Source organism: Streptomyces hirsutus, from assembly GCF_001418415.1.
Lineage (GTDB): Bacteria > Actinomycetota > Actinomycetes > Streptomycetales > Streptomycetaceae > Streptomyces > Streptomyces hirsutus.
The window spans coordinates 1-50,968 of sequence record NZ_LIQT01000189.1; the positions used below are offsets into that span (position 1 = coordinate 1).

General features: G+C 70.3%; 37 protein-coding genes, 1 tRNA gene and 4 pseudogenes. 21 read left to right on the forward strand and 21 right to left on the reverse strand.

What is annotated here, in order from left to right; genetic code table 11:
* Both AOK11_RS14965 and AOK11_RS14970 read left to right on the forward strand, forming a co-directional pair.
* The coding region (locus AOK11_RS14965; RefSeq protein WP_055594208.1) for an alkaline phosphatase family protein at nucleotides 1-956 on the forward strand (956 nt) is incomplete at its 5' end.
* A 116-nt stretch (nucleotides 957-1,072) separates the two neighbouring features.
* Nucleotides 1,073-2,278, forward strand: a complete 1,206-nt coding sequence (locus AOK11_RS14970; RefSeq protein ID WP_055594209.1) for a sugar phosphate isomerase/epimerase family protein — start codon at nucleotides 1,073-1,075, stop codon at nucleotides 2,276-2,278.
* Nucleotides 2,279-2,427: 149 nt separating this feature from the next.
* On the opposite strand, the gene AOK11_RS14975 is transcribed toward AOK11_RS14970, so the two are convergent.
* The 4 genes from AOK11_RS14975 to AOK11_RS14990 form a co-directional block, all read right to left on the reverse strand.
* Nucleotides 2,428-3,816, reverse strand: coding sequence for an OFA family MFS transporter (locus AOK11_RS14975; RefSeq protein WP_055594210.1), 1,389 nt, complete (start codon nucleotides 3,814-3,816; stop codon nucleotides 2,428-2,430).
* A 123-nt stretch (nucleotides 3,817-3,939) separates the two neighbouring features.
* A complete protein-coding gene (locus AOK11_RS14980; RefSeq protein ID WP_055594239.1) occupies nucleotides 3,940-6,084 on the reverse strand; it encodes an acetate--CoA ligase family protein in 2,145 nt (714 codons plus the stop codon).
* Nucleotides 6,085-6,088: 4 nt separating this feature from the next.
* Nucleotides 6,089-7,345 (reverse strand): formyl-CoA transferase, encoded by a 1,257-nt coding sequence (gene frc / locus AOK11_RS14985; protein ID WP_107098589.1) that lies wholly within the window; start codon nucleotides 7,343-7,345, stop codon nucleotides 6,089-6,091.
* Between the two features lie 28 nt (nucleotides 7,346-7,373).
* Nucleotides 7,374-9,056 (reverse strand): thiamine pyrophosphate-binding protein, encoded by a 1,683-nt coding sequence (locus tag AOK11_RS14990; protein WP_055594241.1) that lies wholly within the window; start codon nucleotides 9,054-9,056, stop codon nucleotides 7,374-7,376.
* A 213-nt stretch (nucleotides 9,057-9,269) separates the two neighbouring features.
* Here AOK11_RS14990 and sucC point away from each other — a divergent pair, with 213 nt between their 5' ends.
* From sucC to AOK11_RS15010, 4 genes are all read left to right on the forward strand, one after another.
* On the forward strand, nucleotides 9,270-10,400 hold the full coding sequence (gene sucC, locus AOK11_RS14995; RefSeq protein WP_055594211.1) for an ADP-forming succinate--CoA ligase subunit beta: 1,131 nt from the start codon (nucleotides 9,270-9,272) through the stop codon (nucleotides 10,398-10,400).
* Between the two features lie 11 nt (nucleotides 10,401-10,411).
* Nucleotides 10,412-11,296 (forward strand): succinate--CoA ligase subunit alpha, encoded by an 885-nt coding sequence (gene sucD, locus AOK11_RS15000; RefSeq protein ID WP_055594212.1) that lies wholly within the window; start codon nucleotides 10,412-10,414, stop codon nucleotides 11,294-11,296.
* A gap of 97 nt (nucleotides 11,297-11,393) precedes the next feature.
* The gene (locus AOK11_RS15005; protein WP_055594213.1) at nucleotides 11,394-12,971 is read left to right on the forward strand and encodes an aldehyde dehydrogenase family protein; all 1,578 of its coding nucleotides are present in this window, start codon (nucleotides 11,394-11,396) and stop codon (nucleotides 12,969-12,971) included.
* 149 nt (nucleotides 12,972-13,120) lie between these two features.
* Nucleotides 13,121-13,205, forward strand: a tRNA-Leu gene (locus AOK11_RS15010).
* 142 nt (nucleotides 13,206-13,347) lie between these two features.
* Here AOK11_RS15010 and AOK11_RS15015 read toward each other — a convergent pair.
* The 3 genes from AOK11_RS15015 to uriH all read right to left on the reverse strand — a co-directional run bounded on the left by AOK11_RS15015 (nucleotide 13,348) and on the right by uriH (nucleotide 17,634).
* Nucleotides 13,348-14,763, reverse strand: coding sequence for an MFS transporter (locus AOK11_RS15015; RefSeq protein WP_055594214.1), 1,416 nt, complete (start codon nucleotides 14,761-14,763; stop codon nucleotides 13,348-13,350).
* Nucleotides 14,764-15,247: 484 nt separating this feature from the next.
* Nucleotides 15,248-16,690 (reverse strand): uridine transporter UriT, encoded by a 1,443-nt coding sequence (uriT, locus tag AOK11_RS15020; RefSeq protein ID WP_055594215.1) that lies wholly within the window; start codon nucleotides 16,688-16,690, stop codon nucleotides 15,248-15,250.
* Nucleotides 16,687-17,634 (reverse strand): uridine-preferring nucleoside hydrolase UriH, encoded by a 948-nt coding sequence (uriH, locus tag AOK11_RS15025; protein WP_055594216.1) that lies wholly within the window; start codon nucleotides 17,632-17,634, stop codon nucleotides 16,687-16,689. The genes uriT and uriH overlap by 4 nt, the downstream gene beginning before the upstream one ends.
* 411 nt (nucleotides 17,635-18,045) lie before the next feature.
* Here uriH and AOK11_RS15030 point away from each other — a divergent pair, with 411 nt between their 5' ends.
* From AOK11_RS15030 to AOK11_RS15040, 3 genes are all read left to right on the forward strand, one after another.
* Nucleotides 18,046-19,098, forward strand: coding sequence for a LacI family DNA-binding transcriptional regulator (locus AOK11_RS15030; RefSeq protein ID WP_055594217.1), 1,053 nt, complete (start codon nucleotides 18,046-18,048; stop codon nucleotides 19,096-19,098).
* Nucleotides 19,095-19,994 (forward strand): ribokinase, encoded by a 900-nt coding sequence (gene rbsK / locus AOK11_RS15035; protein ID WP_055594218.1) that lies wholly within the window; start codon nucleotides 19,095-19,097, stop codon nucleotides 19,992-19,994. The genes AOK11_RS15030 and rbsK overlap by 4 nt, the downstream gene beginning before the upstream one ends.
* Before the next feature lie 750 nt (nucleotides 19,995-20,744).
* Nucleotides 20,745-21,299: a YceI family protein gene (locus tag AOK11_RS15040; protein ID WP_079034850.1), complete on the forward strand. Its 555-nt coding sequence runs from the start codon at nucleotides 20,745-20,747 to the stop codon at nucleotides 21,297-21,299.
* 329 nt (nucleotides 21,300-21,628) lie between these two features.
* On the opposite strand, the gene AOK11_RS15045 is transcribed toward AOK11_RS15040, so the two are convergent.
* The gene (locus AOK11_RS15045) at nucleotides 21,629-23,233 is read right to left on the reverse strand and encodes an acyl--CoA ligase family protein (RefSeq protein ID WP_055594220.1); all 1,605 of its coding nucleotides are present in this window, start codon (nucleotides 23,231-23,233) and stop codon (nucleotides 21,629-21,631) included.
* Nucleotides 23,234-23,336: 103 nt separating this feature from the next.
* On the opposite strand from AOK11_RS15045, the pseudogene AOK11_RS15050 reads away from it, so the two are divergent.
* Together AOK11_RS15050 and AOK11_RS15055 are read left to right on the forward strand one after the other, a co-directional pair.
* Nucleotides 23,337-23,555: pseudogene (locus AOK11_RS15050) on the forward strand (VOC family protein); the annotation flags it as partial.
* Nucleotides 23,556-23,791: 236 nt separating this feature from the next.
* The gene (locus AOK11_RS15055) at nucleotides 23,792-25,912 is read left to right on the forward strand and encodes a LamG domain-containing protein (RefSeq protein WP_055594221.1); all 2,121 of its coding nucleotides are present in this window, start codon (nucleotides 23,792-23,794) and stop codon (nucleotides 25,910-25,912) included.
* A gap of 45 nt (nucleotides 25,913-25,957) precedes the next feature.
* On the opposite strand, the gene AOK11_RS15060 is transcribed toward AOK11_RS15055, so the two are convergent.
* Together AOK11_RS15060 and AOK11_RS44915 are read right to left on the reverse strand one after the other, a co-directional pair.
* On the reverse strand, nucleotides 25,958-26,638 hold the full coding sequence (locus AOK11_RS15060) for an AAA domain-containing protein (RefSeq protein WP_055594222.1): 681 nt from the start codon (nucleotides 26,636-26,638) through the stop codon (nucleotides 25,958-25,960).
* Nucleotides 26,608-26,997, reverse strand: a complete 390-nt coding sequence (locus AOK11_RS44915) for an ATP-binding protein (protein ID WP_240497352.1) — start codon at nucleotides 26,995-26,997, stop codon at nucleotides 26,608-26,610. The genes AOK11_RS15060 and AOK11_RS44915 overlap by 31 nt, the downstream gene beginning before the upstream one ends.
* Nucleotides 26,998-27,015: 18 nt before the next feature.
* Here AOK11_RS44915 and AOK11_RS44920 point away from each other — a divergent pair.
* The 4 genes and pseudogenes from AOK11_RS44920 to AOK11_RS15080 form a co-directional block, all read left to right on the forward strand.
* Nucleotides 27,016-27,455 (forward strand): annotated as a pseudogene (locus AOK11_RS44920) (helix-turn-helix domain-containing protein); the annotation flags it as partial.
* Nucleotides 27,453-28,168: pseudogene (gene pglZ / locus AOK11_RS15070) on the forward strand (BREX-2 system phosphatase PglZ); the annotation flags it as partial. The pseudogenes AOK11_RS44920 and pglZ, both read left to right, overlap by 3 nt.
* Before the next feature lie 317 nt (nucleotides 28,169-28,485).
* Entirely contained in the window at nucleotides 28,486-29,865 is a 1,380-nt protein-coding gene (locus AOK11_RS15075) for a PASTA domain-containing protein (RefSeq protein WP_055594225.1), read from the forward strand.
* 58 nt (nucleotides 29,866-29,923) lie between these two features.
* Nucleotides 29,924-30,418: pseudogene (locus AOK11_RS15080) on the forward strand (BREX system ATP-binding domain-containing protein); the annotation flags it as partial.
* A 556-nt stretch (nucleotides 30,419-30,974) separates the two neighbouring features.
* Here the strand turns inward: AOK11_RS15080 and AOK11_RS15085 are convergent.
* Together AOK11_RS15085 and AOK11_RS15090 are read right to left on the reverse strand one after the other, a co-directional pair.
* Nucleotides 30,975-31,910, reverse strand: a complete 936-nt coding sequence (locus tag AOK11_RS15085; protein ID WP_055594226.1) for an alpha/beta fold hydrolase — start codon at nucleotides 31,908-31,910, stop codon at nucleotides 30,975-30,977.
* A gap of 278 nt (nucleotides 31,911-32,188) precedes the next feature.
* The gene (locus AOK11_RS15090; protein ID WP_055594227.1) at nucleotides 32,189-32,863 is read right to left on the reverse strand and encodes a formylglycine-generating enzyme family protein; all 675 of its coding nucleotides are present in this window, start codon (nucleotides 32,861-32,863) and stop codon (nucleotides 32,189-32,191) included.
* Between the two features lie 421 nt (nucleotides 32,864-33,284).
* On the opposite strand from AOK11_RS15090, the gene AOK11_RS15095 reads away from it, so the two are divergent.
* Nucleotides 33,285-35,099: an acyl-CoA dehydrogenase family protein gene (locus tag AOK11_RS15095; RefSeq protein WP_055594228.1), complete on the forward strand. Its 1,815-nt coding sequence runs from the start codon at nucleotides 33,285-33,287 to the stop codon at nucleotides 35,097-35,099.
* A 196-nt stretch (nucleotides 35,100-35,295) separates the two neighbouring features.
* Here the strand turns inward: AOK11_RS15095 and AOK11_RS15100 are convergent, their stop codons facing one another.
* The 8 genes from AOK11_RS15100 to AOK11_RS15130 form a co-directional block, all read right to left on the reverse strand.
* Nucleotides 35,296-35,925 carry a hypothetical protein gene (locus AOK11_RS15100; protein ID WP_055594229.1) on the reverse strand — a complete coding sequence of 210 codons (630 nt, stop codon included), beginning with the start codon at nucleotides 35,923-35,925 and terminating at the stop codon, nucleotides 35,296-35,298.
* Between the two features lie 294 nt (nucleotides 35,926-36,219).
* Nucleotides 36,220-36,606, reverse strand: coding sequence for a recombinase family protein (locus tag AOK11_RS15105; RefSeq protein WP_240497353.1), 387 nt, complete (start codon nucleotides 36,604-36,606; stop codon nucleotides 36,220-36,222).
* A 58-nt stretch (nucleotides 36,607-36,664) separates the two neighbouring features.
* Nucleotides 36,665-36,868, reverse strand: a complete 204-nt coding sequence (locus AOK11_RS39910) for a hypothetical protein (RefSeq protein ID WP_206188848.1) — start codon at nucleotides 36,866-36,868, stop codon at nucleotides 36,665-36,667.
* 154 nt (nucleotides 36,869-37,022) lie between these two features.
* Entirely contained in the window at nucleotides 37,023-37,598 is a 576-nt protein-coding gene (locus AOK11_RS15110; RefSeq protein ID WP_055594230.1) for a hypothetical protein, read from the reverse strand.
* Nucleotides 37,595-38,992, reverse strand: coding sequence for a hypothetical protein (locus AOK11_RS15115; RefSeq protein WP_055594231.1), 1,398 nt, complete (start codon nucleotides 38,990-38,992; stop codon nucleotides 37,595-37,597). Before AOK11_RS15115 ends, AOK11_RS15110 begins: the two co-directional genes overlap by 4 nt.
* On the reverse strand, nucleotides 38,989-39,822 hold the full coding sequence (locus AOK11_RS15120; protein WP_055594232.1) for an ABC transporter ATP-binding protein: 834 nt from the start codon (nucleotides 39,820-39,822) through the stop codon (nucleotides 38,989-38,991). Before AOK11_RS15120 ends, AOK11_RS15115 begins: the two co-directional genes overlap by 4 nt.
* Nucleotides 39,819-40,637, reverse strand: coding sequence for a zf-HC2 domain-containing protein (locus AOK11_RS15125; protein WP_055594233.1), 819 nt, complete (start codon nucleotides 40,635-40,637; stop codon nucleotides 39,819-39,821). The genes AOK11_RS15120 and AOK11_RS15125 overlap by 4 nt, the downstream gene beginning before the upstream one ends.
* Nucleotides 40,634-41,194 (reverse strand): RNA polymerase sigma factor, encoded by a 561-nt coding sequence (locus tag AOK11_RS15130; RefSeq protein WP_055594234.1) that lies wholly within the window; start codon nucleotides 41,192-41,194, stop codon nucleotides 40,634-40,636. Before AOK11_RS15130 ends, AOK11_RS15125 begins: the two co-directional genes overlap by 4 nt.
* A 570-nt stretch (nucleotides 41,195-41,764) precedes the next feature.
* Between AOK11_RS15130 and fusA the strand changes: the two genes are divergently transcribed.
* The gene (gene fusA, locus AOK11_RS15135) at nucleotides 41,765-43,879 is read left to right on the forward strand and encodes an elongation factor G (RefSeq protein ID WP_055594235.1); all 2,115 of its coding nucleotides are present in this window, start codon (nucleotides 41,765-41,767) and stop codon (nucleotides 43,877-43,879) included.
* 294 nt (nucleotides 43,880-44,173) lie between these two features.
* Here fusA and AOK11_RS15140 read toward each other — a convergent pair whose 3' ends face one another.
* Nucleotides 44,174-46,015, reverse strand: a complete 1,842-nt coding sequence (locus AOK11_RS15140; protein ID WP_055594236.1) for a hypothetical protein — start codon at nucleotides 46,013-46,015, stop codon at nucleotides 44,174-44,176.
* A 273-nt stretch (nucleotides 46,016-46,288) separates the two neighbouring features.
* Between AOK11_RS15140 and AOK11_RS15145 the strand changes: the two genes are divergently transcribed.
* The 4 genes from AOK11_RS15145 to AOK11_RS15160 form a co-directional block, all read left to right on the forward strand.
* Nucleotides 46,289-47,605: an ABC transporter substrate-binding protein gene (locus tag AOK11_RS15145; protein ID WP_055594237.1), complete on the forward strand. Its 1,317-nt coding sequence runs from the start codon at nucleotides 46,289-46,291 to the stop codon at nucleotides 47,603-47,605.
* Between the two features lie 14 nt (nucleotides 47,606-47,619).
* A complete protein-coding gene (locus AOK11_RS15150; RefSeq protein WP_055594242.1) occupies nucleotides 47,620-48,612 on the forward strand; it encodes a carbohydrate ABC transporter permease in 993 nt (330 codons plus the stop codon).
* Nucleotides 48,613-48,667: 55 nt separating this feature from the next.
* Nucleotides 48,668-49,507, forward strand: a complete 840-nt coding sequence (locus AOK11_RS15155; RefSeq protein ID WP_055594238.1) for a carbohydrate ABC transporter permease — start codon at nucleotides 48,668-48,670, stop codon at nucleotides 49,505-49,507.
* Between the two features lie 29 nt (nucleotides 49,508-49,536).
* Nucleotides 49,537-50,968: GH1 family beta-glucosidase (locus AOK11_RS15160; RefSeq protein ID WP_240497355.1), on the forward strand; the 1,432-nt coding region annotated here is incomplete at its 3' end.

A 50,968-nucleotide genomic window follows, 5' to 3' on the forward strand; every position in this document is an offset into this window, starting at 1 on the left:
CGCCCGCCCTGCACGACGAACTCACCGAGAAGTTCGGCACGTTCCCCCTGTTCCACTTCTGGGGACCCGGGGCCGACCTCGTCTCCAGCCAGTGGATCATCGACGCCACCCGCCACATCATGCGCACCCGGCATCCCGACCTGACACTGTGCTACCTCCCCCACCTCGACTACGACCTGCAGCGCTTCGGCCCCGACGACCCGCGCTCCCTGCAGGCCGCCGCGGACCTGGACGCCGCCCTGGCCCCGCTGCTCGACGACGCGCGCGCCGAGGGCCGTACCGTCGTCGCCCTGTCCGAGTACGGCATCACCCGGGTGAACCGGACCGTGGACATCAACCGCGTCCTGCGCCGCGCGGGCCTGCTGGAGGTGCACACGCAGGACGGCATGGAGTACCTCGACCCGATGGCCTCGCGCGCCTTCGCGGTCGCCGACCACCAGATCGCCCACGTCTACGTGCGCCGCCCCGAGGACCTCGACGCCACCCGGGCCGCCCTCGAAGGCCTGCCCGGCATCGACCAGCTCCTGGACGACGAGGGCAAGAAGGCCCATCACCTCGACCATCCGCGCGCCGGCGAACTGGTCGCCGTCGCCGAACCCGACGCCTGGTTCACGTACTACTACTGGTTCGACGACGACCGCGCACCCGACTTCGCGCAGCTCGTCGAGATCCACCGCAAACCCGGCTACGACCCGGTCGAGCTCTTCATGGACCCCCTCGACCCGTACGTCAAGGTGAAGGCGGCCACCGCGCTGGCGCGCAAGAAACTCGGCCTGCGCTACCGGATGGCGGTCGTGCCCCTCGATCCGTCACCTGTTCGGGGCAGCCACGGCCGTCTCCCGGCGAGCGACGACGACGGTCCGCTCCTCATCTGCTCCACCCCCCGTGCCGTCGGTGACCGCGTCGAGGCCACCGATGTCAAGCAACTCCTGCTCCAGCTCGCCGGACTCGGCTGACGCACCACCACGTACGACCCTCCGAGATCCAGCTACTGGGAGTGAAACACGAGGCACTGACAACGGCCGGTCCCGGCGGGACCGGAACCGGCCACGACCGAGAAGGCAGGCCACTTGTGACCCCGTACTCCGACCCCTCCCGTACCGAGGCCGTCACCGCCTCGGCCACCGACGCCCCGGACGAGGGACTGCGCCGCGCCCTGGGCGTGGACCGGCGCCGTTTCCTCAGCACCTGCACCGCCGTTGCGGCCGGAGCCGTCGCGCTCCCCGTCTTCGGGGCCGCCCCCGCCCTGGCCCACGGTCGCGGCAGAGACCACGACCACGGGCACGACCACGGCGGGCAGGTGCTCGTCCCGCCGCACAAGCGCGGCATCATCCTCTACACCGTCCGTGACGCCACCGGCCGCGACCCGCTGTCCACCGATCTGCCCTCCGGCTTCCGCGAGGTGTTCAAGCAACTGGCCCGCCACGGCTACCGCCAGGTGGAGTTCGCCGGCTACAACCAGCACGCGAACGCACCCGGCGGCGCCAGTCTCGAATCCGTCGCGGGAGCCAGGCTGCTGCGCTCCTGGCTCGACGACTACGGCCTGCGCGCCCAGGGCAACCACGGCTTCATCCCGTCCTCCTGGCCGTTGACCACGGCGGACCTGGACACCTTCAAGAAGCACCTCGAGATCGCCAACATCCTCGGCCTGGACCACATGGGCACCGGCGGCGACCCCACCGGCAGCTCCCACCGCGCCGACTGGGACGTGGCCGCCGACAAGTGGAACGCCCTCGGCGCGATCGCCCGCCGCGAGGGCATCAAGCTCTACACCCACAACCACGACGGCGCCTACGGCTTCCTGCTCGACGGCGGCCCCCTGGACGACCAGGGGCGGCCGACCCGCAGTTCGGGCATCCGGAAACTGGAGTACTTCCTCAAGGTCACCGACCCCAAGGCCGTCTGGCTGGAGATGGACATCTTCTGGGCGCACGTCGCCCAGTACAAGTTCCACACGTACACCGCCCACGACGGCTCCACGCGCAGGAACGTCTTCGACCCGGCCGGCCTGGTCGCCCGCAACAACAAGCGCTACCCGCTGTTCCACGCCAAGGACGGCGTCGTCAGCACCACCAACGGCATGGGCTACGAGATGGTGCCCTTCGGAACCGGCGTCATCGACTACACGACGTTCTTCTCCCGGGTCGGGCAGCGGAACTACCACAACCCGATGGTCGAGGACGACAACGCCCCGAGCGCCACCGACCCCGGGCAGTCACTGCGCGAGGCCAAGATCGGCTACGACAACCTGGCGGCCCTGCGCAAGCGGCGCCGCTGACCGGGAACACGGACCGGGCGGCCCCTCCCGCGTGCTGCGGGAGGGGCCGCCCGGTCCGTGGGGACGAAGCTCTCGTGCCGGTGCCGGTGCCGGTGCCGGTGCCGGTGCCGTGGGGCAGGGACGGTGTGCGGCTCCGGCGGTCCGTGGGGTCAGGCCGTCTCGTCACCGAGCGGCTGCGGGTTCGGGCTGATCCGCCTGGGCTTGGGCCGCCCCGGGGGGTGCAGGAACACCGCGACGCAACCGGCGAACAGGGAGATCGAACCGGCCAGGACGAACGCGCCCGCGTAGTCCCAGCTCGCCACCACGACGGCGCCCATGCCGGATCCGAGCAGACCGGAGACGAGCTTCGAGGAGTACACCAGGCCGTAGTTGGTGGCGTTGTTGTTCTCACCGAAGTAGTCGGCGGTCATCGCGGCGAACATCGGGAAGATGGCACCGCCGCCGAACCCGGAGATCGACGAGAACAGCAGGAACAGCGGCAGGTTCCCGATGTTCCCGGAGAACAGGATGCCGTACTGGGACAGCCCGAGGACGATGCAGACGAAGATCAGGCACTGCTTGCGGCCGTACCGGTCGGAGAGCCAGCCGATGACACCGCGGCCGGTGCCGTTGACGATCGCCTTCAGGGACATGGCGGTCGCCACGATGCCGCCCGCGAAGCCCGCGTCGTCACCGAAGGGCACCTGGAAGGCGATGCCGAAGATGTTCACCCCCGACGTGCACAGGAGGCAGAACCACATCAGGGCCACCCGGCCGGTCCGCCACGCCTCCATGGGGGTGTACTGGTGCACGGCCGGCGGGTTCTTCTCCATCGCGCGCCGGGTGCGCGCGTCGGTCGGCTTCTTCAGCGGGTCGATGTCGGCCGGCCACCAGTTCTTCGGCGGGTCCTTGAAGAAGTAGCCGGCTCCCGCCACCACACCGGCCAGGAACACACCCACCGCGACCAGCACCCAGCGGAAGTTGGTGAGGTCCATGTAGCCGGTGAAGATGAAGACGAACGGCACCGAACCGTAGGCGAAACCGCCGTTCACGAAGCCGGTCTTGCCGCCCTTGCGCTCCGGATACCACTTGGCGACCATGTTCACGCAGGTCGCGTACACCATGCCGGCACCCATACCGCTGAACATGCCGAAGCCGAGATACGCGACGATCACATGCGGCGCGAAGGCCAGCGAGACATAGCCCAGCAGGGTTCCCACCGCGCCGCACATCATCGCCCAGCGGGCCGGCAGTCTGCCGCTCTCCCGCAGCTTGCCCGCCGGGAAGGCCACCGCCGCCTGGAAGAACACCCACACGCCCAGCATCCAGAAGATGTGCGCGCTGCTCCACGAATGGGCCGTGTGCAGCGTGTCCTCGGCGGAAGCGAACGCGTACTCCGCCGAGGAGATGCCCATCATGCCGATCCACGGCAGGATGACCATCCACTTGCGCTTGCGGCCCATGATGTCGATGTCGGTCTCACCGAGGCGGTAGACGCGTCCGTTCGCGTCGGCCACCTCCCGGTAGGGAACCGAAGTCCGCAGATCGGTCGTTGTCATGTCGTGTTGCACCCCTTGCGTCGAAAGTTCTGGCCAGCGCCCCCTGTCCAATGCCTTTCGTGCGCGTTCGGGTCCCGGGGCCGGCCGACGCGCACCGTCGGCCGGCCCCCCGGTCCGCTCACCTCATGAACCGCCCCCCAACAAACCCGCCGCCCGCGCCCAGCGGTACTTCGCCCCGAGCACCGCCACCGGCCGCTCGGTCGTGTACGGGTACGCCACGACGCCCCGCTCGAAGAGGTACTGGCACGCCTCCTCGACCTCCACGTCGCCCGCCAGCGACGCCACCACCGGCTTCTCGACGCCCCGTTCGCGGAACTCCGCCACCACCCGCGCGGTGAGCTCCGCGAACACCATGGGAGGCGTGACGATGGTGTGCCAGTAGCCGAGGACGAGCGCGTGGATGCGCGGGTCCTCAAGACCCAGCCGGATCGTCGCCTCGTACGTCGACGGCGGCTCGCCCCCGGTGATGTCCACCGGGTTGCCGGCCGCTCCGAAGGGCGGGATGAACTCGCGGAACGCCGCGTCCAGATCCGGCGGGATCTCCATCAGCGACAGCCCGTTGTCCGTCACCGCGTCCGACAGCAGCACCCCGCTGCCGCCCGCCCCCGTGATGATCACGACGTTGTCGCCCTTCGGGGCGGGCAGCACCGGCAACGCGCGCGCGTACTCGAGCATGTCGCTGAGACCCGGCGCGCGGATCACACCGGCCTGCCGCAGGATGTCGTCGTACACGGCGTCGTCGCCCGCCAGCGCGCCGGTGTGCGAACCCGCGGCCTTCGCGCCCGCCGCCGTACGGCCCGCCTTCAGCACCACGACCGGCTTCTTCGGCACCGTCTCGCGCGCGGCCCGCACGAACGCCCGCCCGTCCTTGAGATCCTCCAGGTGCATGGCGATGCAGTCGGTGTGCGGGTCCTGTCCGAACCAGGTCAGCAGGTCGTCCTCGTCCAGGTCCGACTTGTTGCCCAGCCCGACGATCGCCGACACACCCGTCCGGGTGGTGCGCGCGAACCCCAGGATGGCCATCCCGATGCCGCCCGACTGCGAGGTCAGCGCGACCCCGCCCTTGACGTCGTACGGCGTGCAGAACGTGGCGCACAGGTCCTGCCACGTCGAGTAGTAGCCGTAGATGTTGGGTCCGAGGAGCCGGACGCCGTGCCGCTCGGCGATCGCCACGATCTCGTCCTGGAGCTCCTGCTCACCGGTCTCCGCGAACCCGGAGGGAATGAGGACGGCGTTCGGGATCCCCTTGCGCCCCACCTCCTCCAGCGCCGCGGCCACGAACCTGGCGGGAATCGCGAAGACCGCCACATCCACCTCACCGGGGACGTCCGTGACACTCTTGTACGCCTTGCGGCCCAGGATGTCATCGGACTTGGGGTTCACCGGATGGATCTCCCCGGCGAAGCCGCCGTCCACCAGGTTGCGCATCACCGAGTTGCCGATCTTGCCCGGCTCGGCGGAGGCGCCGATCACGGCGACCGAACGCGGCTGCATCAGCCGCCGCATGGAGGCGAGGATCTCCTCACGCGAGTACTGGCGGCGCTCCTTCGGCACCTCGGTCGCCAGGATCACCCGGATGTCGGCGGCGACCGCGCCGTCCGGTGTGGCGATCACCGGATTGAGGTCCACCTCGGCGATCTCCGGGAAGTCCGCGACGAGTTCCGACACCCGGCGGATCTGCTCGGCGACCGCCCACCGGTCCACACCGGCCTGCCCGCGTACCCCGCGCAGGATCTCCGCCGACCGGATCGAGTCCAGCATCGACAGCGCCTCGTCGGGGTCCACCGGCGCGAGCCGGAAGGTGACGTCCTTGAACACCTCGACGAGCACCCCGCCGAGCCCGAACGCGACCACCTTTCCGAACGTCGGGTCCGTGACCGCCCCGACGATGACCTCCTGCCCCTGCGGCAGCAGCTCCTGCACCTGCACGCCGTCGATCCGGGCGGCCGGATCGTACGCGCGGGCGTTCTCCACGATCCGGCAGAACGCCGCCCGCACATCGGCCGCGCCCTCCACACCGACGATCACACCGCCGGCGTCGGTCTTGTGCAGGATGTCCGGTGAGACGATCTTCATCACGACGGGCCCGCCGAACCGCGCCGCGTACGCCACGGCCTCGTCGACGTCCGTCGCCAGCTCCTCGCCCGGTACGGCGATCCCGTACGCGTCCGCCAGCACCTTGCCCTCGGGCGCGGTGAGCGCGGTGCGCCCGTCGGCGCGCACCGCGTCGAGCAGCGCGCGCACCCGGAGCGTGCGGTCCTCGGTCATCACGTCAGATCACCCCGTTCGACTTGAGCAGGCGCAGTTCCTCGTCGCCGAGGCCGAGTTCGCCGACGAACACCTCTTCGTTGTGCTCGCCGAGCAGCGGGGAGGCGACCACGTCGACGGGGGAGTCGGAGAGCTTCAGCGGGCTGCCGACGGTGACGAACTCACCGCGCTCGGGGTGCGGGACGGTGACGACCATCCCGTTCGCCGCCAGCGAGGTGTCCTCGATGATCTCCTTGGTGGACAGGATCGGCCCGCACGGGATGTTGTGCGCGTTCAGCCGCTCCAGCACCTCCCACTTGGGCAGCGTCGAGGACCACTCCTCGATCAGCTGGAACATCTTGCCGAGCTTGGGCAGCCGGGCCTGCGGCGTCGCCCAGTCGGGGTCCTCGGCCAGCTCCGGCCGGCCGATCAGCTCACTGACGGGCTTCCAGCCGACGGGCTGCACGATCACGTACACGTAGTCGTTCGGGCCGCCCGGCGCGCACTTGACCGCCCAGCCGGGCTGTCCGCCGCCGGACGCGTTCCCGGACCGGGGGACCTCGTCGCCGAAGTCCTCGTTGGGGTATTCGGCGAGCGGGCCGTGGGCCAGGCGCTGCTGGTCGCGCAGTTTCACCCGGCAGAGGTTGAGCACCGCGTGCTGCATGGCCACGTTCACCCGCTGCCCGCGCCCGGTGGTCTCCCGCTGGAACAGCGCGGCGAGGATGCCCGCCACCACGTGGATGCCCGTGCCCGAGTCCCCGATCTGGGCGCCCGTCGCCAGCGGCGGCCCGTCCTCGAAACCGGTGGTCGACATCGACCCGCCCATGGCCTGCGCGACGACCTCGTACGCCTTGAAGGCGGTGTACGGACCGTCGCCGAACCCCTTGATGGAGGCGTAGACGATCCGCGGATTGATCTCCTTGATGCGGTCCCAGGTGAACCCCATCCGGTCGACGGCGCCCGGCCCGAAGTTCTCGACCATGACGTCCGAGCGCCGGATCAGCTCGGTGAGGATCTCCTTGCCGCGCTCGGTCTTGGTGTTGAGGGTGATGCTCCGCTTGTTGCAGTTGAGCATCGTGAAGTAGAGGGAGTCGACGTCGGGGAGGTCGCGCAGCTGTTTGCGCGTGATGTCCCCGGTCGGGGCCTCCAGCTTGACGACGTCCGCGCCGAGCCAGGCCAGCAGCTGGGTCGCGGAGGGTCCGGACTGGACATGCGTCATGTCCAGGACGCGGACGCCGTCGAGTGCCTTGGCGGTCGGGGCTTCGGGGGTGCGTGCGTTCACGGCGGTCTCGGTGGTCACCGGGGTCACCTCACTTGTACATCGTCTGGTTCATGGTTCCGGGGGCGTACGCGTCCGGGTCGACCCAGACGTTGATCAGGGACGGCTTGCCCGACTCGCGGGCCCGGCGCAGCGCGGGGCCGATGTCGGCGGGGTCGCGGACCTCCTCGCCGTGACCGCCCAGCATCTGCGCGAACTTGTCGTACGGGACGTCGCCGAGGGTGTTGCCGACCCGCTCGCGCTCCTTGCCGTACTTGGCGGCCTGGCCGTAACGGATCTGGTTCATCGAGGAGTTGTTGCCGACGATGCCGACGAACGGCAGGTCGTAGCGGACGAGGGTCTCGAAGTCCCAGCCGGTCAGCGAGAAGGCGCCGTCGCCGAAGAGGGCGACGACCTCCTTGTCGGGCCGCGCCTGCTTGGCCGCGAGCACGAAGGGGACCCCGACGCCGAGCGTGCCGAGCGGGCCCGGGTCCATCCAGTGGCCGGGCGACTTGGGCTGCACGACCTGCCCGGAGAAGGTGACGATGTCGCCGCCGTCGCCGATGTAGATCGAGTCCTCGGTGAGGAAGTCGTTGATCTCGCTGACCAGCCGGTACGGGTGGATGGGTGAGGTGTCCGACCGCAATTGCGGCAGCCGCTTCTCCAACGCGGTCTGCTCGGCGGCCCGCAGCTCGTCCAGCCACTCCTTGCGCCTGGACGCGCCTCCGTCGATGCGTCCGGACGCCGCCTCGGTCACCGACTTCAGCACCAGCCCCGCGTCGCCGACGATGCCGAGGTCGATGTCGCGGTTCTTGCCGACGGTGCGGTAGTCGAGGTCGATCTGCACGACCGTGGCGGTGGGGGAGAGCCGCTTGCCGTAGCCCATGCGGAAGTCGAAGGGCGTGCCGACGATCACGATGACGTCGGCGTTGGTGAAGGCGTACCGGCGGGACAGCTGGAAGTGGTGCGGGTCGCCGGGCGGCAGGGTGCCGCGTCCCGCGCCGTTCATGTACGCGGGGATGTTGAGGGTGCGGACGAGCTCGATGGCCGCCTCGGTGCCCCGGGTGGTCCACACCTGGCTGCCGAGCAGGATCGCCGGCTTCTCGGCGTGCGCCAGCAGATCGGCGAGCTTCTCGACGGCCTCCGGGTCGCCGGGCGAGCGCGTCGAGGCGCGGTAGGCGCCCTGCTGCGGCACGCGCGCCGTGGAGGCCGGCACCTTGGCGTCCAGGACGTCGCGCGGGATCTCCAGGAAGGAGGGACCGGGGGCGCCGTGGTAGCACTCGCGGTAGGCCATCGACACCATGTCCGCGGCCCGCGCCGTGTGCGGCACGGTCGCCGCGAACTTGGTGATGGGGCTCATCATGTCGACGTGCGGCAGGTCCTGCAGGGACCCCATCTTGTGCTGGGACAGGGCACCCTGACCGCCGATCAGCAGCATGGGGGACTCGGCCCGGAAGGCGTTGGCCACCCCGGTGACGGCGTCGGTGGTGCCCGGGCCCGCGGTGACGACCGCGCAGCCCGGCTTGCCGGTGATGCGTGCGTAGCCGTCGGCCGCGTGCGCGGCGACCTGTTCGTGACGTACGTCGACGACCTCGATGCCCTCGTCGACGCAGCCGTCGTAGATGTCGATGATGTGGCCGCCGCACAGCGTGTAGATGCGGTCGACGCCCTCGGCCTTGAGGGCCTTGGCGACGAGATGACCGCCGGAGATCAGGTCCTGTGTGTCGTCGGGCATGGCGAAGTCCTGTCCCTTCATAGGGGGTGCGAACGCTCTCGTGCATCGCTCTCGCAGTACATTGCATACAGTCGACGAATACTGTATGAAGCTTGTTATCCCGCATCCCATGGGAGGTGTCCAGGGGGTGCGCGGCACTTTTCCACCGCCGGACTCCGGGCCGTCTCCCTCCCTCCCCGCGACCTTCCGGCGACTTCGCAGACAGGAGCCGAGATGGACCTGTACGAACATCAGGCGCGCGAACTCTTCGAGGAACACGGCATCGTGGTGCCGGCGGCCGAGGTCACCGACTCGCCCAAACAGGCCCGCGGGATCGCCCGCCGGCTCGGCGGCCGTGTCGTCGTCAAGGCGCAGGTCAAGACCGGCGGGCGCGGCAAGGCGGGTGGAGTGAAGCTCGCCGCCGACCCCGCCGCCGCCGAACTGACGGCACGCCAGATCCTCGGCATGGACATCAAGGGCCACACCGTCGGCAAGGTCATGCTCGCCCAACCCGTCGACATCCAGGACGAGTTCTACGTCTCCTACGTCCTCGACCGCGCGGCCGGCCGCTTCCTCGCGATCGCCTCCGCGGAAGGCGGCATGGACATCGAGGAGGTCGCCGCCACCCGCCCCGAGGCCGTCGCCCGCATCCCCGTCGACCCCGCCGAGGGCGTCACCTCGGCGACCGCGGCCCGCATCGCCGACGCGGCCGGCCTGCCGCCGCAGTCCGTCGACGTCCTGGTCCGCCTGTGGGAGGTCCTCGTCCGCGAGGACGCCCTGCTGGTCGAGGTCAACCCGCTCGTCCGCACCGGCGACGGACGGATCATGGCCCTCGACGGCAAGGTCACCCTCGACGACAACGCCCGCTTCCGACAGGCCCGTTGGGGCAGCGAGGACACCGCCCACGAGGACCCGCTGGAGGCGTCCGCGGCGGCGAAGGGCCTCAACTACGTCAAGCTGGACGGCGAGGTCGGCATCATCGGCAACGGCGCCGGCCTGGTCATGTCGACCCTCGACGTCGTCGCCGGCTGCGGGGCCAGGCCCGCCAACTTCCTCGACATCGGCGGCGGGGCGTCGGCACAGGTCATGGCGGACGGCCTCTCGGTCATCCTCTCCGACCCGGCCGTGAAGTCCGTCTTCGTCAACGTCTTCGGCGGCATCACCGCCTGCGACGCGGTGGCCGACGGCATCGTCCAGGCCCTCGGCACCGTCCGGCTGACCAAGCCGCTCGTCGTACGCCTCGACGGCAACAACGCGGCCCGGGGCCGCGCCGTCCTCGACGCGCACGCGCACCCGCTCGTCGAGCAGGCCACCACCATGGACGGCGCCGCGCACCGCGCGGCCGAACTCGCCACCACAGCCTGAGGAGACCGGTCATGGCGATCCACCTCACCAAGGAGAGCAAGGTCCTCGTCCAGGGCATGACCGGCGGCGAGGGCATGAAGCACACCCGGCGCATGCTCGCGGCCGGCACCGACGTCGTCGGCGGAGTCAACCCGCGCAAAGCCGGCCGGACCGTCGACTTCGACGACCGCGCCGTCCCCGTCTTCGGATCGGTCGCCGACGGCATACAAGCGACCGGGGCCGACGTCACGGTCGTCTTCGTACCACCGGCCTTCGCCAGGTCGGCCGTCGTCGAAGCGGCCGACGCCGGAATCGGCCTGGCCGTCGTCATCACCGAGGGCATCCCCGTCCACGACTCCGTCGCCTTCACCGCCTACGCACGGCGGAAGGGCACCCGCGTCATCGGCCCCAACTGCCCCGGCCTGATCACCCCCGGACAGTCCAACGCCGGCATCATCCCGGCCGACATCACCAAGCCCGGCCCCGTCGGACTGGTCTCCAAGTCGGGCACCCTCACCTACCAGCTCATGTACGAGCTGCGCGACATCGGCTTCTCCACCTGTGTCGGCATCGGCGGCGACCCCGTCGTCGGCACCACCCACATCGACTGCCTCGCCGCCTTCCAGGACGACCCCGACACCGACCTCGTCGTCCTCATCGGCGAGATCGGCGGCGACGCCGAGGAACGCGCGGCGGCCTACATCCGCGAGCACGTCACCAAGCCGGTCGTCGCCTACATCGCGGGCTTCACCGCACCCGAGGGCCGTACCATGGGACACGCAGGCGCGATCGTCTCCGGCTCCTCGGGCACGGCGCGGGCCAAGAAGGAAGCGCTCGAAGCCGTCGGTGTCCGGGTGGGCGGCACCCCCACGGAGACGGCCCGGCACGTGCTCGCGGTCCTGGAAGCGGGGCGGTGACCCCGGCCCGTCCCTTCGACCGCCACCACCCCAGCCAGGGGCGGCCCCAAGGGCCCCCTTCTCTCGACTGTGCACCGAGAGCGGAGCGAACCGCATCATGGCATCCACCCCGACAGCCTCATCCGCTGCGACGGCCCCACCCACCCTCACCCTCAAGGCCGGCACCTCCTGGGCCGACGCCTGGCAGCGCTGCCTCGCCGTCGCTCCCGAGGCCTTCCAGGACGACCGGGTCCTCAACCTCTGGAACGCCGCCTGGCAGGCCGACGGCCGGGCGCTGCCCGCCGTCAGCCCCGTCGACGGCAGCCCCGTGGCGGGCCCGCCACGCCTGGACCTGGGCACCGCCCGGCAGGCCGTACACGCCGCGCTCGACCAGCACCGCGCCTGGCGGCACGTCCCGCTGCCGGAACGCCGGGCCCGCGTCGGCGCCACCCTCGACGCCCTCACCGAGCACCGCGAACTGCTCGCCCTCCTCCTCGTCTGGGAGATCGGCAAACCCTGGCGGCTCGCCCAGGCGGACGTCGACCGGGCCATCGACGGCGTGCGCTGGTACGTCGACGGCATCGACGCCATGGTCGCCGGCCGCGCCCCGCTGGACGGGCCGGTGTCCAACATCGCGAGCTGGAACTACCCGATGAGCGTGCTCGTCCACGCTCTGCTGGTCCAGGCACTGGCGGGCAACGCGGTCATCGCCAAGACCCCGACCGACGGCGGTGTCGCCTGCCTGACCCTGGCCTCGGCGCTCGCCGCCCGCGAGGGGATCCCCGTGACCCTCGTCAGCGGCGGCGGGGGCGAGCTGTCGGAGGCGCTGCTGCGGGCGCCCGAGATCGGCTGCGTCTCCTTCGTCGGCGGTCGCTACACCGGCGCCGCCGTGGCCACGGCCGTCGCCGACCTCGGCAAGCGGCACATCCTCGAACAGGAGGGACTCAACACCTGGGGCATCTGGAACCACTCGGACTGGGACGCGTTCGCGGCGGTCGTACCCAAGCTCTTCGACTACGGCAAGCAGCGCTGCACGGCGTACCCGCGCTTCGTCGTCCAGCGGCAGCTGTTCGACGAGTTCCTGGCCGCGTACCTGCCCGCGGTGCGCACGCTCAGGGTCGGCCACCCGCTCGCGGTGGAGCACCCCGACGACCCCTTCCCGCGCCTGGACTTCGGCCCGGTGATCAACGCGGCCAAGGCGAAGGAGCTGCGCGACCAGGTCGCCGAGGCCGTCGAACGCGGCGCCGTGCCCCTGCATCGCGGCAGGCCCGGGAACGCCCGCTTCCTGCCCGGCCAGGACACCTCGGCGTACGTCCAGCCCGTCACGTTGCTGGCCCCGCCCCGCTCGTCCCCGCTGCACCACGCGGAGCCGTTCGGGCCGGTCGACACGATCGTCCTGGTCGACACGGAGGCGGAACTGCTCGCCGCCATGAACGCCTCCAACGGCGCGCTGGTGGCCACCCTGTCCACGGACGACCGGGCCACCTACGACCGGCTCGCCCCGCAGATCCGCGCCTTCAAGGTCGGCCACGGCACCCCACGCTCCCGGGGTGACCGCGACGAGCTGTTCGGCGGGTTCGGCGCGTCCTGGCGCGGCGCGTTCGTCGGCGGCGAGCTTCTCGTACGTGCCGTGACCCAGGGCCCGGCGGGAGAGCGGCTGCCGGGCAACTTCCCGGAGTACCAGCTCATGCCGTGACGGGGGTTGGACCCCCGTCAGCCGTTCCGCCACCCGGTCCGGACCTCCGTCCAGGGGTACGGAAACGCAGGTGAAAGGCACTGCGAAACCTTGGTATGGTTGTCCACGTCGCCGCAGGGATCACCCCCTGACAAGGCGGCAGACACCTGGTCCGGGTGGCGGAATGGCAGACGCGCTAGCTTGAGGTGCTAGTGCCCTTTATCGGGCGTGGGGGTTCAAGTCCCCCCTCGGACACTCGCTGTGGCGATGTGAAAGCAAGGGTCTCAACCCAACGGTTGAGGCCCTTTCTTCGTGTTCGCGAAGTCCCCGTGAAGACGACACCGCGGCCCTCTTCCCCCGCACACGGGGAAGAGGACCGCAGTGGGACGCGGACGGCTCAGGAGGCCACGGCGGCGGACTCGTCCCGGCTCTCCTGACCGACGCCGGCAGGGGCCTCGCCCTCGTCGAGGTCGAGGTCCTTGGTCTCCTTGCCGATGAGCAGCGAGACCAGGGTCAGCAGCGCCATCGAGGAGAGGTAGACGCCGACCAGCCGCGGTGAGCCGTCGGCGGCCTCCCACAGCGCCACCGCTATGAACGGGGCGACGGCCGCGCCGAGAATCGAGCTGACGTTGTACGAGATGCCGGAGCCGGTGTAGCGCACGCTCGTCGGGAAGAGCTCCGGCAGGAGCGCGCCCATCGGGCCGAAGGTCATGCCCATCAGCGTGAAGCCGAGCACCAGCCACAGCACCACGCCGAGCGTGCCCATACCGATCAGCGGGACCCACACCAGCCCGAAGACCAGGATCGCGGCGGTGACCCAGATCAGGGTGGAGCGGCGGCCGTACTTGTCGGCGAGCGGGCCGGAGATCAGGGTGAACGCGGCGAAGAACAGCACCCCGAAGATCATCATCAGGACGAAGGTGGTGTAGCTGTACCCCAGGCCCGGCACGGCGGCGTCCTTGGCGGTACGGCCGTAGCTGAGCGAGAACGTGGTCATCAGGTAGAAGAGCACGTACGTCGCCAGCATGAAGAAGGTGCCGAGGACCAGCTGCTTCCAGTGGCTGCGGAAGACGGTGGCCAGCGGCAGCTTCCGCACCAGCCCGGCCTCACGGGTCTTGGAGAAGACCGGCGCCTCGACCAGGCGCATCCGCACCCACAGGCCGATCACGACCATCACGGCCGAGAACAGGAACGGAATGCGCCAGCCCCAGGTCAGGAAGGCCTCGGAGGGCTGCGAGGGGTCGGCGCCCGCGCTGGACGGCAGGAGCGCGCCGATGATCAGGAAGAGGCCGTTGCCGATGATGAAGCCGAGGGGGGCGCCCAGCTGCGGGAACGTGCCGTAGAGGGCGCGCTTGTTCTTCGGGGCGTTCTCCGTGGCGACCAGCGCGGCGCCGCTCCATTCGCCGCCGAGCGCGAAGCCCTGGGCGAGCCGCATCAGCACCAGCAGCGCGGTGGCGATCCAGCCCGCCTGCTCGTACGTGGGCAGCACCCCGATGAGGAAGGTGGCGATGCCCATGGTGAGAAGCGACGCCACCAGCGTGCCCTTGCGGCCCAGCCGGTCACCGAGGTGTCCGAAGACCACGGCGCCGATCGGGCGCGCGACCATCGCGGCACCGAACACCGCGAACGACGAGAGCAGCGCCGTGGTCGGGTCGCTGTTCGGGAAGAAGAGCGAGGGGAAGACCAGGACCGCGGCGGTCGCGTAGATGTAGAAGTCGTAGAACTCGATCGTCGTGCCGATGAGGCTCGCGACGAGGACGCGGGACCGCGAGTTGGCGGGTGCCTGGGCCGGGCTGGTGGCTGGTGCGGGCATGTCTCGGTCTTTCGCACGAGGGCGGAGAACAGGCGTCGGCGGCATGCCGCCGACGGCCCGCCCGGCAACGGGTCTTCCCTGGGGAAAATCCGTGTGTACGGTACAGGCAACTTAAGGTTCCCAAACATCTCACTTGTCAGTCGGCCTGTATCAAGATGTGGGACGAACTCGGGGTGCCGGGCGCCCTGAGCGTGAGCGGGCGGACCACGGGAGCCGGTCCCCTTTCCCCATGTCAAGGGCCTGGACGGTGGTCGAGAGCGGCTCCGCGCGGGCGATTGCGGCCGGCCCCGTAGGTGCTTCCGGGCCCGAGCGAGCGAGCCGGGGCGGACGGAAGCGGCCCGGGGCGGACCCGGAGCAGCCGGCGGACGAACGGCGAACGGCCTGCGGCACGGGATCCGGGGAAAACCCCGGCCCGTGCCGCAGGCCGTCGTCAGGTCGCCGGACCGGACCGCCGCCGGGTCGCGGCGGTACCGGAGGGGCTGACTCAGTCGTCGCGCGCTTCGGCCTCCACCGGCTTCGGGATCATGAAGGACGTCGCGAAGGCGGCGGCCAGGATGACCACTCCGGCGATCATGCCGGCGGTGTAGTCGGCGGGCGACGTGGGGTCGTCGGGCAGGGCCGCCGTCTTGACCGCGTACAGCAGCGCGAAGCTGAGACCGGCGCCGAGGTTGAACGCCCCCGCGTTCAGACCGGGCAGGAATCCCGGGTTCTCCTTGGGGGACAGGACGATGCCGAGCCCGTTGAGCACGATGTTCGCCACGCCCGCGTAGGCGACGCCGACCAGGATCGAGGTCAGCAGCAGCATGGTGCGGGACTGGGAGTCGAGCGTGAGGATCATCAGGACCACGCCCGCCACGGCCCCGATCAGCCCCAGCCGCAGGATGCGGCCGTACCCGTGTGTGGCGGCGAGCCGGCCGGCGAGGGGCCCCATGGCCAGGCCCGCCAGGGCGTACGGCGTGAGGGTCCACCACGCGGACTGTTCGGCGCTCATGCCGAGTCCGGCGTTCCCGTCCTGGGCGAGTGCCGGGATCAGCCCGTTCATGACGGCGAACACGCCCGTCATGGTCAGCAGGGTGGTCAGCAGGGTCGCCCAGGTCGAGCGCTGCTTCAGGTGCCGGGTGGCGACCAGCGGGTGCGTACTGCGGTCCTCGGTCCGCCAGAACAGGGCGAAGGCGACCGCGCCGACGACGATGAGGACGGCGACGAGGAGCCAGTTGGCGTCGGCGAGCTTGCCGGCCTCGTTCAGCGCGGTGAGCAGTGCGCCGACGGATACGACGAGGAGCGCGACACCCGGCCAGTCCATCCGGTCCGCGGCGGGCGCCTTGGTCTCGGGGGTCAGGGTGGCGACCAGAACGGCGGCGAGGACCGCTACGACGCCCATGGTCCAGAAGACCGAGCGGAAGCCGTAGTTGTCGGCGAGGTAGCCCCCGGCGAGGGCGTCGACACCGGCGATGCCGCCGTTCACGGCGGTGATCACTCCCAGCAGGGTGCCGTACCTCTTCGGCTCGGTCACCTCCTGCCGCAGCATGATCAGGCAGAGGGGGACGACCGGGCCGGACACACCCTGGATGATGCGGCCGACGAACAGCACGGGCACGCTCGGCGCCAGGGCGGCGACGACGCAGCCGACGGCCATGAGGGCCAGCATGCCGGCCAGGACCTTGCGTCGGCCGATGACGTCGCCCAGCCTCGGCAGGAAGAGCGAGAACAGGGCCGCCGAGGTGAAGAACGCGGTCTGGGTGAGGCCGATCTCGGCCGAGCTGGCGCCGAAGCTCTCCTCGATGTTCTTCAGCGCGGGGCTGAGCATGCTCGCGTTGAGCTGGAAGGCGAAACAGGCGGCGAGGAGCGCGGCCATCAGCACGCCCACCCGGGTCGTGCGCCGGCCCGATGCCTCGTCGGGCCGGCTCGTGGTGGTGGGTGCGCTCATGCCTCGACGTCGCCGATCCGCTCGAGGGCGTCCACCACGAGGTCCCAGAAGCGCTCGCGGTCGAGCTCGACCGCGACCTGGGTGTTGCAGTCGGCAGGCGCCGGGGCGCGGAAGTCCGTCACGGTCATGCCCAGGGTCAGGCCGCCGCTGAGCTCGACGTCCACGGGAGCCTTGCGCACCGTCATGACGGAGGGGTCGATCACGTACGCGACCGCGCACGGGTCGTGCACGGGCGGGTGCTCGAAGCCCTGCGCCTCCTTGTAGGTGGCGCCGAAGAAGTCCAGCAGCTCGCCGACGAACTTGGCGGGCTTGGTGCCGACCGCGGCGATCTTCTCGGCGACCTCGGGCGTCGCCAGGGCCTGGTGCGTCAGGTCGAGACCGACCATCGTGACCGGCCAGCTCTCGTTGAAGACGATGTGGGCGGCCTCGGGGTCGATGATGATGTTGAACTCGGCGACCGCGCTCCAGTTGCCCTCGTGGTAGCCGCCGCCCATCAGGACGACCTCGCGGACCCGCTCGACGATGCGGGGCTCCTTGCGCGCGGCGAGGGCGATGTTCGTCAGGCCCGCCGTCGGGACGATGGTGATCTCGCCGGGCTCGTGCGACATCACCGTGTCGATGATGAGGTCGACGGCGTGCCGGCGGTCCAGCTCGAGGGTCGGCTCGGGCAGCACGGGGCCGTCCAGACCGGTCTCGCCGTGGATGTCCGGCGCCGTTTCGATGGCCCGTACCAGCGGCCGCGGGCAGCCGGCGGCGAAGGGCACACCGGTGATCCCGGCGATGCGCGCCACGGACAGGGCGTTGCGGGTGACCTTCTCCAGCGTCTGGTTGCCGACCACGGTCGTGACGGCGACCAGGTCGATGTCGGGGTTGCCGTGCGCCAGCAGCATTGCGATGGCGTCGTCGTGCCCGGGGTCGCAGTCGAGGATGATTTTCCTGGTCATCGGAAGAGCCCCTTTGCTCTAGCGGGTCTGTGAGGAGGTGGATCTCCCCAGGGGCGGCCGCGGACGGGCCACTACGGAGGGTGCGTCGGCTCACGTGTCCGGCGCCGAAGGCGGCAGCGGTCTCCGCCGCGTTGTCGGGGCATCGACACGCACGGAATCGCCGTCGCCGGCCGAAGGCGTGGGCATTGCTGCCCACCTCTTGGCCATAGAGTGGGAAAACGTTCTCCGAGAATCTCACTCAGGCCTCCACTGTTGTCAATGTCGGACATCTCATACTTCGATGTGGATAGGCAGGGACTCGGCGGTTGCGTGGTGGTAACGTTTGCCGAAATTGTTTCCGGGAGGCTGTTTCCGGCCCGGTGGGGCCCCACCGGGCCCAGCGCAGCCGAACCGAACGAAGGGGGCCGTACGGTGACCGACGTCACCTTGAGAGAGGTGGCCCGCGCGTCGGGCTGCTCCGTCGCCACGGTGTCCCGGGTCCTGGCCGGAACCCGTCCGGTCGGGGCCGAGACGGCCCGCAAGGTACGGGAGGCGGCCGAGAAGCTCGGCTATCGGCCCAACCAGGTCGCCCGCGCCCTGCGCAGCCGCTCCACCGGCACCGTCGGCCTCGTCCTGCCGCAGATCACCAACCCCTTCTTCCCCTCCCTCGTACGGGAGGTGGAGCACGCCCTGCACGCCGAGGGGCGTGCCGTGCTGCTCGCCGACTGCGACGACGACCCGGAGGTCGAGGCCGCCCGGATCGCCGACCTCCTGGACCGGCAGGTCGACGCCCTGCTGATCATCGCCGTCGACGAGAGGCAGAGCCGGGACGCGGTGGCGAAGGCCGCGGCCCACGTGCCGCTGGTGCTGCTGGACCGCGGCTGCGGCCCCGGCATCGCCGACCTGGTCACGACCGACAACGCCACCGGCATGGCGCTCGTCCTCGACCATCTGGTCTCCACCGGCCGCCGCCGCATCTGCTTCGTGGGGGCCGCCGGAACCGGCTCGGCGGCGGTCGAGCGGCTCGCGGCATACGAGGCCGAGACCAAGGCCCTGGGCCTGCACGGCTTCGGACCGGTCGAACTCGGCGACTTCTCGCTGGAGTGGGGGCGGGCCGCGGTGGACCGGATCCTGCCGTCCCGGCCGGACGCCGTCGTCTGCGCCAACGACCTCATCGCGATCGGCGCGCTGCAACGGCTGCGACAACTCGGCGTGGACGTCCCGGGCGACATCGCCGTCACCGGCTTCGACGACATCCCCATGGCGGACCTCGCCGACCCGGCCCTGACCACCGTCCGCCAACCCGTGCGCGCACTGGCCGCCGAAGCCGTGCACCTGCTCGGCCATCGGCTGGCCGGACAGAACGACGGGCCGCGCCGGCTGGTCCGTCTCGCCCCCGAACTCGTCGTACGCGCCTCCAGCGCACCCCGCGCGTCCTCGGCCGAGGACACCCGCAGTACCCGCACCCCAGAGGTAGAACAGTGATCGCAGTCGTCGGAAGCCTGAACCTGGATCTCGTCACACCGGTTCCCCGGCATCCGGTCCCCGGTGAGACCGTCCTCGGTGGCGACATCGCCCAGCACCCCGGTGGCAAGGGCGCCAACCAGGCCGTCGCCGCCGCCCGGCTCGGCGGAGACGTCGCCTTCGTCGGCCGGGTCGGCGAGGACGACGCGGCCGACGTGATGCTCGACGCCGTCCGGGCGGAGGGCGTGGACGTCACGCACATCACCCGCACCTCCGGAGTGCCGACCGGCCGGGCCCTGATCGCCGTCGACCCGGCGGGCGAGAACTCCATCATCGTCAGCCCCGGTGCCAACGCCCGCCTGGGCGCCGCCGACTGCGAGGCAGCGGCGGACCTGCTGCGGAAGGCGGCCGTGACCGTCCTCCAGCAGGAGGTGCCGGACGAGGCCAACCACGCCGCCGCGCGGCTGGCCGGGGGCATCGTGCTCCACAACCCGGCCCCCGCCGTCGCCGGCGCCGTCCCTCCGTCCCACGTCGACGTGCTGGTCCCCAACCGCACGGAACTGGCGGCCCTCACCGGCACGCCCGTGCCGGAGACGATCGACGACGTCGTCGCGTCGGCACGCAAGCTGACCGGGGCCGGCGCGGTGATCGTCACGCTCGGCGGCGACGGGGTACTCCTCCTCGAAGGCACCGCGCACCTGCACATCCCGGCGTTCCGTGTCCGGCCCGTGGACACCACCGCCGCCGGCGACTCCTTCTGCGGCGCGCTCGCCGTCGCCCTCGCCGAGGGCCGCACCCTCGAACAGGCGGCCCGCTGGGCCTGCGCCGCCGCCGCGATCAGCACCACACGAGCGGGCGCCCAGCCCTCGCTCGCCCGTCGCGACGAGGTGGAGGCCTTCCTCGCCGGGAACGGCTGAAGCGCCGTTCCGGCGGGAGGCGCCGGGTCCTGCCGTGTCTGAGGGGACGGGGCGCGTGGCGGTGAGTCGGCGAGCCGGCGCCCGAGCCTCCGGCGCCTCGCCCGGCACCCCGTCGGCGTGCCTTTCGGTGCTCTGCGACGGGGCGGCCGATGCCCACGTCGACGTCGGCAGGATCACGGTCACCGAGCGGATGCTTTACGCCACGGTGCCCCACGATCATCGCCGCCGCCGTCAGCTGTGCCCGGAACGGTGACCGCGTCAACCTCCGCGACATGTCCCGGCCATGCTGTTCGCCGACGAGGTGGAACGTTCTCCACACGTTCTCAGCGGCGGATCGTGCGGATCGCGCGGGTCCGGGCCGACCGGGACGCCCATCCGGACCGGGCCGTCGCCGGGGAGATCGCCGCCGTGACGCGGGCGGAGGTCCGCCCGCGCGGGATTCACCGGGCCCGCGCCCGGGGCCTCGGCGCGGCTCACAGCGGACCGCCGAAGTCGCGGCCCCCAGCCGCGCCGCCGGTCCCGGCCCACGCCGAAGATCTCAACTTGAGAAAGAATCCGGACAAGATCGTCTTGATGTGCCCTACACCTGTTGAATAGCGGTCTCCTGAAGCCGTATATGCGGCAGTCATGCCCCCCTCACCGGGAGATCTGATGGTCCTCCGCTCCCTCTTCCGCAACGCACGCTCTGCCGACGACGCCAAGCCGGCATCGTCACCGGCCCCACCGACGGGCGCAGGCGCCCGGACGTTCATGGCCGACCCCTCCCTGGCCACGATCTCCGGGGAATGGCTGTTCGACCAGGCGCACAGCACCATCGGGTTCGCCGCCCGGCACGCCATGGTCACCCGGGTCCGGGGGAGCTTCACCGACTTCGACGGCTGGCTTCTCCTGGACGGTGAGCGACCAGAACGCTCCGGAGCCGGGGTGGTCGTTCGGGCGGCCACCGTCGACACCCGCGTCGCGCAGCGCGACCGTCACCTCTGCAGCGCCGACTTCCTCGACGTCGAGCGCTACCCGACCATCGACTTCCGCAGCACCTACATCGAGCAGGCCGGTGAGGACCGCTTCCGGATGACGGGCGCCCTCACCGTCAAGGGCCGCACGCATCCGATCACCATTGACCTCCTCTACACGGGCTTGGTGGTCGACGCCTTCGGCGTCGAGCGGATCGGCTTCGACGGCACAGCCGTCGTCAACCGCAGCCAGTGGGACCTCACCTGGAACGCGAAGCTGGAGACCGGTGGCCTGATGGTCAGCGAGAAGATCGAGCTCGAGTTCGACATCTCGGCGATCCGCGTGCCCTGACCGCGCCTGGCTCAAGCATGGTTGAGGTCAGGAGGTGATCGACCACCGACCTCTTGGAATCGATCACCGAGGCGAGTCGCGAGGCCGCCACTGCGGAGGACGGACCTCGGGGTGGACCAGGAGCCGCTCCCGGCCAGAGGCGAGCAGCGACAATCCCTACAGCTGGATCGTGGCTCCCCCCTTCTCGTCTCCGCCAGCCTCGCGTGAGACGCTCGCTCCCCTTGCGACCAGCAAGAAGCCCGCCGGATCCGATCCGTCTCCCGGATCCCTCTCCCGGACCGGAGCGCCGTTGCCCGGCCCGCAGTGCGAACTGCGGGCCGACGGCCGTTTCAGCCCTGGATCCGCTTGTCGTGTCCCGCCCACTCTCCGTCACGGAGGACGAATTTCTGGATCTTGCCGGTCGACGTCTTCGGCAGCTCCGGCACGATGACGACCTCTCGTGGTGCCTTGTAGTGCGCGATCTTGCTCCGCACGTGCGTGATGAGTTCCTCCGGACTCGGTGCCCGGCCCGCCTTGGGGATGACGAAGGCCTTCGGGCGCTCGCCCCACTTCTCGTCGGGAACGCCGACCACGGCCACCTCGAGAACGGCGGGATGGCTCATCAGCGCCTGCTCGACCTCGACCGTCGAGATGTTCTCCCCGCCCGAGATCACGATGTCCTTCTTGCGGTCCCGCAGTTCGACGTACCCGTCGGGGTGCATCACACCGAGGTCACCGGAGTGGAACCAGCCACCCGCGAAGGCCTTCGCCGTGCCTTCCGCGTCCTTGAAATAGCCCTTCATCACGTTGTTCCCGCGCATGACGATCTCTCCCATGGTGACGCCGTCGGCGGGAACGTCCTTCATCTCGGAGTCGACCACCCGGACCCGCTCGGCCTGGATCATGCCGACGCCCTGACGGGCGATGAGGCGCGCCCTCTCCGACGGCTCGAGGTCCGCCCACTCGGCCTGCTCCTCGCAGACCGCGTAGGGGCCGTAGACCTCGGTCAGGCCGTAGACGTGGGTGACAGCGAAGCCCTTCTCCTCCATCTGGCCGATCGTGGTCGGGCTCGGCGGCGCGCCGGCCGTCGTCACCTGGACCGGCGACTCGAGGCGACCGGCCGTCGTCGCGTTGAGCATCGAGGTGATCACGGTCGGAGCGGCGTTGAGATGGGTCACCCCGGCATTTCGGATGCGGTCCCAGATCACCTCCGGCCGGACTTCACGCAGGCACACGTGACGAGCGCCGAGGGCCGTGATCGCCCAGGGAGTGCACCACCCGTTGCAGTGGAACATCGGCAGGGTCCACAGGTAGACGGAGTCCTTCGTGAACCCGGAGTGGAGTGCTTCGCCCAGTGCGTTGAGGTACGCCCCACGGTGCGTGTACATGACGCCCTTCGGGCGACCGGTGGTGCCGGATGTGTAGTTGATCGAGATGACGGAGTCCTCGTCCTCCACCGTCCACGTCAGAGGATCACCGCCCGCGGCTCGCGCGCGCAGGTCCTCGTAGGACATCGACCGCCGGTCCTGCGGTGTGCTCCCGTCGCCGACCCACACCACATGCTCTACGTCCGTGTCACCGGCGAGGGCCCCGAGGACGAGGTCCTCGAACCCTCGGTCGGCGATGAGGATCCTGGAGCCCGAGTGCTCCAGGATGTACCGGATCTCCTCCGCGGACAGGCGGGTGTTCACGGCCACGAGCACGCATCGCGCGAGGGGAACCGCGAAGTGGGCGACCAGCATGGGCGAGTTGTTCGGGAGCAGGCAGGCGACCCGGTCACCGGGTTCCGGCCCCAGGGATCGCAGGCCGAGGGCCACGCCCATGGCCTCCTCACCGAGCTCTGCATAGGTGAGACTGCGGTCGTCATCCAGGACCGCGACCTTGTTCGCCCACACCTCGGACGATCTCTCCAGGAACGACAGAGGAGTGAGCGGCGTCACGAACGTCTCGGGCATGGCGGTCCACTCTCCGAAGACTCTTTGGGGCAATTGACTTGAGACGGTCATCCAATGTCAGGGATCCGATCGTGGTCAAGAACAAGCAACGGACCTGATCCGACTGGAGCCCTCCGGTCACCCCGTGGTGAAGCAGTACAAGACGGCCCTGGTCAAGGACGGCGCCCCGGCCACCTCCTTCGCCGCGGACGACGTACACGCGGAGTTCGGCCGGCTGCGCAGGCTCGGGGCGCACTTCACCGAGGAGCCGCTGGAAACGGGCCCGGTTGCCACCGCGGTCCTGGACGACGGCTGCGGCAACCTGATCCAGATCGCGCACAGCGAGTGGCGGCGCTCCGCGTGCATGCCCCGCCGCGCGCAGCGGGTTGCGGTGACGGGCTGTGCGCGCCGGCCCGGAAATCGTTTTGAACGCGTTCGGAGAGCGCTCTATAGTCGTGCAGCCCGCGACTGATGGTGAGCATGACAGCTGTTGGTTTCCGCGTGGCCCCTGCACGAGTCGAAGGGCGGCGAACCGCCCCCGCGCGAGACCGGACAACCGAAACAGGGGGACCCCACCGCATGAACACGCATTCCGGCCGGCGCGCCAGAACCGCCGCCGCGGCCACGGGACTGGCAGCCGTGCTGCTCGCCGCCACCCCGGGCATCGCCACGGCGGCCGGGGAGAACCTTCCGCCGCTTCAGCCGAGCATCGACACCCTCACCGCCAACTGGAGCAAAGCCTGCTCCGCCGAACCCGTCCACGTCCCCGACGCGCCCGAACTCCGGGCCGTCGTCGAGGACCCGACGGAGGACAACCAGGAGTGGGAGACCAACGGGGCCGGGGCCGAGTTCGAGGTCTGGTGGACCGACGCCGACGGAGTGCAGCAGCGCCGCAGCCACACCTCCGGCATCGTGCACTCTCCGATCACCCAGTTGTGGCGGACCCCCTCCGACCTGCCGGCCGACACCGTCGTCTCCTGGCACGTCCGGGCCGTCGACCGCGAGGGCGCGACCTCCGCCTGGAGCGACGAGGCCCCCGGCATCACCTGCCGGTTCGTCATCGACACGGTCAACCCCGAGCCGGCGACGATCGTCTCGGAGCAGTACCCGGACGACGACAACGGCTGGCACGACGGCGTCGGCGTCTACGGCAGCTTCACGTTCGACTCCCCGTCCGAGGACGTCGTCGAGTACGTCTACTCCGTCCTCGGCTCCGCCCCCAAGCGGGTCCGGCCCGAGGAACCGGGCGGACCGGTCACCGTCCGGTGGATGCCGGAGGACAGCGGGCCCTACTACCTGCAGGTCCGCGCCGTCGACCGGGCCGGGCGGTCCAGCTCCCAGACGACCCACGACATGCGCGTCGCCGCCGGCCGCGCCCCCGTCGCCCACTGGACGCTCGCCGATCCGGCCGGAGCCGACGACGCCGCCGCCGAGGCCGGCCCCGTGGCCCGCGCCGAGGACGGCGTCGTCTTCGGCGCCCCCGCACCCTCCCGCACCGACCTCACCTCCACCGTCACCCTCGACGGCCGGGGCAACAGCTACCTCACCCCGGACGCCCCCGCGACGGACACCGCCAGGACCTTCGCCCTCTCCGCCTGGGTCCGCCCCGCCGCCACCGACTCCCCGATGACGGTGGCCAGCCAGGATGCCGCCGACGGCACTTCAGCCTTCACCCTCGGCCTGCGCCCGACCGCGGACTCCCCGGCCACCTGGGCCTTCCGCTACGGCGCCACCACCCTCACCGGCGGCAGCGCCTCCGCCGGCGGCTGGGCCCACCTGACCGGCCTGTACGACACCGAGGACGACACCCTGCGCCTCTACGTCAACGGCAAGGAGGTCGCCTCCGAGACCGGCGTCGCCCCGGTGGCCGCCCCCGGCGCCTTCCAGATCGGCCGCGCCCGCGGCGACGCCGGTGCGCGCTGGCAGGGCGAGATCGGCGACGTCCGGGTCTGGGACCGGGTCGTGCCCCGCAAGGAGATCGAGAGGCTGGGTTCCCGCCCCGCCGAACTGGTCGCCGCCTGGGACATCGAGCGCACCGATGACGGTGTGATCCCCGACCGGGACGGCGACAAGCCGCTCACCCTGCACGGCGGCGCCGGCTTCTACACCCCCGACTACGACGCCTGCTTCGAAGACCCCGAGTGCGTCGAGTTCCCGGCGGACGCCCTCGACGGCAACGACCACCTGGCCCTGGACGGCACGGACGACTACGCCGCCGCAGGTGACCCCGTCGTCGACACCGCCGACAGCTTCAGCGTCGGCCTGCGGGTCCGTTTCGCCGACACCACCCCCGACCGGCCGATGACCCTCCTGTCCCAGGGCGACGCCGACAGCGACGCCTTCAAGGTCCGCTACGACCCGGCCGCGTCCGAGTGGCAGCTGGTCGTCACCCGAGGCAGCGAGCCGGGCGCCGCGGAGACCGTTGTCGCCGGGCCCGGCGCTCCCACGTCCCACACCGACGAAGTGGTCGTCGTGTACGACGACTCCGAGGGCCACATCACCTTGTACGTCAGGGGCGAGGTTGTGGCCACCACGGAGTTCAACGCCTCCTGGAGCGCCCCCGGCCCGCTTCAGATCGGCCGCGGCCACACCGCCGACGGCGGCTGGGGCGAGTACTTCCACGGCGGGGCGGACACCGTCCGCGTCTTCAGCGGAGCCCTCACCGCGTCCCAGGTGAAATCGTTCGCCTACCTCTACTGAGGTCCGCGGGAGCATCCTCCACCTGTTCCCGACCCCGCTCCTCTCCTATGTCCCCCAGGCCCCGGACCACTTGGTATTTCGACCGGATGCCCAGTGGGCCGGGAGCCATGCGGTGTCCGGTTTCCGGGTCGTGGTGGCGGAAGACGTCGCAGTGGAGGCCGGTCCCGGGGCCGGCACGGAGGTCCGAGCCCGCCGGCAGCATGGCGGTCCTTCGGCGCCCATACGCGGAAGGGCCACCACCGGCGCCGCCACGCCCGCGACAACGGCCTGGAGGCCAGGCTCAGCGACCGGGAACTGCGCGACGAGTGCGCGGGCTGGTGGCCGCAGGGCTTCGGACAGGCCGCTGCCGTTGAAGAAGTACCCCGGTGACCTGCCCGAGCCGGCCGTCGTGTCGAGGATGACGATCGGTCGTTGGCTCCCCTGGAGCCGGCGGACGGTGTCCACGAGCCCCTCGTACGACTTCCCGAAGCGGTACGCCAGACTGCTCTTGAGGGCTTGCACCTGCGCGCGGTACGGGGCGATCACCGCCAGCCGGTCCGTGGCCTGCTCGCCGGCGGGTACGTCCCCCGCCTTGCGGCCGGGCAGGACACCCTCGTACTGGAGGCCGCGGACGAGTTCGTGGACGGCCGCCTCGTGCACCGTGTCGGTGAGGTGGTCAGGCCCGACGATCCGCTGCTTCGACGTGTCGATGAGGATCACCGGTGCGTCGACCAGCGGATTGAACACCGGGCACGCTCGGCAGCGGCGAGGGTCGACGTGATCGACTCCAGCCGGGTGCGGGCACCGGTGACGACGGCGCGTGCGTCGTCCAGTTGCTTCTGCTTCCGGTCGGCGAGAGCGGTGACGATGAGCAGGCCGCGGCCCGACTCGCTGTGCAGGGGCGCGACGAAGTCCGTCACGGGGGTGGGCAGTCGTTCCCCACCCGCATCCGTGACCGCGATGCGGAGAACACCGGCGTCCGGGTCGTGGGTGAGGCCGAGACGGAAGTCCCGTCCCTGGACGCGGCCGTGCAGTACCGAGTTGTTGGCGAGTTCCGCCCGGTCACTCCGGATGCCCTTGATCGCGGGGAGTTGGCGCGTGTGCACGCATCTGGAGGTGGCCTCATGACGACCGATCACGCCGGACCGGCGGTACCGGGCGGGGAGTGTGAGCGGGAACCGGACCCGTCGGACAGTCTGCGGACGTTCGGGGCGGTCGTCCAGGCGCTGCGCGAGCATGCGGGGCTGAGTCGGGTGCAGTTCGGGGAGATCGTCCGGTTCTCCAAGCACACGGCGGAGTCGGTGAGTTGGGGCGGCGGATGCCGGACCCGTCGTTCGTGGAGCGCGCGGAGGAGGCGCTGGGCAACACGGGGGCGCTGCGGAACTCGGCGCGGTTCCTGACGCGAGGGGAGGCGGGGCTGGCGGCTTGGCTCCGGCAGTGGGCGAGGCTGGAGCGTACGGCGGTGAGTCTCTGTACGTATGAATGCCGACTGGTTCCAGGACTGTTGCAGTCGGAGGGGTACGTGCGGGCCCTCTGTGAGAACGAGATCCCGCCCCTGCCGGAGATCATGCTGTCCGGCTCCCGGGTCGTCTGGCCCGAGCCTGGCGCAACCATCGTCGCCCTGTGGGACGCCGACTCCCGCCATACCTCCCTCAAGGCCGGCTACCACGGCGGCGCCTCACTCGCCGAGTTCACCATTCCGGTGCTGGCGTTCCTCCCGTTCGGCGCGGAACCGCCCAAGGGGTGGCGGGAACTGGGCGACCAGCGTCCGCAGTGGGGTCCTCCGGGGCGCGGACCGGCGATCCCGTCACACCCCGTCCGGCGTCTCCGGCCGCCGTCCCGGCGAAGAGAGCGCCGGTCAAACCGAAGAAGGAACAGGCCGAACTCGCGAAGGCGCACGAGGCACTCTTCGACGTGACCGTCACGGCGGGCGGCGACGACACACTCGTCACCCCGACCCTGGTTTCCCCGGACGAGACCCTCGTCAACGGGCTCCTCGCCTCGGAGGCCTACCAGGCCCAGCTCGGGCTCCTGGCCCGCAAGCCGCCACAGGAACAGATCCGGAAGGCGCTCGCGACACTCGTCGACGCGGGCACCCTCCCGGTCACCGCCCTCGCCCAGCGCGTAGGGCTGCCGCCCACGCGGGGCGACGGTTTCGCGGCGGTCCTGCGACAGCTCCTCAACTACGACGGAGTCCAGGTCCTGGAAACCCTCCCGGACTGCCGCACGCCACGGCTCCACACAGCCCTGCTGCGCGACCAGTTCGACCTGCGATAGTCGCCGCCGGGCGGACGCCTTGCCGACGCGGGCGCCGGGGCATCCGTCCGGCGGTACGGGCCGAAGCCGCGTGCCGGCGACGAGCAGGATGACTCCGGGGAATCGGTGCAGGCCACGAGTGCCTTCGACGACTCCTGTTGGTGTCCGGGCCCGGATCGGCAGCCGTTAACATCTCCATATGTCGGTAACTGTCGCGCAGTGCCTCCTGCACGGCGTCCGGCGGCGCGGGACGTGTCTCTGTGAAGGGGCGGCGTACCGGCCTCCGAGGCTCGCAGCTCGACACGTCCGAAGAACTCGTCGAAAGGGCTGGAGAACCGTTGTCCGATCTGCTGGCCATGGACCGGCGCACCGCCAGAGCCGCCGCGGGTGAGAGCATCTCCCTGTCCGACGAACAGGCGAAGGTGCTGCTGGGAGAACTGGGACCCCAGGAAGACGCCCTGGCCATCTACCACAACGGCTGGGGCTGTGTCGTGCTCGCGAGGGACGGCCTCATCCTTCTGCGGAACCTCCTGAAGCCCATAGCGATCCGCGTCCCCGCGCCCCTGCGGATCCTCCGCCGCACCTACGGCATGTCCGACTCCGTCGATGTCCTCGTCCTCGGGCATCCGTACAAGCTGTGGGGCTCGAAACTCGACCCGAAGGGCGAGCTCCTCATGGCCATGGGCGAAATCCTGCCCCCCGGCTCCCCCTTGCGCCCCGGCCGCGGAATACGGCTCTCCACCTGGATGAGCCGACACCCTGTTTTCATGGCCGCAGCCGTGTTCGGAGTCCTCTTCGCCGTCCTGGGCCAGGGCTCCAGTGAGAAGGAGGTCGTGGCCCAGAAGTCCGAACCCGCTCTGGCCGTTCCCGACTTCAAGGGGACCCCTCTCGCCATAGCGGCTGTGTCGGCCGGCCGGCATCCGTGGCAGACGGTGTCGGCAGCCGACGCCTCCTCTGACCAACGGCCTGTGAAGACCACTGCGAGCGGCTGGCAGGTCTGCTTCCAGAGCCCGTCCCATGAGGAGACGGTCCGTCCCTCAGCCGGGACGCTGACCCTGTACGCGGTTCCGAAGCAGGAGGAGTGCCCGACCCGGCTGCACGGCCCCCGCCGGATCGTCATGCCGGACCTCGTCGGCGAGCAGGCCGACGATGCTTCCCGCGTTCTCGGCGACCTCGGCCTCGAGCACGTGATCTACTTCCATGCCCACACCGGCAAGCGTCTGTACGACGGGCTGCAGGACCTGGCCGACTGGCAGGTGTGCCGGCAGCAGCCGGAACCCGACACCGAGGTCTCGACCGGGACGCAGATCGACCTGTGGCTGATCGGCCCCAGCGACCCCTGCACCAAACCCAAGCCGAAGCCGAAGCCCGAGCCGAAGCCCGAGCCGAAGCCGCGACCCCAGCCCTCGTACGGCACCAGCTCGGGCGGCGGTTCCACAGGCAGCAGCGACAATGGCGGCTCGTCCGGAGGGGGTACCACAGGCGGCAGCAACAGCGGCGGCTCGTCCGGCGGCAGTTCCGCCGGCGGGGGTTCCACCAGCGGTGGTTCCTCCGGTAACTCGGGCGGTAGTACCGGCGGCACCGGGAGCCGGCCCGGCGTCCAGTTCGGTCAGTACTGTTCTCCCGTCGGTGCCGTCACGACGACCACCGACGGGCGGCCCGCGAAGTGCTTCATGGGCAAGGACGGCAACGCACGGTGGGGCTACAACTCCGGCTGACCGCGGAACAACTCCCGGCCCCGTACTGCCGTACTCCACGGGAGGGGAAAATGCTCCCGTGAGCACCACCGGATCCAAGCGGCCCGCCCAGGTGAGCGCAGCCCGCCGCCGTCCCGTCCTCGACGCGCTGCGCCGCGGCGCCGTACCCGAGAGCGGACTCGACCTGCTCGCCACCGGACTCGACCGGTTCGTGGCGGCCCTCGACGCGGAACTGGACGCCGTCGCCTCCGGCGGGTCCGTGTTCAAGGCCGTGCGCGGCGAGTACGGGTCCGGCAAGACCTTCTTCACCCGCTGGCTGGAGGAGCGGACCAAGCGCCGCAACTTCGCCGTGGCCGAGATCCAGATCTCGGAGAACGAGACCCCGCTGCACAAGCTGGAGACCGTCTACCGGCGGCTGACCGAGCGGCTCACCACGTCCAGCTTCCCGCCCAGCGCACTGCGGCCGGTCGTGGACGCCTGGTTCTAAGCCCTGGAAGAGGACGCCCTCGCCACCGGCGCGACCGAAAAGGAGCTGCCGGAAGAGGTCGAGAAGCTGCTCGTCGCGCGGCTCGCCCGCCGGGTCGGCGAACCAGGTCAGCCACTTGCCGAGCAGTGGCACGGACGGGTCCACGGCGTACGGGCCCTCGAGGGCACGGAGCCGGGTGAGCCGGCCGAGCAGCCGGATGCACGCGATGCCGTCGCCGTTGGGCACGAGGAGTTGCGGCGCGCGCAGAGGGCGCTGACGCTCCTCCTTGTCCGCGCCGCGGCCCACGGTGTACATCTCCGTCTCCGTCGCACGACACTGCTCCAGGTACGGCAGCAGCAGTGTGGCGAGACGCTCGACAAACGGAATTGCTCAGCACGGTCGCTGGGCTGACGTACCGTCAACAACACCGGATGGGCCGGATCGGTGCCCGCGAGGGCAGCCGGCGGTGCGCAGGCCTTCCCGGCGAGCCGCAGCGGCACCAGCACGAAGGGGCGGTCGTCCAGGTGGTCGTGGCGTACCGTCTCGGCCATTGAGTTCCAAGCTGATCCAATCTTTTCCAAGATCGCGTGCTCTGCTCGGTTGAGAGCAGTGCGCGCCACTGTGCTCCCGGTAGCCGCAGAGGGCGTTCGTTCGAGGGGTGGGGTCAGTGCTGTGTGGCGACCATGCTTTCGATCTCCTTGAGCACGAGGCCGGGGCGGTCCTTCGGGACGTCGTGGGAGCTGCCCTCGGCGGTGACGAGCGTTCGGTGGGGCCCGTCCCGGACGAACGAGGCGGCGGCGTCCCGCCAGCGCTGGGCGTCCTCGGGGGATCCGTCGAACGGGGTCTTCTCCGAGACGATGACCGTTGCCGGTACCGCGTCCGGCCACGTGACCTTGTGGTAGGCCTTGTTCGTCGAGACGAAGCTCTCCGCGGTGGAGATGAGCTGACGGTTCTGCGGCTTGTCCGGGTCCTTCTTCGCCGCGTCGACCTGGGGCCGGCTGATGGCTACGAGGCGGGCGATCCCCTCGTCCGTGAAGAGCGGGGGCAGGTTGGCGTCGACGAGGACCGCACCGGAGAGCATCTTCGGGTTGTCCTTGGCGAAGCAGGTCGCGATCTGGCCGGCCTGGGAGTGGGCCACCAGGGTCACGTTCTCGGTGACGCCCAGCTGCTGGAGCCCCGACTCGAGGTCACTGACGGCGCTCTCGACCTTCCACGGACCGGGCACCACGTCGCTCTTGCCGAGTCCGGCCCGGTCGTAGGTGATGACGGTGGCGCCGGTGGCCGCGTGAAGCTTGGGGACGAGGTCCTCCCAGTAAGAGGAGTCCTCGCCGCCGCCCGAGTCCAGGACGATGGTGGAGCCGTGGCCCTGCGTGACGTGGAAGGCCAGACGGTGACCGCCATGGTCGATCATGTGCAGCTTCGCTTCGCCCGCCTGGCTGCTCCCCGGCGAGGCGGACGAGGTGGCGGACGGCGAGGGCGGGTGCTCGGAAGCGGAGTCGTGGTCGCTGCAGGCCGTGACGGCGCCGGCAGTCAAGGCCAGCAGGGCGAGGGCCGATAGGGCCCGGTGTGCGGACCGGCGGTCGGGCGTGGTGCGGGACATGACTGATCCTTTGGACTACGGGTGCTGTGGAGACTGCGATATCCATCATTCGGTGAATCGGTTGATCGCAGAATCCGGCTGGCACGCGTGTCGGTGGTGCAGCTGAGGCGAGTGTGCGCGGTGGGGTTTACCCCCGCAAGCGATCACTGGTCCGGTGTCTCCGGGCGCTGCCCGCGTAAGTGCCTGTCCGCACCGCCGGCCTCGGTGACCAGGNNCTGGTCACCGAGGCCGGCGGAACCTGGAGCGGATACGCTCCTGGGGATCACGCTCGGTGAGGATCAGCCCCTGACGGACCGTGCGATGCGAAAGCCCACGTCGTCGACTCGGAAGGTCGGGTGACTGCGGCGGCGCACGGAGGCCCGGCAGCTCCAGTGCTCGTCGAACCAGCCACCGCCGCGCAGTACCCGATAGGTGCCGTAGACCTCGGCGTCGTAGACGTCCCAGCACCACTCCCAGACGTTGCCGAGCATGTCGTACAGGCTCCACGGGTTCGGCCGCTTGCCGCCCACGTCATGCACTCGTTCCTGCGAGTTGCCTCGATACCAGGCGGCCTCGTCGAGTGGCCCGTAACGCGGTCCGGTCGTCCCGGCACGGCAGGCGTGCTCCCACTCGGCCTCGGTCGGCAGCCGGTACCCATCGGCGGACGGATCCCACTCGATGTCTTCACCCTCGGCGGGGAAGCGGTAGGCGAGTGTGAACCCGTCACGCTGTGACAGGGCGTTGCAGAACCGGACCGCTTCCCACCAGGAGACACCCTCCACGGGTAACCGGTCCCCCTGAGAGGTTCCCGGCCGCTTCCCGGTGATCTGTGCGTACAGCGACTGAGTCACCTGGAACGCCGCCAATTGGTAAGGCGCGAGCTCGACCGACCAACTGCGTTCTGTCCGCCGGTCCGACAGCGTCACCTGCCCCGGCGGGACGGCGATCATTTCGCTTCCTGCGCCCGTGTCCATGAGCAGGTAACCCTAATCCCACCCACCGGCGGCCCGCACTGCCCCTCACCATGCGGTCCGGCCGCTCGACACTCACCGTGGTGAAAGCAGCGCGCCGCCTGTCGAATACGCGACACCTCGACATGCGAGCTCACCAGTCTCGCACCCGTGTATGGCGTGGTGCGTGCGCGGACAAGAGGGCCAGATCAGTGTAACCATCTGCAACGAGTGCAAATGTGACGTCACCGGGTAGGGGATGCGGGAGGCCATGGCCGCGCCGACGGTCGGGGCGTGCCGCTTTGATTGATCGGGTCACTGCGCTGGCAGGCGGGTGGGTTCGCCCCATCAGGCATGTTCAATGAGCGACTACCGCCGTTCGGGCTGCCTCAATCGTGTTGATCATCATGCTGTGGCGTCCGTTCGCTTGAGTTACGTTCTTTGAGTGATCGACTCTCAACTCTCCAGTGAGTACAGCCGTTTGTCCGCGCTCCAGACCGTCCTCTTCGGCACGCAGGCTGAGCAGCTCCATGGGCCATGGCGCGAGCTGTTCAGCTCTGCTCCCTTCGCCTTCCAAGAAGGGTTGACGCATCGAGAGCGCACCGAACTGTCCTACCAGCGACTCCACTTGGTCAATGAGACTGTTTCCGATGCTCGGGCTCTGGTTGCCGACGCCGCTTCCCTGACCGCGTTGCACGAATGGGCAGGGGCCGCCGATGCCGGCATGGCAACGATCGCGAGCATCCACTTCAATCTGTTCCTCGGCAGCCTCCTGGATCACGACCACGAGCACCGGGACCTGACGCCCTACCTCCGGATGGAGCGTCTGGGGACCTTCCTGTGCACCGAGCAGGCGCACGGCAATGACGCCGCACAGCTGGAAACCACCGCCACGTTCGATCGAGCGTCAGGCGGCTTCGTGCTCGACACTCCGTCCGACGGCGCCCGAAAGTTCATGCCCAACACAAGCTCTGTGGGGGGTGCGAAGGACGCACTCGTCGCGGCCCGGCTGATCGTTGACGGGGAGGACAGGGGCGTGTTCCTGTTCCTGACCCCTCTCAGCGACAAGAGCGGGCAGCACCTGCCGGGTGTTGAGGTCTGGGACCTGCCCCAGACCGGAAGCGCTCCCGTGGATCACTGCACCACGGCGTTCCACAGCGTCCCCCTGCCGTTCACCGCCATGCTGCAGGGGGAGCATGGACGACTCCGTCCGGACGGCCGGTTCGTCAGCTCCCTGGGCAACAGTCGCAAACGGTTCCTCCATTCCATCGGGCGCGTGACCATGGGCAAACTCTGCATGAGCGCCTACAGCCTGGGAGTGACACGGCACGCCTTGGGCATCGCCGTGCGGCACGCCTACAACCGGCAGACAGCAGGAATGACCAAGGGGCAGCGGGTGCCCTTGATGTCGCATCGGAGCCACCACACACCGCTCCTGGACGCCCTTGCCTCGACTTACGCAGCCACGTTGCTGCACCGGTCCGTCGTCCAACAGTGGAGCCGGTCCACGGAGGCTGACCGTGAGGACTGCGAACGGCTGATAGCCGTCGCCAAGGGGTGGATCACCTGGCGGGCCCGGACCGTCATGACGGAGTGCCGCGAGAGGTGTGGTGCGCAAGGGCTCGCTCTGGCCAACGGCATAACGTTCCAGCTGGCCGCCAACGAGGGAACGATCACCGCCGAGGGGGACAATCTCGTCATCTGGACCAAGGCGGCAGGGGAGATGCTTCTGGGGGGCCTCACCCCGAAACCGGGCAATGAGACACTGCCCGAAGAGCGCTCGCTGCGCGATCCGCAGCACTTGCAGGACCTCCTGGCGGACGTAGAGCGAATATGGCACGAGCGGGCGCGTACGCGGCTGCGGACCAAGGGGGCTCGCTCACCCCTGGAGCGATGGAACGCAACGGTCACCTCGGCCCTGAAGCTCGTCGACGCGCATGCCCATCGCCTGGCCGCCGAGGCTCTGCTGAGCGCGTCCGCCCAAGCCGCATCAGCGCATGCCCGGTCGCTGCTCGTGGACCTGCACGGCCTCTTCGCCCTTCGGGAAGTGGCTGCCCACAGCGGCGACCTGCTGGCGCAAGGGCGTCTCACTGCGGATCAGGTCCTGGAACTGCCGGACGTCATCGAGAGTGTCATTACGGACCTCGCCCCTCATGCGCTGGAGATGGTCGAGGCGTTCTCCGTGCCTCATGAGCTTCTGGACCGCCACCCCATACTGCACCCGGACGGTTCAAGCAGCCTCGCGTCGGCCCTGCCATGACTTCTGCGTACCCGACGGACCTCGTTGCGGCTGGTTGAAGCAAGGTCCCTCGCCGTCGACAACGCCCGTGAGGGCGGTTGCCGTACGTGCCTGACGATCTCTCGGATATTCGTGAGGCACGTACGGAGGGCGGCACTTGCCTCACACCTCGGCGCGTCCCGGGACAACGCGTGGGCGGGCCCTTCGGGCACCGGGTTCAGAAGTACAGCGCGTGGTGGGATGTGTAGGTGAACCTGTCACCGGAGCTCAAGGCGTACACGACGCGTCCGCAGAAGTCCTGATACTCGGTTTCCTGCGCCGCATCCAGCGTGATGGCAGGCGCCTGCCCGGTCTGCACTCCGTGCCCCATGGCCTTGAGCAGGCCGGGCGGCGCCTTGAACTCCATCACATCCAGTACGCGTCCGAAGTTGTCGACGAGACACCGTATGTTCGTCTCCTCCGCCAGCTCGTCGAGCGCCTCGGTGAGCTGGCCGGTTTCCTGCTCCGCTCGAGCGAGCATGGTGTGGCAGGCCCGCAGGGTGTGCAGATGCTCCGCCGGAATGTCCACGGAGTACAGGCACGTCAGCCGCCGGCCCCGCGAGTCGTGCAGGGCATAGCCTTTTTGGCCCCCCTGCCCTCGGGCCGCCGGGACCAAGGCCTGCCACTGGAGCTGAGACGGAAAACACTGCTGAATTTCGCCCCACTTGTCATACGCGGTGCGGATCAACAGGTCCTGTCCCTCACTCAGATCGTTCCGGTAGAAGTAATACAAGTTGTACAGCAAAGGCTGTTCGATCCCGATGAACATACCGAGGAACACCGGATCGTCCGGGACCAGGAACCGCATCGAAATTCTCCCTTCCGGCATGGGTGGTACTACTGGACGGCGGGCTCGAAGAGGAGGGTCAGGACACTCACCCGGAGGCACGGGCAGCCATGAACCGAGCCGTGCCCTCACCGTGCATCGGATGGCACAGGGAGTGCGCCTGGTCGTTCAGGCCCCGACTCGGCTCGGCTCGGCAGTGATCTGCTGCAGATCCGGGTCACGGACGGCGTCCGCATACCGAGCCCGCACCGTGTCGTCGGCGGGACACCGGTAGCGAGTCGGCCTCAACTCGGTGATCAGATCCGGTGCCCTAGGTCATTCCCGCTGGAGGTCCCGATGGAGTTCTCCGGTGGCCGCGTGGGTCTGCACCATGAACTTCACGGTGGACAGCAGCTCTCCGGTGCGCGGGTGGCGTGCGGTGAGGTCCATTGCGGAGGACGCGCCGTCGTGGATGCGCAGGGCGAGGCGGCCCTGGTGCGGGACGTCCAGCACGTCGGGAATGTGCTGCGTGCCTCGCACAAGGCGGAACATCTCGGAGACGTGCACGGTGTCGCCCGGCCGCGCGTACGTGAGCAGCTCGCCGGACTTCGGGCGCTGGAGCGGGTGGAGGCGGCTGGAGGTGCCGGCCTCGGCAAGAACGAGGTTCTGACGGTTGGTCGACTGCTGGTCGGTCGACACCCGCTTGTAGGCCGGATCGGCCATGCTGCTCCCCGCTCCTGTGGACGGATCCGCCCCTAGCCGTCGTCGAACGATGGCGAGCTCAAGTGGTCGGCGCGTCACTGCTGTTCAGGAGATCAGCGTAGACCTCTGCCGGAGTGCGCCAGCCATGGGTCTTTCGCGGACGATGGTTGAGCTCATGGGCGAGGGAGTCCAGGTCGGTTTGGCCGAACGTGCGGAGGGCCGCGCCCTTGGCGAGGTACTGCCGCAGCAGCCGGTGGTGTTCTCGTCGGTGCCGCGCTGCCATGGGCTCCGCGGCTTGCAGAGGTAGGGCTGAGCCTGTCCAACGCTCACCGGCTGGTGACCTGCCGCGACGTGCCCCCGCCCCGTGGGCGCCGTGGCGGGGCCGCGGCGCTCACGAGGGCGGGGCCGCGCAGGATCACGGCCGTGGCCCGGTCCGGTTACCGTCTCGGTCCCGCGACGGCGTAGGCCGCGGTGCCGGTGACCGTGAGGACCAGGGCCGTCCAGGTGCCCGCTGCCGCGCCGGGTGGCAGCAGCATCCAGGTCGCCACCTGCATCGGCACACTCGTCGGGGGCGGGGCGAAGAACGAGAACGAGAGCCAGGCGAACGGCAGCGTCCACGCGTACGGGCCGCCCGAGAGCGCCGCGCCCAGGGCGACCAGTCCCATCAGGCCCGCGCCGTCCCGGACGACGAACGCGGTGGTGGCCATGTCCTCGCCCATGGTCTGCACGGCCAGCAGCACCGTGCCGACGACCGCGCCGGCGAGCAGCACGTGCGCCGCTCTGCGGGGCACCCAGCGGATCGCGGCCGTCCGGTCCAGCGCGAGGTCCTGTCCGCCGAGCCCGATCGACGCCGCCATAGCCCCCGCGGCGAGGACGAGCACGGGCAGCCGCGGATCTCCGGGCGCCCCGCTCCCGTCCCGGGCGAGTGCCCACGCCGCCACCGCGCTGATCACCACCGCGGCGAGCGACGCGGGCACCTGCCGTGAGCGCGCGTACAGAGTCAGCCATCTCACCGGGACGCACCGCCGGACAGGGCGTCGAAGGCGTCGCCCTCGCAGGAGAGCGCGGCGGCGCGCATCGCGTTGATCCGCGAGAGCTGCTCGGCCCGCGGCAGCGCCTTGAGTTCCTTCCACACCGGGCGGGTCTCGGCCTCGACCTCGCTGCGCAGACTTGCCGGCTCTGTGCCGGGAAGCGGCCTGAGGTCCCCGAGGACCCAGCCCACCGCGACGGCCTGCGCGTAATCCTCGTTCCCCCAGCTGCTCCAGCCGACGGGGGTGCACCCCGGCACCATGGCTTCGGCGATCAGGGCCCGGGTCAGCTCCTCGCCCTGCGCGGCGGCGATGACGCCGTCGTCGAAGTCGAAGAGCACGGTCTCGCCGGACCACTGCGGCATGGCGCCGTCCGGCAGTACGGCGGTGTTCTCCCGGACCGAGACCGGCGCCCGGTCGCCCAGGGCGCGGTGCAGCAGACGCAGCGCCTCCTTACCGGGACCCGCGAGGTCGGCGAGTCGTGTCCGGTGCGTCTTGGTCACGCACACCGGGCCGTCGCACACCAGCTCCGCGGCGGCCTCGTCGACGACGTACATCCGTCGCGGGTCGGAGGGGAGGACGAGCAGGGCGAGTACCGCGCCCGCCAGGACGGGCGTCAGGGCGATCAGCCGGGCGCGCGGGGTCGCGGCGACCAGCAGCGCGAAGCCGGTCGCGGCCAGGCCGAGCAGCCAGATCGTCTGCCCGACGTGCACGGAGGCGGAGAGCGTGACGAGCACATCACGCACCTCCTCCACCGCCGGTGACAGCAGCGAGACCCGGTTCGGCTCCGTGCCCGGAACCCCCGCCGCCGTGGTCGTCTCCGTCCGGCCCAACGACATGTGCATGAGGGCCGTGAACACGAAGGCGCCCATGGCCAGCGCGGGCGGGGTGAGCACGGACGGCAGGGCCCGCCCGGCCCCCATGCCCAGCACCGCACCCGCGACGAGGAAGAGTGCCCCCACCAGCGAGATCGGCAGCCATCCGAGGTGCGTGTACTCGGTGTGGGCGAGCACTTGGACGGCGCCCACGAGGACGAGGAGCGCGAACGCCGAGGCCAGGGTGATCGCCGTCGCGCCCGCCGGCGCGGCCGCGCGGTGCCAGGCGGGTCGCGGCGTGGTCGTCAGCAGCTCCGGCATCTTCGAGCGGTGGTCACGCAGGCCCTGCAGCGCCCCGAGCCCCACGGCCAGCGGCCACAGGTAGAACAGCAGGCTGCGGGTCCACATCGCCAGGGACGTCCACTGAGCCGTCCACGCCGTGGTGCCCCTCCACCACGAGGCGTCCACCAGGTACAGGAACGCCAGCGCGCTCGTGGCGACCACGGCGCCGGCCCACGGGGCGACGGAGCGCCTCAGCTCGATGCGCAGGACGCGGATGTTCACCAGGCGCCCCTTCCCGGGCCGGGGCCCTGCAGCAGCGCCGAGTAGCCGCGCTCCAGGGGACTGTCGCCCATGTGCTCGGGGCCGCCCGCCGCTGCCAGGTCGTCCGGGGTGCCCTGGAAGACCAGTCGCCCCTCGGCGAAGAGCACCACGTCGGTGCAGGCGGCGGCGACGTCCTCCACCAGATGGGTCGAGACGAGCACACAGGTGTCCGTACCCAACTCCTGCAGCAGCTCGCGGAAGCGCAGCCGCTGCGCCGGGTCCAGGCCGACCGTCGGCTCGTCCAGCAGCAGGATCGTCGGGTCGTTGACGATGGCCTGGGCGATGCCGACCCTGCGCACCATGCCGCCCGAGAGGGCCTTCAGCTTCTCGTCGGCGCGGTCCGCCAGACCCACCCGCTCCACGGCGCGCTGCACCGCCGCGGGGATCTCCGCCTTCGGCACCTCCTTCAGCCACGCCATGTACTCGACGAACTCGCGGACCGTGAAGCGCTTGTAGTAGCCGAACTCCTGCGGCAGGTAACCGATCCGGCGGCGCAGCGCACGGTGCTCGCCCATGCCGCCCACGGACTCGCCGAGCATCTCCAGGGTGCCCTCGGTGGGGCGCAGCACGGTGGCCAGGGTCCGGATGAGGGTGGTCTTGCCCGCCCCGTTGGGGCCGAGGAGCCCGTGTACGCCGGTGCCCAGCGACAGGTCGAGGCCGTCGACGGCCATGCGTTTCCCGCCGACCCTGACCTTCAGCCCGGTGGCCTGGATCTCCCAGGCGTAGGCCGTCGGTGCGATGTCGGCCGCGCTCACGGCGGACGTCATGTGGTGTTCCTTTCCGATGGTCATCGATGGGCTCCCAGCACGGAGTACGCGCCTCTGCGGGCGATCACGACACCGATGCCGAGTGCGAGGATCAGCCCCCACACGGGCAGACCGCCCGTCTGCAGGGCGAAGGCCGTACGGCTGGTGGCCAGGGTCGGCGCCACGACCACGGCGGCCCACACGGCGGCCAGCACGACGGCGGCACGGGTCACACCGACGACACCGCCGAACGCCAGCGTCGTCGCCGTGAAGGCCAGACAGGGCAGCAGCCACTGAGCCACCATCACCCCCGTCATCCATCCGCCCACCAGCAGCGCGGGGACGACCACGCCGAGCACGGACGCGGTGCGCCGCAGCACCAGAGGGAGCCCGGCCCTGGGCACCGAGGCCGTCAGTTCGTACGCCGGGTCCAGACCGCGCGACCAGGACGCCGCGACGCCGAGCACAGGCAGGACCGGCGCGAACAGCAGCACCAGCGACACCTCGCCGGAACCGGTGTCGCCCAGGTCGAGCAGCAGGGCCAGCAGCGTCACACTCACGACCATGGCCAGCCACGGCACCATCGTGGGTGTCATCCACCTCGAAAGCCGCGCCGGCCGACGCCGTCCGCGCGGCATCGTGGCGGTGACCGCCAGCCGGGGTTCGAGGCCGGACCACACGGTGTCGACCAGCGACGCCACGGCGGGCACCTCGGCACCGACAGCGGCAGACAGCCGGTCACGGCACACCCGGCACGCCTCCAGGTGGGCCTCGACGGCCCACACCTCGTCGGCGGCGAGGTCCGTGCCGCCGCGCGCGTAACCCTCGATGATCCGCCTCGACGCATGTTCCACACTCACGCCAGCGCCCTCCGCATCGCGATCCGGGCCCGGCGGGCACGGGTCTTGACCGTGCCCTCGGGCAGCCCGAGCAGGACCGCGGTCTCCCGGACGGACAGCCCGTCGAGCACCATGGCCTGCAGTACCTGTCTCAGTTCCGGCGCGAGGCACCGCAGCGCGTCCCCGACATCACCGCCGACGGTCGCCGCGAGCGCCTCCGCCTCGGCGGCGGGCGCCGCGTCGGGCACAGCGGCGGCCGGCGGCGGCTCCGCATGGTGAGCCCTGCGCCGGAACGCGTCGACCAGGCGGCGCGCCGCAATCGTCCACAGCCAACCGGTGGCCGTCCCTTGGACCGCGGACCCGGCGAACGCACCCGCCGCGCGCCACACCGCCAAGTAGGTCTCCTGCATGACCTCCGCGACGATCTGCTCGTCCGCGCACCGGCGGCGCAGCCGCACCGCCAGCCACGGCGACGTACGCCGGTACAACTCCTCGAATGCGGCACGGTCGCCCTTTGCCACCAGCCGGACGAGACGCTCCTCGTCCACCTCGTGCAGCGCTGCTCTGACTGATCTCACACCCGCTAGACGCCCGAGCCGGGCCGCAGGTTTTCCCCCCGATGTGATCCCCGGCACATGAGGGAGAACCCGTGGGTTCCACTCGACCGAAGTTTCGCCGTTGCGCGGCGGTGGCTTCGCCGGTCCGGACGGTCTCGCCGAAGAGGGCGGGTGCGGCAGGACCTGCTGCGCCGGGAGCCGTCGATCGCGGACCGGACGCCGGCCTCGTCCCTCGTAAAAAGCCGTGGCTCCGCCCGCCCACCCCTCCCTACACTCGGCAACGAGCAGGAGCCGCCTCGATGTGGGGTTGCGCGTGCGAGACCGTGAGGGGAGTCCGGCCATGCGTGACCACACTGCCGCAGCCGCTCTCCGGACCCGGTCCGTCCGCTCCGAGGTGCTCCTCGTGTCCTCGGCCGTCCGGTGCCCGCTGCGCGGCCGGTACCGGATGCCGTGACGGGACCGCGTTATTGACGACCAGTCAATTCGCATGGTGATGACGGTTCTCGGACGCTCATGTGTCCCCGTCGTCGACCACGGGTCTCGTCCGGGAATCGCGCTGCCCTGTCACAGAGCACCGAAAGGCCACGGGCCATGCGCAACCTCCGGCACGCCAACCCCCTCGCCGCCGTCCGCAACCTCGGCATCCTCGCCCACGTCGACGCCGGCAAGACCACCGTCACCGAGCGGATCCTGTACGCGACCGGCACCACGCACAAGCGGGGCGAGGTCCACGACGGCACCACCGTCACCGACTTCGACCCGCAGGAGCGCGACCGGGGCATCACGATCTTCGCCGCCGCCGTCAGCTGCGCCTGGGACGGTCACCGGATCAACCTGATCGACACCCCCGGGCACGTCGACTTCGCCGACGAGGTCGAGCGCTCGCTGCGTGTCCTCGACGGCGCGGTCGCGGTGTTCGACGCGGTCGCCGGCGTGGAGCCGCAGAGCGAGTCGGTGTGGCGGCAGGCCGACCGGCACGGTGTGCCGCGTATCGCGTTCGTCAACAAGATGGACCGTGCCGGTGCCGAACTGGACGCCGCCGTCGCCTCGATCCGTGAACGGCTGCACCCGGTGCCGTTGGTCGTGCAGTTGCCCATCGGTGCCGAGGACGCCTTCACCGGCGTCGTCGACCTGGTGCGCCTGCGCGCCCTGACCTGGACCGACGACGGCACGGACGACGACACCGACGACGACACTGCCGCGGCCGCCCACGAAGGCCCCGTGCCGGACGACCTGCGAGAGGAGGCGAACCGCCGGCGCCGGCTCCTCGAGGAGGCCGTGTCCGAGCTGCATCCGGCCGCACTGGAGGAGTTCTGCGCCGCGGGTTCGCTCGGCACCGGTACGCTCACGGCCGCCCTGCGCAACCTCACCCGCAGCGGTGAGGGCGTCGTCGTGCTGTGCGGCTCGGCCTACCGCAACCGCGGGGTCGAACCGCTGCTGGACGCCGTCCTCGCCTACCTGCCCTCGCCGCTCGACGTGCCGCCCGTGCGCGGGACGCACGACGACGGCGGTGAGCAGGAACGGGCCGCCGACCCGGAAGCACCCCTGGCCGCCCTCGCGTTCAAGGTGAACGCCACGGCCACCGGACGGCTGACCTACCTGCGCCTGTACTCGGGAACGATCGAGAAGGGAGACACCGTGTGGGACGCGACCGCACGCCGCACCGAGCGCATCGGCCGCATCCTGCGGGTCCGGGCCGACCGGCACGCCCCGCTGGACCGGGCGGTCGCCGGGGACATCGTCGCCGTCGTCGGGCTGAAGTCGGCGCGTGCCGGCTCCACCCTGTGCGCGCCGTCCGCCCCACTGGTCCTCGAACCTCCCGGTGTCGCCGAGCCCGTCGTCTCCGTGGCGGTCGAGGCGCGCCGGGGCACGGACACCGGGCGACTGGCATCGGCACTCGCGCGGCTCGTCGAGGAGGACCCCTCGCTGGTGGTACGGACCGACCGGGAGACCGGCCAGACGGTGCTGTCCGGCATGGGCGAACTGCACCTGGAGGTCGCGGTGGAGAAGATCCGGCGCGATCAAGGACTGGCCGTCAACGTGGGCCGCCCCCGGGTCGGTTACCGGGAGACCGTCGGACGTGGGGTGTCCGGCTTCGTGTACCGGCACGTCAAACAGGACGGCGGGGCGGGACAGTTCGCCCACGTCGTGCTCGACGTCGAGCCGCTGGACACCCCGGACTCCGGGTTCGAGTTCCGCTCGGCCGTCGTCGGCGGGCGCGTGCCGCAGGAGTACGTCCGTGCGGTCGAGGCCGGCTGCCGGGACGCCCTGGCCGAGGGGCCGCTGGGCGGTCATCCGGTGACCGGTCTGCGCGTCACGCTCACCGACGGGGCCACCCATGTGAAGGACTCGTCGGACACCGCGTTCCGTACGGCGGGCCGGTTCGGTCTGCGGGACGCCCTGCGGGCCTGCGCGACGGTGCTGCTGGAACCGGTGGTCGAGGTCACCGTCACCGTGCCCGAGGACGCGGTGGGCGGGGTGCTCGGGGATCTGGCCGCCCGCCGCGGCCGGGTCACCGGTTCGGACACCCGGACGGGTGGCACGGCCGGCACCGCGACGGTCACCGCCACCGTGCCGCTGGCCGAACTGTTCGGCTACGCGACCCGGTTGCGCAGCCGCACCCAGGGCCGCGGCACCTTCACCGCCTGCCCCACCGGGTACGCGCCGGCGCCGGCGTCGGAACCTTCGCCCGCGTCCGCGCGGTAGTCGGTACATCCGGTAGCCGGTAGCCGGTAGCCGGTAGCCGGTAGCCGGTAGCCGGTGCGTGCGGTGCGTGCGGTGCGTGCGGTGCGTGCGGTGCGTGCGGTGCGTGCGGTGCGTGCGGTGCGTGCGGTGCGTGCGGTGCGTGCGGTGCGTGCGGTGCGTGCGGTACGCGCGGTGCGTAGGGACGGCGGGCCCTCCCGGTCACTCACCCGGGAGGGCCCGCCACCGGCGTGGTACCGGTGCCCGCCACGACCGCCGGCGCCGGTCGGAGCGGGCACCGGGCACCGGACGCCGGGATCAGGGGTAGGACACCACCTTCGACGGCACGGTGTTCGTGCCCGACGTGGGCGCGCCGGTGTTGTTGATGACGCACTCGTACTGCCCGTTGCCGCTGAGCGACACGACCAGCAGGTGGTGGAAACGGACACCCGAGCGGTTCGGGGCGGCGAAGCCGTGGTGCTGCACGATCGTCGGGTTGACGTTGTAGTAGCAGTAACTCCCCATGCCCCAGCCCTCGTGGGTGGTGACACGGTCGTCGACCTTGTACGCGGCGTAGCCCTTGATCGAGCCGTTCTGGATGGCGGCCTGGTTCGGGGCGTCGTACGCCTTCTCGTTCTGGAAGAAGATCGTGCGCCCGCGTTCGCCGTTCCACTGCACGTCGTACTTGTTGAAGTGTTCCACGAACAGGCCGGTCGCCAGGACGTCGTGGCCGTTGACGACGACGCCGTAGTCGCAGCGGTTGGTCTCCCAGCCGACGCCCTCGCCGTGGTCGGCACGCCAGATCCAGGTGTGGTCGACGATGGTGTGCCGGGCGTTGATCACCATGCTGGTGGTCGCCTTGCCGGGGCCCGCGCCGCCGATCCGGATGAACACGTCCTGGACGGTGATCGGGTCGGCGGAGTGGTCGCGGGAAGCTCCGTTCGGGCCGATCTCCACCAGGGTGCGGGAGTTGACCGGTCCGGCGTCGACGAGGAAGCCCGCCAGACGTACGCCGTCGACGTCGGCCACCTGGAGTGCGGTGGCGCCGTTGTCGGGGATCAGGGTGGCGTAGCCGAGACCGAGGACGACGGTGCCCGCCCGGTTGACGCGGATCGGCTGGTCGATGTGGTAAATGCCCGGTGTCAGCAGCAGGTTGAGGCCCTGGTCGAGCGCCTGGTTGAGGGTGGCCGCGGAGTCGCCGGGCTTCGCCACGTAGAAACGGTCCAGGGGCAGTGAGGTGCCGCGCGGAGTACCGTTGCCCCAGGTGACGCCACGTGCGTCGCGGCGCAGCGCGGGCAGGAACACCCGGTAGCCGGCGCCGTCCAGGTACAGGAACGGCTTCTCGCGGGAGATCGGTGTCCGGGCGAGCGTGGTGTACGGCGGCTCCGGGAAGCTCTGCGCGGGGGCGCCCTCGACACCCGAGAACACCATGTTCCACACGGCGTTGGTCCATCCGCCGACCGAACTGTCCCGGGTGTACCACTGCTGCTGCGAGTACGGGCCGACCACGCCGTCGATCCGGCTGTCGGCGATGTAACCGCCGCTGGCCCAGCCGTAACCGGCGGGCGCCAGGTTGAGGCCGCCGCGGATGTGCATCCGGCGGAACGGGGCGGCCTGGGCGACCGCCCAGCGGTTGGTGCCGTTGACCGGGACGAGGGCCAGGTTCTCCGCCGACCGCCAGAAGTTCTGCGTGGCGTTGCCGTCGAACCAACCGGCGTCGACCGTCACGTCGCCGTTGATGGTGGTGTCGTCGGGGGAGAGTCCGAGGCCCGAGATCGAAGTGTAGAAGCCCAGTTGGGCGTTGAGCCCGTGGTAGGTGCCCGGCTTGAAGAAGAACTGGTAGCGACCCGGGCCGAACTGGTCCGCCTCCTGCCGGGCGAAGACCTCGTCCAGCTTCGCCTGGATGCCCGGGGTCGACGGGTCGAAGACGATCACGTTCGGGCCGAGATCGCCGCCGGCCTGCAGCCGGATCTGCTTCCCGCGCTTCTTCGCGGCGTCAGGGGCGGCCGGCGCGGTGGGGGCGGTCTGCGCGGCGGAGGCGGTGGTGGTCAGTGCGGCCAGTACGGGTACGGCGGCTGCGGCTCCGAGCACGGCCCGGCGGCGGACGGCGGCGCGGGGGCCGTCGGCGGGCGGCTGGGCGGAGGGGGAGTCGGAGGTCATGGGCGGCTCTCCTGGTTCAGGAAGTGAACGGTGTGGGGGAGGTGGGAGCGCTCTCTCGCCGCTGATAGTTCATCCGTGGAACAGATGAGTCAAGAGGTGCGGCGAGAGTTGGGTGACTCCGTCCAAACCCTTGACGCCGCCCCTTCGGAGGGTTTAACTCACGTCCTAAATTAAGTCATGAGTCGCCTTCCCGGCGTCCCCCTGAGTCCCTCCTTGCGTCTCCGTTGCACTCTCCTCGCACATCTGCCCTCGCGGAAAGGCACACCAGAAGCCATGCGCAGCATCCGAGCCGCGGCCACAGGCGCCGTCATCCTGTCTCTCGCACTCACCGCCACGGCCTGCGGCGGCGGATCCACCACGGACGGCGGGTCCAACGACTCGCCCAAGGAGCTCACTTACTGGGCCTCCAACCAGGGCGCCAGCGTCGAGATCGACAAGAAGGTGCTCCAGCCCGAGCTGGACAAGTTCGAGAAGCAGACGGGCATCAAGGTCAAGCTGGAGGTAGTGCCCTGGTCCGACCTGCTGAACCGGATCCTCACCGCGGCCACCTCCGGCCAGGGACCGGACGTGCTCAACATCGGCAACACCTGGTCCGCCTCGCTCCAGGCGACCGGCGCGCTGATGCCGTGGGACGCGAAGGCCTTCGACAGGATCGGCGGCAAGGACCGCTTCGTCGACTCCGCCCTCGGCTCCACCGGCGCCGAGGACCAGGACCCGGCCGCGGTACCGCTGTACTCGATGGCGTACGCCCTCTACTACAACAAGCAGATGCTCGCCGACGCCGGTGTCGACGCGCCTCCCGTCACCTGGGACGAGCTGGTCGCCGCCGGCAAGAAGGTCTCCAAGGGCGGCAAGTGGGGGATCGGCATGGAGGGTTCGAACCCCTCCGAGAACATCCACCACGCCTTCGTCTTCGCCCAGCAGCACGGCGCCGACTTCTTCACCGCCGACGGCAAGCCCGACTTCACCAACGACGGTGCCGTCACCGCGGTCAAGCAGTACGTCGACCTCATGGCCAAGGACAAGATCATCGCCCCGGGCAACGCCGAGTATGCCCAGAACCAGTCCGTCAGCGACTTCGCCAAGGGCAAGACGGCGATGCTGCTCTGGCAGTCCGCGTCCGCCAACCTCAAGTCCCAGGGCATGGCCGACGATTCCTACGGCATCGCCCCCGTGCCCGTGCAGTCCGGCACCCCGGGCGCGGGCAAGCAGGTCAACTCGATGGTCGCCGGCATCAACCTCGCCGTCTTCAAGAACAGCGACAACATCGACGGCGCCACCGACTTCGTGAAGTTCATGACCAGCGACGCCGAGCAGAAGATCCTCAACACGGCCTACAGCTCCATACCGCCGGTCAAGGCGGCCCAGGAGGACGCGGCTTTCAACTCCCCTGCCAACTCCGTCCTGAAGGACACCCTCGCCCAGAGTGCCGTGGCCCTCCCGCAGGTCCCCGACGAGTCCCAGTTCGAGACCGCCGTCGGTACGGCGATCAAGGACCTGTTCGCCGACGCCGCCGGCGGCCGCGAGGTGACCACCGCATCGGTCGAGGCTGCCCTCACCAAGGCCCAGCAGCAGATGCCCAAGAAGTGAGCCCCGACACCGCCATGACCGCCACTGCCCCCGCAGCGGAGGCCGCCGCGCGGAAGACCTCCCCCGGTGCGGAGCACGGCCCCCGCCGCCGCACCGGGCGGATCCGTCGCATCGGACTGCCCTACCTGCTCCTCCTGCCTGCCCTCCTCCTCGAACTCCTCGTCCACCTGGTGCCGATGGTGATCGGCATCGTGATGAGCTTCAAGGAGCTCACCCAGTTCTACATCCGCGACTGGGGCGCCGCCCCCTGGGCCGGCCTCGACAACTACAAGGTGTCGGTCGACTTCGACGCCCCCGTCGGCCAGGCACTGCTCCACTCCTTCTTCGTCACCCTCGCCTTCACCGTGCTGTCGGTCGGCCTGTGCTGGCTCATCGGCACCGCCGCCGCGATCTTCATGCAGGACACCTTCCGCGGCCGCGGCCTGCTCCGCGCCCTGTTCCTGGTGCCGTACGCGCTGCCGGTCTACGCCGCCGTCATCACCTGGGTGTTCATGTTCCAGCACGACAACGGCCTGGTGAACCACGTCCTGCACGACCAGCTCGGCCTCACCGACAAGCCGTCCTTCTGGCTGATCGGCGACAACAGCTTCTTCGCGCTGCTGACCGTCTCCGTGTGGAAGGGCTGGCCGTTCGCCTTCCTCATCGTCATGGCCGGCCTGCAGAACATCCCCCGCGAGCTGTACGAGGCCGCCGCCCTCGACGGCGCCGGGATGATCCAGCAGGTCCGCCGCATCACCCTGCCGTCGCTGCGCCCGGTCAACCAGGTACTGGTGCTGGTCCTGTTCCTGTGGACGTTCAACGACTTCAACACGCCGTTCGTCCTGTTCGGCAGAACGGCCCCCGAGGCCGCGGACCTCATCTCCGTCCACATCTACCAGGCGTCCTTCGTCACTTGGAACTTCGGCACCGGCTCCGCGATGTCCGTCCTGCTCCTGCTGTTCCTGCTCGTCGTGACGGGCGTGTACCTCGTCTTCACCTCGCGCCAACGGAGGCCGTCACATGGCTAGTTCACCGACGGCGGCCCGAGTGTCGCCGGCGACTTCGACCTCCCCGGCATCGCCCATGGCCCCGCCCCGCTCGTTCCTGTGGTTCCGGCGGATCTTCCTCACCCTGCTCACGGGTTTCGTGATGATCCCGGTGTACGTCATGATCTCCAGCTCGTTGAAGCCGCTCGCGGACGTCACCGGCACGTTCCGCTGGCTGCCGAGCGAGCTGACGTTCCGCCCGTACATCGACATCTGGTCCACGGTCCCGCTCGCCCGGTACTTCGTGAACTCGCTGATCGTGGCGGGCGCGGCGACCGTCTGCTCGGTGGTGATCGCGGTCTTCTCCGCCTACGCGGTGAGCCGTTACAGCTTCCGCGGCAAGCGCGTCTTCACCGTGACCGTGCTGTCGACGCAGATGTTCCCCGGCATCCTCTTCCTCCTCCCGCTGTTCCTCATCTACGTCAACATCGGCAACGCCACGGGCATCGCCCTGTTCGGCTCGCGCGGCGGCCTGATCCTGACGTATCTGACGTTCTCCCTCCCGTTCTCCATCTGGATGCTGATCGGGTACTTCGACTCGGTGCCCCGCGACCTCGACGAGGCCGCGCTGGTCGACGGCTGCGGCCCGCTCGGCGCGCTCTTCCGGGTCGTCGTCCCGGCCGCGATCCCCGGCATTGTCGCGGTCGCCGTCTACGCCTTCATGACGGCCTGGGGCGAAGTCCTCTTCGCCTCGGTGATGACCAACGACACCACCCGCACCCTCGCCGTGGGACTCCAGGGCTACTCCACCCTCCACGACGTGTACTGGAACCAGATCATGGCGGCCTCGCTCGTGGTGAGCATCCCCGTGGTCGCCGGCTTCCTGCTCCTGCAGCGCTACCTCGTCGCCGGCCTGACGGCGGGAGCCGTCAAGTGACCGACTTCCCCGTACCTGAAAGGACTTCTGTGGCCATCGACTATGCCGCCCTCCCCGAGGACTTCCTGTGGGGCACGGCCACCTCGGCGTACCAGATCGAGGGAGCCGTGGCCGAGGACGGCCGTTCGCCGTCGATCTGGGACACCTTCGCGCGCGTCCCCGGCACGATCGACAACGGCCACCACGGCGACACCGCCTGCGACCACTACCACCGCTGGCGCGAGGACATCGACCTGATGCGCCGCCTCGGCACCAACGCCTACCGCCTGTCCCTCGCCTGGCCCCGGATCGTCCCCGGCGGCGACGGCCCGGTCAACGTCAAGGGGCTCGACTTCTACGACCGGTTGACCGACGGCCTGCTCGAGGCCGGCATCACCCCGTCCGTCACCCTCTACCACTGGGACCTGCCCCAGGTCCTCCAGGACCGTGGCGGCTGGCCGGAGCGCGACACCGCCGAGCACTTCGCCGCGTACGCCTCGGCGGTCGCCGCACGCCTCGGCGACCGGGTGCACCACTGGGCGACCCTCAACGAACCCCTGTGCTCGGCCTGGATCGGCCACCTGGAAGGCAAGATGGCGCCCGGTCTGACCGACCTGACGGCGGCCGTCCGCGCCTCCTACCACCTGCTCCTCGGCCACGGCCTCGCCGCGCGAGCCATCCGCGCCGCCGCCCCCGACGCCCAGGTGGGCATCGTCAACAACCTCTCCACGATCCACGCCGCCACCGACAGCCCCGAGGACCTGGCCGCCGCCGCCCGCATGGACGGCCACACCAACCGCTGGTGGCTCGACCCCGTGCACGGCCACGGCTTCCCCGCCGACATGCGCGAGGTCTACGGAGTGGAACTCCCGGAGCGGCCCGGCGACCTGGCGACCATCGCCGCCCCCCTCGACTGGCTCGGCCTCAACTACTACTTCCCCCAGGTGGTGACGGCCGACCCCGACGGCCCGGCCCCCCACGCCGCCACCGTCCGCCGCGCCGACGTGCCGCGCACCGGCATGGACTGGGAGATCGACGCGAGCGGCATCGAGACACTGCTCCTGCGCCTGACGAACGAGTACGGCGCCCGCAAGCTCTACGTCACCGAGAACGGCTCCGCCTTCCCCGACACGGTCCGCCCCGACGGCACGATCGACGACCCGGAGCGCCAGGACTACCTGGAGCAGCATCTCGCCGCCTGCGCCTCCGCCGCCCGCAAGGGCGCCCCGCTCGCCGGCTACTTCGCCTGGTCCCTGCTGGACAACTTCGAGTGGGCCTACGGCTACGACAAACGCTTCGGCCTCGTCCACGTCGACTACGCCACCCAGACCCGCACCATCAAGGGCTCCGGCCACCGGTACGCGGACATCATCCGCGGCCCGCCGGGCTTCGCCCTCGTGCCCGCGGATGATGTCCGCGTACCGGTGGCCGGAGCCCTTGATGGTGCGGGTCTGGGTGGCGTAGTCGACGTTGACGAGGCCG

Excerpts from the sequence above, each read along its gene's own strand:
- AOK11_RS14975 (WP_055594210.1), bottom strand. The coding sequence starts at position 3,816 with ATGACAACGACCGATCTGCGGACTTCGGTTCCCTACCGGGAGGTGGCC.
- AOK11_RS14980 (WP_055594239.1), bottom strand. The coding sequence starts at position 6,084 with ATGACCGAGGACCGCACGCTCCGGGTGCGCGCGCTGCTCGACGCGGTG.
- AOK11_RS14990 (WP_055594241.1), bottom strand. The coding sequence starts at position 9,056 with ATGCCCGACGACACACAGGACCTGATCTCCGGCGGTCATCTCGTCGCC.
- sucC (WP_055594211.1), top strand. The coding sequence starts at position 9,270 with ATGGACCTGTACGAACATCAGGCGCGCGAACTCTTCGAGGAACACGGC.
- sucD (WP_055594212.1), top strand. The coding sequence starts at position 10,412 with ATGGCGATCCACCTCACCAAGGAGAGCAAGGTCCTCGTCCAGGGCATG.
- AOK11_RS15005 (WP_055594213.1), top strand. The coding sequence starts at position 11,394 with ATGGCATCCACCCCGACAGCCTCATCCGCTGCGACGGCCCCACCCACC.
- AOK11_RS15015 (WP_055594214.1), bottom strand. The coding sequence starts at position 14,763 with ATGCCCGCACCAGCCACCAGCCCGGCCCAGGCACCCGCCAACTCGCGG.
- uriT (WP_055594215.1), bottom strand. The coding sequence starts at position 16,690 with ATGAGCGCACCCACCACCACGAGCCGGCCCGACGAGGCATCGGGCCGG.
- uriH (WP_055594216.1), bottom strand. The coding sequence starts at position 17,634 with ATGACCAGGAAAATCATCCTCGACTGCGACCCCGGGCACGACGACGCC.
- AOK11_RS15040 (WP_079034850.1), top strand. The coding sequence starts at position 20,745 with ATGGCCGACCCCTCCCTGGCCACGATCTCCGGGGAATGGCTGTTCGAC.
- AOK11_RS15045 (WP_055594220.1), bottom strand. The coding sequence starts at position 23,233 with ATGCCCGAGACGTTCGTGACGCCGCTCACTCCTCTGTCGTTCCTGGAG.
- AOK11_RS15055 (WP_055594221.1), top strand. The coding sequence starts at position 23,792 with ATGAACACGCATTCCGGCCGGCGCGCCAGAACCGCCGCCGCGGCCACG.
- AOK11_RS15085 (WP_055594226.1), bottom strand. The coding sequence starts at position 31,910 with ATGTCCCGCACCACGCCCGACCGCCGGTCCGCACACCGGGCCCTATCG.
- AOK11_RS15090 (WP_055594227.1), bottom strand. The coding sequence starts at position 32,863 with ATGGACACGGGCGCAGGAAGCGAAATGATCGCCGTCCCGCCGGGGCAG.
- AOK11_RS15100 (WP_055594229.1), bottom strand. The coding sequence starts at position 35,925 with ATGCGGTTCCTGGTCCCGGACGATCCGGTGTTCCTCGGTATGTTCATC.
- AOK11_RS15105 (WP_240497353.1), bottom strand. The coding sequence starts at position 36,606 with ATGGCCGATCCGGCCTACAAGCGGGTGTCGACCGACCAGCAGTCGACC.
- AOK11_RS39910 (WP_206188848.1), bottom strand. The coding sequence starts at position 36,868 with ATGGCAGCGCGGCACCGACGAGAACACCACCGGCTGCTGCGGCAGTAC.
- AOK11_RS15120 (WP_055594232.1), bottom strand. The coding sequence starts at position 39,822 with ATGACCATCGGAAAGGAACACCACATGACGTCCGCCGTGAGCGCGGCC.
- fusA (WP_055594235.1), top strand. The coding sequence starts at position 41,765 with ATGCGCAACCTCCGGCACGCCAACCCCCTCGCCGCCGTCCGCAACCTC.
- AOK11_RS15140 (WP_055594236.1), bottom strand. The coding sequence starts at position 46,015 with ATGACCTCCGACTCCCCCTCCGCCCAGCCGCCCGCCGACGGCCCCCGC.
- AOK11_RS15145 (WP_055594237.1), top strand. The coding sequence starts at position 46,289 with ATGCGCAGCATCCGAGCCGCGGCCACAGGCGCCGTCATCCTGTCTCTC.
- AOK11_RS15150 (WP_055594242.1), top strand. The coding sequence starts at position 47,620 with ATGACCGCCACTGCCCCCGCAGCGGAGGCCGCCGCGCGGAAGACCTCC.
- AOK11_RS15155 (WP_055594238.1), top strand. The coding sequence starts at position 48,668 with ATGGCCCCGCCCCGCTCGTTCCTGTGGTTCCGGCGGATCTTCCTCACC.